The organism is Ruegeria sp. HKCCE4148, from assembly GCF_017872495.1.
Lineage (GTDB): Bacteria > Pseudomonadota > Alphaproteobacteria > Rhodobacterales > Rhodobacteraceae > Ruegeria.
Genome location: NZ_JAEDOS010000001.1, coordinates 1 through 57343, shown reverse-complemented (window position 1 = coordinate 57343; position 57343 = coordinate 1). Strand labels below are relative to the sequence as shown.

Here is a 57343-nt window from a genome sequence, read left to right as displayed (position 1 = left end):
GCCCGTGGGGCGGCGCCATTTCTACTATGGTCTGGTGATCGGGTGCTTCTTTCTGTCCTGGTTTCTGGGGGTCGTTTATGTTTCGAAAGTCTCGGACTCCATTGGGCGCAAGAATGCACTTCTTGTTTGTCTGGGCGGAGCGTTGGTCGGTTACGCCCTAACCATCGCGGCGCTGTACATGAACAGCCTGCTGCTGCTGATCGTCGGGCGGTCGGTCACCGGCTTCACTGCCGGAAACCAGCCCATCGCTCAGGCAGCTATGATTGACGGCAGCACCGATGCGGCCGACCGCGACCGCAACATGGGTTATATCGTGACTGGCGTCAGCTTTGGCCTTGTGGGCGGCCCGATCATCGGGGCGGTTCTGTCCGACGCCGCTCTGCTGGGCAGCTACGCGACACTTAAGACCCCGTTCTATGGCGCATTTGTTCTGGTGCTGATTGCGATATTTCTTGTGATGACCTTTTTCAAAGACACCCGGACAGAGCGTGAGCCCTTTGTTTTTCGCCCACGTGACATCACCGACAGCCTAATTGCCGTGCGTGGCCATCCGATGGTTCGTAAAATCCTGCCGGTCTACGCATTCTTCATGATCGCCAACGTGACGTTCTATGTCTTTGTCGACAACTTCCTGACCAGTGCTTTCGGCTACGGTGTTATTGGCGGCAGTATGGCGATGGTGGTGATTGGCTTTGCGCTGGCGTTCTCAAGCACCTTCCTCGTCAAACCCGCGCAAGAGCGATTCAGCAAACACCAGATCATCTGCACGTCTCTCATAGTAATGGTGATCTGTGGACTTGCCTTTGCATTCAGTCCTAATGGTGTGCTCAGCTATGTGCCGGTCTTCTTCTTCTACTTCCTGTTCGGCGTTGCCTACCCGACCATGCTGGGTCTGTTTTCCTCGAGCGTAAGTGAGACGGACCAAGGCTGGGTTATGGGCGTGACCACCGCCGTCTTCTGTCTGGCCGGAGGCATCATGTCCCTGATCGGCGGCGGGTTGATGAGCATCGACATCCGTGTGCCCTACTACATCGTTGTCATTGCCGCGATTTTCGGGCTGATCGGAATGCACCGTCGCTGGAAAGGGAAAGAGATCAAGGCGCTGTTAACCTGACAGGCGACCCGCGGCTGAGTTAAAGCGAAGAAAGCTATTACTCTTGATCTTCCTCGATCTCTTCTTCGTCCAGTTTGCGTTGGCTCTCTGGTAACGGCGCTCTTTCGATCAGCGCCCAACCCTCTTTCTTTGATTTCTTCAAAACGGTGCCCCGAGCACCCAGCTCAATCAACAACGAGCGTGTTTCATCCTCGGTGCAGCCAATCGTCCTGCTGAGCCTTTCCAAAGATTTGAACTTGTACTTCGAGTCCTTCAACATGGATTTCAGGAGCTCTTTGCGAGGCTCTTTCCATTCCTTGTTGTGCTTCCTGCTCCGATATTCCTCTAGGACAATTGGCCCAATAATACCGCCGATTAGGCCGCCGAATATGGCTGCGAGAACCGCACTCATGATGCTATCGTCTCGACTGTCAGGTTACCATTTGTATAGACGCAGATATCGGCGGCAATCACCATCGCTTCACGCGCCACTTGCTCGGCGTCTTTGTCGCCGTCCATCATTGCGCGGGCCGCGGCGAGTGCAAAGTTCCCGCCCGATCCGATGGCGGCCACGTTGTGCTCAGGCTCCAGCACGTCCCCTGCCCCGGTGATGACCAGCAGATCCTTGCCATCAGTGACAATCAGCATCGCCTCAAGCTTTTGCAGGTATTTGTCAGTGCGCCAGTCCTTGGCCAGTTCGACCGAGGCGCGCGCCAATTGGCCGGGTGTGGCCTCAAGCTTGGCTTCCAAACGTTCCAGCAGTGTGAAAGCATCTGCGGTCGATCCGGCAAAACCCGCCACAACCTCGAATCCGCCGGGCGACAAACGGCGCACTTTGCGGGCCGTTCCCTTGATCACGGTCTGACCAAGGCTGACCTGACCATCACCGGCTATGACAACCTGACCGTTCTTTTTGACGCCAATGATCGTCGTGCCGTGCCAACCGGGAAAGTCGTTATCTGCCATGATCGTCTCCGTTTTCGCTGGCGGTATATATGGGCCGGGTAAGGTGTTGGCGCAACCCGTTCTTAAAGTGCCCAAAAGATATGCAGAAAATGCAATCCGGGGTTACCAGACCAGCAATTGTGAGTCCAAGCGCGCGGGACTACATGAGGCTTACAACCGACAACGGGTCGGCTGTTTCACATCTAAGGACTGCGCACATGGCAACCACAGCTAACATTCATGCGCCGCTCGGAGCAGCTACCATCCTGCACGTGGCGGACGCGTTCTCAAACGTCGTCAAATCTGTTGCGAAATGGAACGACGCACGCAAAACACGGAACCTTCTGTCGGAGCTCAGCGACGCACAGCTGGAAGACATCGGTCTGACCCGCGAAAGCATCGCAAATCTCTGATCCTTCGTCTGGATTACCGAATTGGAACAGCCGCCCGGAACCCCGAGCGGCTTTTTCTTTGTCAGCTTTGCACGAATTTCCCTGACAAGTCGGGCAGGAATGCTTCGACCGCTGCGGTCGCAATCACGTGGTGTGTTCCAGCGTCGCTGTCTGCTACGTCCAGACCGCCCTTGACCGCGCGCACTTCGGCGCGGCCCCGCGGCAGATCGGCAGCAACCAGATCACAATCCACCTGATCGGGCTCTTGGACGCCGATGGTCACGCCGACCCGCATCTGAGAATGATCAATGCCCAGCTTGGAAAACAATGTGATTGATGAATGATGCAACGCATCCTGCACCGCGCGACGGGCCGCTTTGGTATAGTCCTGACCGTATAGGTCGTTGCCTGTTCCCATTTCCAGAATAATGCGTTTTTCGGTCATTGTGCGGGCTCCATATCAAAAGAAACAATCAGTGCGGCATTTGCGATGACCGTATGTCCGTCGCTATGGGGTTTCTCTATATCCAGCCCGCCTTTTGTGACGGTGATGTTCGGCTGGCCATATGGAAAGACCGCCTTTAGCGCATCAGTGTCCACCTGATCCGGTTGCTGCACCCCGATTTCGGCATCGATGATCATTGCCTCTTTTGGAAACCCGAACAGTTCGGCCATGTTGACCGAGTTGTGCCACAGCGCATCCTTGATCGCCCGCAACGACGCCTCTGTATAGTCCATTCGGCGCAGGGATGTACCCATGCCGAATTCTACAAGCACCCGCGTTTTTGCCATTGGTTTCTCCGATGTTTGCAACAAAAAAGGCGCCCCGATCTGAGGCGCCTTTGGAACGTTCTGCTAGAACCAGATCAGATGGATTCGTCGATCCAGCTTTGCAGTGCAGCCTTAGGGGCCGCACCTGCGCGGTTTGAAACAACCTGGCCATCCTTAAAGATGAACAGCGCCGGAATACCGCGCACGCCCATTGCGGCGGCAGAGTTCGGGTTGCTGTCCACATCGACCTTGGCGATTTTCACCTTGTCACCATACTCGGCGGCCAGTTCTTCCAGCGCCGGGCCAATTTGCTTACAGGGACCGCACCATTCTGCCCAGAAGTCCACGACCACGGGAACGGTCGAGTTTTTGACTTCGGCGTCAAAGGTGTCGTCAGTAACGGCTACGGTCGACATATTCTGTCTCCTGAATGGGGTAAACTCGGAAACAGAACGTAGGTGTCGCGCCGGGTAAGGTCAAGGTATCCGGGTTCGGGTCAGTGCATCCGTCACAAGATCGTGTGGCAACCACATGAGGTTTGCTGTCCGGGTCCACAAAATAGCGGTTCGGATGTTCCGGCCGGGGTAGATCTGAGCAAGCGCCTGCGCATAAGCCCCCATTTGACGTAACAGGCCCTCAGGGCAGTCTTCAACGCGAATTGGAACAGTTACATTTGTTTTGAAGTCAATCACTTGTACGTCCGTATCCGAAACGATGAGCCGGTCGATGACCCCATGCATACGCTGCCCATTCAAATCTGCGGTTACTGGAACTTCGGCCAGAGTTTCAGGTGCAAAAATATTCCTTAGCGATTCTGCCGTCAGAACCTGGGTGGCTTCGGCCAAAAGCTCTTGCCGGTCTGTGTCTTGCATATCCGGTAGAAGCCGTGCGCAAAGTTCGGGCCAAATCTCCGGTTCAGCTATCGGCAAGTGCTCCAGCAACAGGTGAATACGTGTTCCACGCAGTTTCGCAGCGTCTTCATCCAAACCAGCTTCACCGGGTAGCGCTTTGACCCCCCCCAGATCCGAAGGGCTGAGCGTGCTTGTGGGTTCAATGGGGTCAGGTGCCGGATGCAGAAATATGTCTGGTAACTCGGATCGTTCAGTCGTCATTTGCGGTTGATCGACCAAAGGCAGCGCATCCCAATCCCCATGAGACAGTCGGCGAATGTCGGAACCCGGCAGCTGCGCGGCTCCGGCCCTCTCCATCGCGGCCTCGACCATTTGATACCAGCTGTTGCCGTCTTTCCCCAATTCGCCGGCTGCGGCCACGATCAACCGCTTTTCGGCCCGTGTTAGAGCCACATATAGCAGCCGGAGCCGTTCATCTTCCTCACGCGTACGCGCCTGTTCCCGCGCCTGTGCGATCAGTTTGGGCGATGCATCTGCCGACACTTTCCACAGCGGAATGCCTTCGGTCACCATGATCTCGGCATCGCGCGGTGCTTGGCGTTTGGCGGTATCCGGCAGGATCACGATTGGAGCCTCAAGTCCTTTTGAGCCATGCACGGTCATCACCCGGATCATGTTGCCCACACCGCTCATCTGCCGTTTGATTTCCAGATCGTCGGTCTGCATCCAGACCAAAAACCCAGTCAAGCTGGGGATATCGGTGCGCTCATAGGCCAACGCCTGGGACAACAAGGCGTTGATGCCGTCTTCAGCTTCGGCCCCCAGACGGCCTAGCAATTTGCGCCGCCCGTCATGGCGGGTCAGAATGCGCTCGATCAGGTCATAGGGGCGCAAAAAGTCGATCTGACTGCGCAAATCGTTCAAAATGGCAAGCGTTTCGGGAAACTCCTCAGCCCGGTTGCGCAGCGCGGCCCAGAGGAATTGCTCCTTTCGCCGGTGCGCCAGATCGAAAAGCTGTTGTTCAGACCATCCGAACAAAGGGGATTTCAGAACCGTTGCCAGCGACAGGCTGTCTTCGGGCGTGGCCAGAAAGCTCAGCAACGCGGCGAGGTCTTTGACCGCCAGTTCAGCACCCACCTTAAGCCGGTCGGCCCCGGCGATGGGCAGACCGGCGGATTTGCAGGCGCGGATGATTTCGGCAAAAAGATCCGAGCGGCGCTGTACGAGGATCAGGAAATCCCCCGGCTTCACCTTTCGCCTTTCGAACTTGCCGTTCTTGCCATCTTCAGGGATCGTTTCACCCCGTTCGATCATGGCCTTGATCGACTGTGCAACCTGTTCGGCCAGAATGACAGTATGGTGCCGCGCGCCAGGGCGATCCACCGGATCGGTCCAGTCGCCCTCCTCGGCCTCTTCGACCTTCTCCACAACTGGCCAAAGATCAACCCGGCCCGGCAGGTCAGCTTTGAAAGCACGGTGCTGGCTGTCCTTGTGAAACCCTGCCTCGATCCGGTTTTCAAATAGAATATCGACCAAGGACAGGATCGCGCTGGAGGAGCGGAACGAATATTCCAGCGTCATATCCCACAGTTTAGAGTCTGATTCAGCCAGTTTCCGGCCAAACTCTTCCTGCATTCTGTCAAACGCCTGCGGGTCTGCGCCCTGAAAGGAATAGATCGACTGTTTCTTGTCGCCCACGACAAAAATCGTGCGTTCAACCCCGGATCGGGCCCCTTCCCCACTGGTGAATTCCTGAGCCAGTTTTTCGACCACGTCCCATTGGTCTGGGCTGGTGTCTTGTGCTTCGTCCACCAGAATATGGTCGATGCCGCCGTCCAAGCGATACAGAACCCATTCGGCCACCGCCGGGTCATTCAGCACTTTCCGCGCGCGCAGGATGAGGTCATCGAAATCCAGCCAGCCCCGCAACTGCTTGCGCCGTTCGTACTCTGGCAGGTAGGCTGCGGCAAAGCGGTGCAGGACAGCGGTTTTTTGGGCCGCGACCAAGGCTAGACGCTGTTCGCGCGCGGCCTCGACCCGCAGCATGAAGGATTCCAATTGCGGCATCCGGTCGGCCAGTTCGCCCTCACGCAGGGGTTTGGTCGGAAACCCATTGATCTTGGCGGTGAAAGGCTCTTTTGCGCCTTTTCCGGTCAGCAACACGCCTTCCAGAATAGGCAGATATGCCAATCGGGCCTCAGTGAACCCGGCTAGCTTCGCCGCTGCCTTGCCATCGTTGACGCCGCTTTCTGTCAATGCGGGCAGCATGGACTGGATCAACTCGACTTCGCCGCCCAGAAACACCCGCTCGGCCAGGGCCGTTTCGTCAAAGCCTTCCGGCAGATCGAACCGTTTCAACAGATCGGACCAGCCCAATGGCTGGGCAAACAGACTGCGCCTGTGCGTGATCGCAGCTGTCAATTTGTCAAAGCCCGTATCGGTCACGAACCGCGCCACATCTTCAATCAGCCCGGCTTGCGGACCTTCTGCGAAATCCTCGACGATCTCTTCCCGCAACAGGGCGGCTGCACGGTCTTCCATTTCGGAGAACTGAGGGCTGACCCCGGCCTCCAGCGGGAAGCGCCGCAGCAACGAAGCGCAGAACGAGTGAATGGTCTGGATTTTCAAACCGCCCGGCGTTTCGATGGCGCGGGCAAACAATGTGCGCGCTTGCGCCAATCTGTCCGAGTCGATGTCGCCAGGCACGCCTAGATCGGTCAGTTGCTCCAAAAGAGCAGCGTTTTCCAGCATTGCCCACTCACCAAGGCGCTTGAACAATCTGTTCTGCATCTCGCTTGCTGCCGCCTTGGTATAGGTCAGGCACAAGATGTGTTGAGGTTGAACCCCACCCAACAGCAACCGCGCCACGCGGTCGGTCAGAACCCGCGTTTTGCCGGACCCCGCGTTGGCCGCTAGCCAGGTCGAGGCGTCGGGGCGCGCGGCCTGCACTTGCCGTTCGGTTGCATCGTTGCGCGGGCTCATTTCAGGTCCTCGGGGCAGGTTTCAGCAGTACGGTCCCATTCGCCGAACCGCGCCAGATGATCATAGTCACCGATATCCGTATCCTTGTGCAGCATCCGACGGGATGAAAACCCCTGATCAGGCTCTAAATAAGCCGAAATTAGCTCTTTCAGCTCAGCAATAACTTTATCGGCCGGCTCTTTGACCAAGGGTGCGGAGACCTCTTTGTAACTGCCGCCCATGCCGATGAAGATGGCTTCGGCTACATCAATTGGGTCAATGCCTTCAATCCCGCCCTGCTCAGCCATGGCCGCCTCGATCAACAGTTGTTTGTCGAATTTGGATTGCTGACTTTCCGTGGGCGGCGCGCCGGTTTTGTAATCGATGATCCGCAACGCGCCCCGGCCATTGTGATCGATCCGGTCCGCACGTCCGACTATGGTAAAATCCACTGGATCCAGCACCAGCTTCATGGCCGCCTCAAACGCAATTGGCCCGCCGTCACCTCGGCGCGTTAGTTCAGCGCCTAGGAAGTCGTCTGCGATCCGTTCCAACCGGGCCAGCCAGAGTTTGCGGGCGGTGGGCCAGGCCACATGCTGTTCCAGAAGGCTGTGCGCCCGTTTGAGGAAATTCTCACGTGTCAGCAAAGCGCTGTCGAGAACGCTGTCTTTAACGAAATGCTCAAGGATTTCATGGATCACGATCCCACGCAGCAAGGCGTCAGGGGCCTGTACAAGCGGATCGAGTGGTTTCAGGCGCAGCACGTGTTTGGCATAGATCGCGTATGGATCGCGGATCAGCCGCTTGATTTCGGTCACAGACAGGCGACGCGGGCGCGCGGCGGCGGGTGGCCGTGGCGAGGGGCGAGACGCGGGTTCAATGCGCGGCGCTTCTTCCAAAGCTTCCGACCAGTTCAGCCAGTGCTGACCACGCGCACGCATTCCTTCCAGAGCGTTGCGACCACCCTGCTCCGGCAACCCTTGCAACAGGTTTGTCAGCCGGTTCAACCACCGTGACGGCACCGTTTCCGCGTCATCCGAGCGGATCGCGCGGGTCAGCCAGACCTCGGGCGCGGCGATGGCTTGTTGGAAATCATGCGCCGACAGACCGATCCGGCGTTCAGGCAGCAGCAATCCGGCCTTGTCGCGCATCTGACGGTTGAGCCACGGATCTGGCGTCGGGGCCTCGGGCCAGCTTCCTTCATTCAGCCCGCCCAGAATCAGCAGGTCGGCACCCTGCACCCGCGCCTCAAGCGTACCCCAGATCATGATATGCGGGTGCGGGGCATCGCGATCACGAACCTCTTCGCTGGCCAAAAGCGCGCCCAGAAGATCGGCAAAATCATGGGCCGTCATCGGGCCACCATGCTGCGCTTCATCTTTGAGAGAGTTCACAACCGCCAGCGCCTTTTGACCTGCGTTTTTGTCCCAAAGCGTGCCGGTTACACCTGTACTACCAGCCGAGATCGCTTCGGCCAGTGTTGTCAGTCGGTCTACCCAGTCGGACAGATGCAGTTCGCCGCTGATGTGCTGGTCGCAAAAGTGATGTACGACCCATTTGACCCAGCTTTCCGGCGCTTCTTTGCGGATCGCAAACGCCGTCAGGCTGATACTGTCGGGGAATGGCGGGCCATGGCGGCGCAGGTCCAGTTCCAGATCACGGGTATGCAATAGATGAGCGCCGCGCTCACCCCCGTCATGGCACAGCGGGTGTTTCAGCAGCGTCAGCAACGCCTCGCCTTCAAGGCGGCGCGTGAACAGGTTGGCCACATGGCGCAGAAAACGACCGGGCGGTGAGAGTTGCAGAGGCAAGCCCGCACTGTCATCCGGCAGGATATTCCACCGATCCAGTGCGGCGCTGACCTGACGGGTCAACATGCGATCCGGCGTGATCAAAGCGGCGGTTTGTCCGGTTTCAGCAGCTTGTCGCAAGCGCAAGGCGATGGCCAAAGCCTCGGCTCTGGGCGATTGCGCCTCGACCAGGGTCAGGTCCTTGGTTGCGGCCCCCAAATCGGTAAGTTTTGGCCCTTCGGTCATCCAGGCGTCTGTTACCGGCGCTGGGCGCAAAGCAAGTGAAACCAAACGGTTGCGAGCAGGAGAGGGGGAGGACAGATCAGTCCATACTGCAATTTGATCAGGCACTAGTTCCAACGCGCGCATAAGTTTGCGGAACCGGTATTGTGGGTGATCTTCCGACGTCAGCGCGTCGTCCAGCCCCTGCCATACACTATCGGGTTGGTCGAAATCATAGCCCGGCAGAACCAGCGCCCCTTGTGGCAGACGCGCGATGGCCTCCATCAACATAAGCGTTGTTCCGCGCGACCCGGTGGAGCCCGCCAGAATGACCGGATGGTGCGGAGGATTCTCCTGCCAACGCGCGATCAGGTTTTCGACAACGCGGCGCTGGCGAGCTTGCGCATCCATCGCCTCTGCACTGGTGTCAATGAAGTGATCCGCAATGCTGATGAAAGCCTGCGCTCGTGCCCAATGCCCCGACATGTCGCTGACATCCAACTGCCGAATGGCCTCGGGCGACACACCTTCACCCTGCATTTCATCAATGAGCGCCGCCAAACTGTCAGAGAGGTCGAAGACCGAAGAGCGCGCCGCTAAATCCGGTTGCTGTTCCAGCAGTTTGGCCACCAATTGCGTCAGTTCCAGACGTCGTCGAAGCGGTGGAATGGCAGGGGGAATCTTTGCCAAATCAACGCTTTCCCCCAAATCGGTGACCAGCGACAGACGTGGCAGCAGGCACGGTGGACCTTGATTGAACAAATCGCGGATGCGCCGTTCCATACGCCGCGTATTCAGCACCAGTTCCACCCGCGCCAAGGCTTCCGGCGGACCAGCGCAGCGTCGCCGCAGACCATCGACCAGTGCTTTTGGGAAATCCGCGCCTGGTGGCACAGCAAAGACTCGGGGCAGGGCGCTGGGTTCAAACATCAGCCAACAGACCTTCGGCCAGGGCGATACCCTCGGGTCGTCCAACATCACACCAACGCCCCGGATACTCGGCTGCAAACAGGCGGCCTTGATCTTGCATCTGGTTCCAAAGCAGGTTCAGCGAAAAAGCGGGTTGCGCAAACCTTTGTAATCCATCCGTTTTGACAATTTGCGCCCCCCCATAGACCAAACCGGGACCGCGTGTGATGCGACCGTCCGCGTCGACCGAGAAATCTCCGTCCCCCGTGTGACCAATGGTTTGGGCGATTGGAATACACATCAAAAGCGCATCCATACGAGTCGGATCCCACGCTTTTTGCAACAGGGTCAGAGGGTTTGGGCCCGACCAGATGGCATCGGTGTTCAGCGTGAAAACGGGGTCGGTGCCCAACAAGGGTAGGGCGGCCCTTAATCCGCCGCCGGTTTCCAGAATCTCTGGTTCTTCGCGTGAGATCATTACCCCTTTGGGGTTGAGATGCGCATACAGCTGATCGGCGTGGTAATGCACGTTCGCCACGATGCGCACAGGGTTAAGTTCGTGCGCAAGATCCAGCGCGTGATCAATCAGAGGGCGCCCGGACACATTAATCAACGGCTTGGGACGGTCCTTGGTCAAAGCGCCCATGCGCGTGCCAAACCCTGCTGCAAACAGCATCACGCCAAAGGGTGAACCGGTCATTGCACCCTCAGCTTGTTCAGGTTTTCAGGGGATGGGCTGGGCAAAGCCTCGTGCAGCAACGGTGCGATCGACACCAGGGCCGGATGATCCAGATCGCGCATCAGATGATCCCAGACCGCTGGTATCATGTCCACGTAGTGCGGTTTGCCAAAGTCCGTGGCAAGGCGTGCGAACACACCTAAAATGCGCAGGTTCCGTTGTGCGCCCAGCACACTGTAGGCCGTGCGAAAATCGTGATCGTCCATGCCAGAGGCCGCAATATACCGATTGATCATCTGCATTTCGACCCCGGGAGAGACCTTGCGGCGAATGTCCTGCAGCAGTGAGACCAGATCGTAGGCGGGATGGGCCAGAACGGCTGATTGGAAGTCCAGCAGGCCAACGCGTTTTAGCCCGTCGCGATCCGGGAGCCAAATCAGATTTTCCGCGTGATAGTCCCTGAGCGCGACCACTTTCGCACCTGATGTTTCGCGGTGCAGAACATCCGCGAAACGGTGTTCAAACCGGCTTAGTGCACGTGCGTCGTAAGACCCCAATATTCCGGCCGCGTAACTTGTAAAGGCCAGCGTGCACAGTTCGGTCATCAGCGGCGGGTCAAAGGATGTCAAAGACAAAGACGGCGCTTGATGCAGGTGCAGCAAAACGTCTGTTGCCGCTTCATACAAAACACGTTCCTTCGAAGGATCCTTTGCTAGCACCCGGCTAAAAAGATCGTCACCCAGATCTTCCAGCAACAGAAAGCCGTATTGCGCATCTTCTGCGTAGATCCCAGGTGCGCTCAGGCCAACCGAACGCAGGTAATTCCCGATGCGCACAAAGTCCTCGACATCCTCGCATTTTTCAGGTGGTGCATCCATCAAAACAGCCGTGTGCCCACTGGCCTGGTCGGTCAGCCGTTCGTAGCGGCGGTCCGAAGCGTCGCCCGCCAGCGGTGCACGGGTGGCGTTGGCCCACTGGGTTTGAGCAATCAGGGCTTCGGCGAGGACCGTCCTGTTTGTCATCCAAAGGTCTCCAGTTTTTTCGTCCATTTCGGATCATTCCATGACAGGGTCAAATGGCGCAAATCTTCAGTGTTAGGGTCTGTTTTGAAGGTCAGCTTCAAAGCGGCACCTGGGGTAAGTGGACCAAGTTTGTCAGGCCACTCGACAAGGCAGATAGCAGTTTCGAAAGCGTCAATCAGGCCCAGTTCCTCAACCTCGTCTACTGCACTCAAACGATAGAGGTCGCTGTGCCAGATTTCGCCAATCGGCGTATCGTAGACCTGCACCAAGGTAAACGTGGGCGAAGGGACATCTTCGGGCTCGGACATGAGCGACTGAATAAGCGCGCGCGCAAAATGGGTCTTTCCGCTGCCGATCTCACCTTCCAACAACACAACATCGCCCGATCGCAAGTTTGCACCAAGATGCACGGCGAAATTGGCTGTTTCTTCGGGGGACTGGAACGTTAGGGATCGGGGCAGCTTCGTCATGGCGCCACAATGACCTTGCGCCCGACAGGCTGCAACCCGGTTCAGGCGCTGATCTGCTCGATCAGAGGGATTTTTGCCGGGGTTTTAGTAGCCGAAAACCGCACGATTGTCGCGCCATTGTGAACCGGAATGATTGTGCATTCCACAAGGATGCCGGATTTTAATTGAATGTCAGCTGACCATTCAGCCCGGTCGTCGCGTGTTTCGACAAAATCCCGGATTTCACCCAAGATCGGGGTCGCGTAACACTGATCCTGCCAGCGCCGCATTACGTCTGTGGCTGTGTCCGTCTGAAACCCGGTCTCTTCCGTGCCACCCCAAAGCCTTTGATAAGCATAATTTGTAAAAGCGAGGGTACCGTCGTCGGCAAAAACGGCAATTGCATCTGCAAGCTTGTCGAAAATGGATTGCATAAGATCCATTTCAGACCGAAAGCGGCGCGTCAGGGTGATTTCGGCGGTAATATCCTCGAACAAAAACGCCACTGCTCCATCCGGGTGGGGTCGACCGCTGACGGAATAAACCGATCCCGATGGAAGTGACCATGTCTCGTGATAGTTTCCGTCTTCTGCCGCTTCGAGAAGATCATTCATCTGTCGCCGCCAACTGCGATAGTTTTTGGGTTCCGGCATCATATGTTGATCCCGCAGGCGGTCAAAAAAGCTGCTTAAGCTAGGACGGCAGCTCAGGAAATCGGGTGGAAGAGTGGTCAGGTCGATCAAAGCGGGATTAAAAAGTGCAAGCTGCCGATTGCGATCAAAGATGGCCAAACCGATCGAAAGTTGAGCAAAGGTCTTGGTCATGGTCTGAACGAATTTACGCTGTGCGGTTTCCGCTTCGACTATTGCGTTAATGTCTACGGCATAACAAAGGTGGCCGGGCTCCTGCTCAATCTGGGTCAGGTCGAACCAAAGCTTGTTGCTGCTGCCTGAAACACCGACCGAAACTCTGGTTCTTCCGACGGATCGTTCTTCAGGGGCAGAGGGAAACAGGGGGACGGTCAGATCGGTGTCCTGATCTCGCGTTTTTCGGACAAGCGAAACATAGGCGGCGTTGCACCATTGCACCCGATTGTTTTGATCCAACAGCCACACAGGGTATGGGGCTTGATCCATGGCCAGCCGGGTCGGGTTGTTCAGAGCACCTGACACTTCGGGCTTTTTCTCGGTAGATTCACGTAGCCGAACGCGGACAATTCCGTCAATCCACTCGCACAGAACATCACGTTCAAACGTGCAGTCGATTGGAGAGACCACAACATACCCACTGTCGCGCACGGTATCCGGAGATTCCGGAAAAGTCGGGAAATCCCTTTGCAGCAATCGGCGCAAATCTGGCCAGTTTCTCACGTGTTCGAAACCCGCAAGCGCAATGTCGGAATGGCTGATCAGCCGTTCTCCGTCGAACAGAAACACCGCATCGAACAGAGAGGTAGTCGAAAACAGCCCATACGACTGATCCCTGTACGCCCGGCGCGGCACAAGCCACAGAACGGCAAAACAGCCCGAGACGATGCTGATTGCGCCCAGAATGATCCAATCGGCCATCATTATCCCCAAAGCAGATTCCAACCCGGTCTGACTATGGGTGTGTTTGGTTAACGGTCTCTTAACTTACATCTGGATACGTTCGTTCAAACCCGAAGGGACGGGTGTGTCACCTTTTTGCGCGTCGATCAGTTTGCGGGGCCACGACACTTTGACAATAGCCCCCTTGCGCGCCGGGTCGTCAGTCAGGTTTTGATAAGGATCCGCGCCGTTGGCGAATTCCAACTCGGCACCGCTGCGCTCCAATAAGGTTTTGGCGATGAACAGGCCAAGGCCCATGCCTTCGTATTCAGGCCGGGCTTTCTTGTCGGCGTCAGCGCGCCTGCGCCGCATAAAAGGATCACCGATGCGTCCGATCATGTGTGACGGATACCCTCGACCGTCGTCCATGATGCTGACTGTGATCACTGTGTCGGTCCACTCGGCCTCGACCCAGACATTGGCTCGGGCAAAATCCACTGCATTCTGGATCAGGTTGCGCAACCCGTGAATGATTTCGGGTTTTCGCAGGATTGACGGCTGCTGCACATCGCCGTCCAACGCCGGCCCTTCCGAGAAATGAACCTCTTTTCCGCGCCCCACATGTGGCTCGGCCGCCTCGTTCACCACGGTTGACAGTGGCGCCTGTCGCAAATGAAGGTCGTCTTTGCCGGCTCGGCCCATATCCCGCAGAATATCGCGGCACCGATCGGCCTGCTCGCGGATCAATGCGGCGTCTTCCTTCAAGTCCGGGTGATCGTCCAGTTCTTCGATCAGTTCCGCGCTGGTCAGTTTGATTGTTGCCAGAGGTGTCCCCAGCTCATGCGCGGCAGCCGCAACAACGCCACCCAGATCGGTCAGCTTCTGTTCGCGCGCCAATGCCATATGCGTTGCGGCCAATGCCTCGGACATGGATTGAACTTCCGAGCTGACGCGGTGGGAATAGGCGCCGATAAACACAATAGCGATGACAATCGCGGCCCAGTTTCCGAACAGCAGAATATCTGGGATATCCAGAACAAGTCCCAGACTGGTGCGTAGAGGCAGGTGGAACTCGGCCAGCAGGGTTGTCAGAACAATCGCCACGGCCCCAACGATCAGGGTCGATCGGGTGCTCATAACATTGGCGGAAATTGTAACCGGCCCTAACAGAAGCAGTGCAAACGGGTTGTTCAACCCCCCCGTCAGATACAGCAATATCGACAGTTGCAGCAGGTCGAAAAGAACCATTAAGAAGTTTTCGAACTCGGTCAGGCGCTTGTTTTGTGGGAACAACAGGATGGCTGTCAGGTTGCCCATGACGGAAATGCCAATGGCCAGATAACACAGGCCCAGTTGCAGTTGCACATCATAATATTGCTGGGCAACGGTGATGGCTGTGAACTGGCCAATGATGGCCACCCATCGCAACAGGATAAGGGTGCGCAGGCGAATCCAGCTGCTGCGTTCCTGGCCGCGCCAAAAGGTCTGGTTGGATTCTGCCATTGGTTCCTTATGTCCTGTTGCATAGGCTGATCATCTTGATAGGTGTCCCGGCCGAAACGTTCAACAACCCCTTGCGACCGGAAAACTGAAATGACCCGTCTATACGCAATTCTTGCAGCTGTTGTGTTGGCAATTGGCCTTGGGGCCATGTGGCTTCTGACGCGTGGTAGCGGTTCTGATGACCAGTTCGCGCAATGCCGGTCCAGTCAGATCGCCGGAGGCGCGGCGGCCATCGGCGGGCCCTTTGAGCTGGTTAATGGCAAGGGTGAGACTGTCACTGACGCAGATGTGATCACCGAACCTACGCTGGTTTATTTTGGCTATACGTTCTGCCCGGATGTCTGCCCCTTCGACATGTCGCGCAATGCAGAGGCCGTGGATATTCTGGCCGAACGGGGTTATTCCGCAACGCCGCTGTTCATTTCAATCGACCCCGAACGCGACACGCCAGAGGTTGTGGATGACTATGCCTTTAATCTGGGCGGCAAGACCATCGCGCTTACCGGCTCGCCCGAGCAAGTGAAGGCGGCCAGCAAGGCCTACAAGACCTATTACAAGGCGCATGACAAAAGCGACGAGTATTATCTTGTCGATCACTCCACTTTTACCTATCTGGTCACGCCCGAACATGGTTTTCTTGAGTTTTTCAAGCGCGATGACACGGCCGAGCAGATGGCGGACAAAGTTGGGTGCTTTCTGGATCAGGCCGCATCGTAACAAGGTTGTTTGACCTTTGTTCGCGCGCTGCTATTACTCATACCCAAGCCAAAGGCATGAAATAGCAGAAAGACCCAAATATGGCAGACAGTTCTCAGCTTGATATCGGCCCTGACAAATCCCTGCTTCTGGTAGATGATGACGAGCCGTTTCTGAGACGTTTGGCCAAGGCCATGGAAAAGCGTGGCTTTGAGGTCGAAACCGCGGGTTCCGTTGCAGCAGGACGCGCGATTTCAACCGCGCGTCCTCCGGCTTATGCCGTTGTTGATCTTCGGCTCGAGGATGGCAACGGGCTGGATGTGGTCGAAGTGCTGCGCGAAAAGCGCCCCGATAGCCGGGTTGTGGTCCTGACCGGGTATGGCGCCATCGCCACCGCCGTGGCCGCTGTGAAAATCGGCGCGACGGACTACCTTTCAAAACCTGCCGACGCGACTGACATCACAAACGCGCTGCTGGCCAAGGGCGACGAACTGCCTCCGCCCCCTGAAAACCCCATGAGCGCCGATCGCGTGCGGTGGGAACATATCCAGCGGGTCTACGAGTTGTGCGACCGGAATGTCTCTGAAACCGCTCGGCGGTTGAACATGCACCGCCGGACTTTGCAGCGGATTTTGGCGAAACGCAGCCCGCGGTAAGATATTCTGGTATTGCGACAAAGATCGCGACCCAAACTAAAAGAAAGACAGTCCAGCCACGGCTAATTTGACTGGCATTAAACTGCCTGCACCATTACTTTTCGTCGTTCGGATTGCTGATTATAGCTGCGCAAGCAGGTCTTCATGCCGCGCGGTATAGGCTTGCCGCACCTCAATCGGAGGTCTCAGCGTAATCTGCAACCCCTCCATCACCGCCCGATCCGGGCGGCCAAAGAACTTCGTTGCCTCGGCCTCGGAAAACCCAGCGATTTGGGTTGCCTCCATCCAGGCGCTGATCTTGTCGGCCTTCTTGATTTGACGTTTTACGGTCTTCGGCACCTCGGCGGGCAGACCGAACCGGATATGAATGGCGGCCGCCAACCGATCATCCAGCGCGCCATAGTCGGGGCCAACAGCGGATTTGACGGGTGAGATCATGTCGCCGATCACATATTCCGGTGCGTCATGTAACAGCGCCGCCAGCCGCCATTTTATCGGTGCATTTGGGGCAATCCGGCCAAAAATTTCTTCGACCAGCAGGGAATGTTCGGCCACGGAATAGGCAAAGTCGCCGTTCGTCTGGCCGTTCCAACGGGCGACAAAGGCCAATCCATGCGCAATATCTTCGATCTCGATATCTACCGGGGTTGGGTCCAAAAGGTCCAGCCTGCGGCCTGACAGCATCCTCTGCCATGCTCGGGGTTGTGTTGCCATTTTGCCATGCCTTGTGAAGTCGGACACATAAAAATCGTATTTTGTGGTATGATTTACCTGTCAGGATCACTTGCTGCCAACGTTTTCTTGAGCATTCGTGCTTTGAAACAACATCATCCGATCCCGACATAAAAACCGAGGGGGGCACACGCTTCTCCCGGTGTGCTCCTCTCACAAGCGAAACGCGAAACGAAAGGAGTTTGCCATGTTCAAGCGTTTGTTCGCCCTTGCACTGACTTTTGGAATGGCTGCCACAGCCCCACCGGCCTTTGCCAAGAATTGCGCTGAGCGCGACGATATTATCGCCAAATTGCAGGAAAACTACGCCGAGGAATTGGCCTTTGGTGGTCTGCAAAAGACACGCGGGGCGCATTCGGTGATGGAGGTTTGGACCTCTAAGGAAACTGGTAGCTATACCGTTTTGGTCACCAATGCGAATGGAATCAGTTGCATTGTTGCCGTTGGCACTGATTTTTTTGAAGCGATACCAAAGATTAAAATTGAAGGAATCCCAAGCTGACAAAGACTTACATCTTTTGGTTGGAAGTCGTCTACATTGCCTCCTGCCCCAAGGAATGCTAGGGCAGCCGGGACTAAGATTAACCGGAAAATGGAGCGCCTGATGGCCGGGGACTATATCGTTAAGGACATTTCACTGGCCGGGTTCGGCCGTAAGGAATTGGACATTGCCGAAACCGAAATGCCGGGCCTGATGTCCCTGCGCGCGGAATACGGTGAAAGCAAGCCGCTCAAAGGTGCGCGCATCGTTGGATCGCTGCACATGACCATCCAGACGGGTGTACTGATCGAAACACTGGTCGCGCTGGGTGCGGATGTGCGTTGGGCGTCATGCAATATTTTCTCAACCCAGGACCACGCAGCGGCAGCGATTGCCGAAGCCGGTGTTCCGGTCTTCGCTATCAAGGGTCAGACGCTGGAAGAGCATTGGGATTATCTGGACAAGTCCTTCCTGTTCGAAGACGGCCCGAACATGATCCTGGACGATGGCGGCGACGCGACACTGTATATCCTGCTGGGCGCTCGCGCCGAAGCGGGTGAGGACATTATCCCGGTCCCGGGCTCTGAAGAGGAAGAAGTGATCAAGAAGCAGATCGCTAAGCGCATGGAAGCATCGCCGGGTTGGTTCACCAAGATGCGCGACCAAATTCAGGGTGTGTCCGAGGAAACCACGACTGGTGTGAACCGCCTGTATCAGCTGGTGAAAGACGGCCACCTGCCGTTCCCGGCGATCAACGTGAACGACTCGGTCACCAAGTCGAAATTTGACAACAAATACGGCTGTAAGGAATCGCTGGTCGATGGCATTCGCCGCGCCACCGACACCATGATGGCCGGTAAGGTTGCCGTGGTTTGTGGCTATGGCGACGTGGGCAAAGGCTCGGCCGCTTCGCTGCGCGGCGCCGGTGCCCGCGTGAAAGTGACCGAAGTTGACCCGATCTGCGCCTTGCAAGCGGCGATGGACGGTTTCGAAGTCACCCTGTTGGAAGATGAAGTCGCGTCGGCGGATATCTTTATCACAACTACTGGCAACAAGGACGTTATCCGTATCGAGCATATGCGCGCGATGAAGGACATGGCCATCGTTGGCAACATTGGTCACTTCGACAACGAAATCCAGGTCGCCAGCCTGAAGAACCACAAATGGACCAACATCAAGGAACAGGTGGACATGATCGAGATGCCCTCGGGCAACCGCATCATCCTGCTGTCCGAAGGCCGTCTGCTGAACCTCGGCAACGCCACCGGGCACCCCTCGTTCGTGATGTCGGCATCCTTCACCAACCAGGTTCTGGCGCAGATCGAGCTGTTCACCAAAGGCGACCAGTACCAAAACGAGGTCTACATCCTGCCCAAGCATCTGGATGAGAAAGTGGCTCGCCTGCACCTCGACCGCATCGGCGTGAAGCTGACCCAGATGGACGCCGATCAGGCCGCCTATATCGGCGTGAAGCCGGAAGGTCCCTACAAGCCGGAACACTACCGCTACTAAGTGCTGTCTGACGATGACGCAGACTTCTAGACGCCGCCGGTTTTTGTACTCGGCGGCGTCTTTCTTTTTCAGGCTGGCGGTCGTAGTGATCCTGCTGGGCGGTGGGGGATGGTGGCTGCTGGCGCATCCCAATACGCCGGTTCCTTCTTATTGGAATCCGTTGCGCGATCTGAAAATCAGCGCGCCGGTGACGCCGGTCACAAAATGGCAGTTGAACCGCGCGCTGGCAAATGAGGCGCAGTGCAGGGCTGCTTTGGCAGAGGCAGGTGTGCAATTCCCAGCAATGCAGGACCTGATTGTCGATCAGAATTGCGGCATCAGCGGTCGGGGTTTGCTGTCGCAACTGGTGACGGCTCGGATGGAGCCTGTGGAAACGAGTTGCACCACCACGTTGCGTCTGGCCATGTGGGAAAACCACGTTGTGCAACCCGCCGCGCAGGATCTACTTGGGACCGAAATTACCCGATTGCGCCACATCGGCAGTTACAATTGCCGTCCTATGCGCACAGCGCAGGGCGAAAACAGCGGGTGGAGCAGCCACGCGCGCGCAGACTCGATTGATGTTATCGGGCTGGATACTGCCGATGGTCGGACGCTGACCTTACTGGCTGACTGGCAACGTAATGAACCAGAGGCAGCGTTTCTGAGACAAATCTGGCGTGGCGCCTGCGATTGGTTCCGCGTAGTTCTTGGCCCTGATTTCAATCGTTTGCATGCCGATCACTTTCACTTGCAAGGACCGGGTTGGGGATACTGTCGTTAGATTGTTTAGAAGCCTTCATCCCAAATTTGACCAAGGGGGAGAAATCGCGAATTTTTTTCCTTTTGGAATACACACGGGCGCGGCTAGTCTTCCGGCCATCGGTGATAAGGGCCGAATTAACGCATTAAGGAGATTGGGATATGGGCAAGCGCGACGAATTGATCGCCAAATACGCAGAAGACCTGAAGGACAAATGTGGGATGGATCCCGATATGGACCTTTTAACCAAGGTTACGATCGGTTGTGGTCCGGCGATCTATGACGCAGATGCGGCAACTGTTGCAGCCAGCCAAGAGTCCGAACTGGAAACCGTCAAGAACAACTTCCTGATCAAAAAGCTGGGTCTGGCCGATGGGCCTGAATTGATGGAAGGGATCAATAAAGCCATGGAAACCTATGGCATGTCCGAGCGTAACAAATACCGCGCTGTGGTCTATTACATGCTGACCAAGCATTTCCGTAAAGAGTCTGTTTACAGCTGATCATCGCGCAAAGTCATTCTGCGCCCGTCGACTAATGACGGGCGTTTTGTTTTTGAATTGAAGTTTAGGGACTTGGTATTTGAAACCATGGTCATGGTTGGGTTAAGTTTAAACCGTGACCAGGACGGTCAGAACCAGACATTTCCATACGCGTGTGGTGAGTAGGGAGCACGCGGGGGTAGGGAAGGTTCTGCATGGTCAGAACCTTCCCTTATTTGTTATCTAAGCTCATTCAGAATGCGTTCTATAAAGTTGTCGAAACTGTTGGGTTGATTGTCTGAAGTGCGGTTTGCACCTCCGCCTGCGCCAGCAAGATAGACCTCAATGCGCCCAGGGCGTGTTTTGCTGCCAGAACCTGTGAAGTCCCGCGCAATACCACCCAAAGCCTTGGCAGCAAGGTCGGCGTTTTCAGCGTCTGCAGGGTGATAATACCGCACCTGAGTTTCTCTGATCCGATAGCCTACACGCGCGGTCGCAACCACATTCGCTTGGCTTTCGTTCAAAAGTTCGAATGCCCGGTCGCTGGTGTCTTGTGATACCCGTGCCGGAACGAACAGTGACACTTCAAGGTCGATCGAAGGTTTAGAGGGTTGAAGTGGTTTTACCTCAGAGTAATTCGGAGTCGCTGATTGCGTGATCTCTTTGGGCAATGGGTCGAAGACTGCCTGTGTCGGCTGTAAAGAACTACGCTTGTTCAGCAGGCTGGAAGCGGGATTTTGCGGCGCAACGGGAACTGAAAATGATACTGGTTTGGCAAGCGTTTCCGGAGCCTCCAAAACAGGTTCAAGTAAGGAGGGAAGAAACACAATCGGCGGGGCAAGTGATGCTTCGGTTTCTTGCGGTGGTGTTTCATCAATATCAATGGAAGGGGTAACTGGCTTTTTCTCAAGAATCGGAGCTTGGATTTCTTCCTCAAGCACGGGCGCAGCCGGATCCTCAGGAATTTGCTCGATCGCTGCAGATGTAGGCGAAAGTGTTTCGTCCAATGCAGGTTCGTCGATAGGATCATTCGATTGCACAACAGAGTTTTCTGGCGTGGACTGTCGTGTTTCAATCACCTTTGTTCCGGCCCAATGCAGCAAAGCCCCACAAAACAGAGCCGCCAAAATTATAGGGATTCGGCTTTTCGAAGGCGGTTTGCTGACAGGTTCGTTCAGGTGGAGTGAGCGTACCCGTTCGGACACGATCTCGTCGATCTCAGTGTCATCTGTTGGCGGTAGCAGGTCTGTCTCAGTTGGTTTCAAGCGCGGTGGTTCGCGCGCTTCGACCTTTCCATCAGCCAGCGCGTTTGCACGCTTTTCGCGCGCCTCTTTCAGGCGCGCTTCCCAGGTTTTTGTGTTCTTCGCAGCGACGGCGTCTTCGAGAATCCCACTGCCGCCTTTAACGTCAGACATGGGGTCACACTTTCAAGAAAGACCGAATTTTATTCGAACACCACCAAGCGTCTGCGGTTGTAAAAACCGCAGATGGCAAGCCCCCACCCGGCGAAGCCCAGAGAAACATAGCATTTTGTCGAGCGCTTGAGAAGTTTTACGCCAGACACAGGTTTACACGTCAATCAGGCTGCGTATCGCCCAGTGCGCAAATCACCTTCCATTCGTATTCAGTCACCGGCTGCACCGACAAGCGCGAGTTCTTGACCAGCACCATTTCAGCCAGACGTTCGTCCGCCTTGATCTGGTCCAGCGTCACCGGTTTGGCAAAGGGCCGAACTGCCTTGATATCCACGCATTCCCACCGTTCATCGTCAGTGGTGCTGTCGGCATGCGCCTCAGCGCAAACCTCGACGATTCCCACCACCGATTTGTCCTTTTGCGAATGGTAGAAGAACCCCCAATCTCCGATGGCCATCTGCCGCATAAAATTGCGCGCCTGATAGTTGCGCACGCCATCCCACTCTTCGCCTGCGTCCCCCTTGGCGACTTGTTGGTCCCAGCTCCAGGTTGAGGGTTCGGACTTGAACAGCCAATATGCCATCAGCCAATCACTTTTTTCCATGGAATCAGGTCAACGGATTGGAACAACCCTGCTTTGGCGTAAGGGTCGTTGTCGGCCCATGTTTGTGCAGCAGCCAAATCTTTGACATCCAGAATTACCAGTGAGCCGATCATGGCATCGCCATCCAGCAGAGGGCCAGCCTGCGCCACAACACCTGTTTCCTCGATATACGCCAGATGCGCGCTGCGATTGTCCAGCCGGGTTTGCAGGGCACCGGGTTTGTCTTTGGCGATGAGAGCGATCAGCATGTTATTCCTCCTTAAGGGGTCGATTGAGTAGGGTTTGAATGGCCTCAGGTACACTGTAAGCACCGCGACTCAGGTCCGCCACAGTGGTACTGATGGGCATGTCCAAGCCTTCTTTGCTTGCGATGTCGGACAAGGCGCAGGCAGTCGCGACACCTTCGACTGTCGTCTGGCTGTCAAAGCGCTGATTTCGACCCAAACTAAGGCCAAAACGATAATTTCGGGACAGATCGGATGAGCAGGTCAGCACCAGATCACCCAGCCCGGACAGGCCCATCAGCGTATCTGGTCGCGCCCCGCGCGCTGTGGCGAAACGCTGCATTTCGACAAATCCGCGTGTCAGCAAAGCCGCCCGCGCACTGTCACCCAACCCGGCACCCATCGTTGCGCCACATGCGATGGCCATGACATTCTTCAATGCCCCGCCCAGCTCGGCCCCAACCGTGTCGGTCGTGCGATAAAGACGAAGATTTGTCGTTGTTAGCTCGGCTTGCAGCGATTTGCCGATCTGGGCATCTGCACATGCCAGTGTCAGCGCTGTTGGCAGGCCGCGTGCGATGTCGTCTGCAAAGCTGGGCCCGGTCAGCAGTGCGACGTCGGCGGACGGCACAACACTTTCAATCACGGCTATCGGACCGAGGCCCGAGGACAGTTCAATCCCTTTGCAGCAGGCGACCAGCGTTTTGCCCTGCAGCAAGGGCGCATGAGACGTCAAAGCCTGTCGCAGTTTCTGCATTGGAACAGCCAGAAGAAGCGTATCTGCTGTGCAAGCTTCCTTGATGTCTGCCGTAGCGGCAATGCTTGGCGGCAGGGTTACACCGGGCAGGCGGGTCTCGTTTCTTCGCGACATTTGCATTTGTTGCGCCTGCTCCGCATCCCGCGCCCACAACGTCACCGGCCCGTTGCCCGCCAGCGAGATCGCCAGCGCGGTTCCGAATGCGCCAGAGCCCAGGACAGAAACGCTCATGCCTTGGCTCCTTTCCTACCGCTGCCCAGCATTGCAGGGCTGCGTTGATCCAGTGGCCACCGGGGACGTGCGGTCAGGTCTAGGCCGTCGCGTGAGCCGGCGCGAAACCGTTCGAGCCCCACATAGGCGATCATGGCGGCGTTGTCCGTACACAGCGGAAGCGGGGGGGCCGTGAATCTCGTACCCTTTTCGGCGCAAACAGTCTCTAACGCGGTACGAATGGCCGAATTTGCCGCCACGCCCCCTGCAACGGCGATGACGGGTTCGGAAGGGTTGAGGGCCAGATACTGGTCCATCGCGCGTCGGGTTTTCTCGGCCAAGGTGTCCACAATCGCCTGTTGGAATCCGGCGCATAAATCCGCGCGGTCCTGACGGGTCAACCCACCCTTTTCCGCGACGATTTGGTCGCGCATCCGCATCAAAGCCGTTTTCAAACCCGAGAAAGAGAGATCACAGCCGGGCCTGTCCAGCAGCGGCCGGGGAAAGCGAAAGCGTTTCGGGTCACCTGTGTGGGCTTCAGCTTCGACCGACGGGCCGCCCGGTTGCGGCAGGCCTAGCAAACGCGCGGTTTTGTCAAAGGCTTCTCCGGGTGCGTCATCAATTGTGCTGCCAAGACGGGTGAACTGTTCTGGCCCGTGGGCGATCAGGTACTGGCAATGGCCGCCCGAGACCAAAAGCATCAGGTAGGGAAAGCTGATCCCGTCTGTCAGGCGCGGTGTCAGCGCGTGCCCGGCAAGGTGATTGACGCCGATCAGGGGCAAGCCGGTGGCGGCGCTCAGCCCCTTGGCACACATGACGCCGGACATGACGCCACCGATCAGGCCAGGGCCGGCAGTGACGGCGATGGCGTCCATGTCACGCAGACCAAGGTCGGCGGCCTCTAGCGCTTGTTTAACGCAGATGTCCAGCTTTTCCGCGTGTGCCCGCGCAGCGATTTCGGGCACAACACCACCATAAGCACTGTGCAACTCGGTTTGGCCATGCACCACCGATGACAGGATTTCAGCATCCGCACCTTCGGTTTGGCGCACAACAGCAGCAGCCGTGTCATCACAGCTGCTTTCCAATCCCAGCACGGTAAGTGTTTGCACCATCACCCTGATCCGTTGCATCATGTTACCAACGGCGGGGTATCACCCTGCGCGGATGCAAACAATCCTCAAGGGCCAAGGCGCCAAACGTTGTATTTGTTGATGACCCGCCCGCGCGCAGCCTCGAAACGGTTTGTCGCGCAGTTGCCGACCCGCACCAGGTCCCGGGTTCAGGTCATCTATTCCCCGATTCTCGAAATTCGCCCACTGCCCGCTGCGGTTGATACCGTAGGTTTGCAGGGTGTGATCTTTACCTCGGCCAATGCGGTGAACGCGGCGGCTTCAATGGGTGTCGACCGCGATTTGCCCGCCTATTGCGTTGGCCCCGCGACGACCGGGACAGCCAAGGGCTATGGCTGGCAGGCCGAGATGGCAGGCACCACAGCCGAAGAGCTTGTGGGGCATCTGTTGAAACATCGACCCCAAAGCCCTTTGTTGCATTTGCGTGGCGAACATACACGAGGCAACATCGCGGGGCGGCTCACCGAATCCGGCCTGACGGTACGCGAACAGCCGGTTTATCAACAGATTCTGTTGCCGCTAACATCCGAGGCGACCCAAGCCGCGAACGACGATTTGCCGATAATCGCCCCACTTTTTTCGCCTCGAACGGCGCGACATTTTGCCGATATTTGGTCGGGCTCGGCTCCGCTTTGGCTGGCCGCAATCAGCCGCGCGACGGCTGATCCCCTTTATTCCTTGGACTATACGCACCTGAAGATCGCCAAAGCGCCGACACCCAAGAAAATGCGTAAGGCGGTTAAAAAGCTTGTAAAACATGTGTTGCGGGTTGAGAGAGACGAGGTCCCCGATTAACTTAGCTTGGGCTGTTATTCATCTGAATTTGGATTCGATAAGGGGAATATTGCGGTGGCTGGTAAGAAGAAATCCGACGAAAAGCCGGTGGAAGACCCCAAGGTAGACGACGTTGTTGAATCCGAGCTGCAACAGGAAGGTACGCCTGTTGACCCCGATAAACCTGTAGCAGAAGACCTTTCCGAAGCCGAAGCCGAAGCCGAAGCCGAAGCCGAAGCCGAAGCCGAAGCCGAAGCCGAAGCTCCGACGGAGGAGATCGCTCCGGTTGCGGAAAAGACGGTTGAGCGCGTGGTCGAAAAACGCGGTGGCTTTGTGCCTGCTTTGCTGGGCGGTGCCGTTGCTGCCGTGGTCGGATTTGCGCTGGGCAATGGCGGGCTGCTGCCGGGTGGTGCTGACAATTCTGACGCGCTGGCGGCGATGGAATCGAAACTTGCGGATCAGTCGGATCAAATCGCCAAACTGTCACAAGGGCTGACAAACGGCCCGGATACGTCTGGTTTGACGGATCAGATCAAAGCGCTGTCGGATAAATTGACCCCGGTCGAAGGTGACCTGAGCGCGGTCAAATCCTCGGTTGAAGCGCTGTCCGGTCAGGTCGCGCCTTTGGCGGATCGGATCACAGCGCTTGAGAAAGCTCCAATCGAATCCAATACCTCACCTGAAGCCACAGCCGCCTTTGAGGCTGAACTGAAAAAGCTCCAGGATTCGCTGGCGGCGCAACGGGCCGAGGTTGAAAAAATGGTGTCGGATGCGCAGGCGCTTGAGGCGAAAGCATCCGCCGACGCACAAGCTGCGACGAACGCCGCGGTTCTGTCTCGTCTGCGCGGGCAGCTGGATGCAGGACAACCTTATTCCGAACTGGTTGCTGAACTGAAGTCGGGCGGTGTGGATGTACCGGATGCTTTGACAGGGCCAGCTGAGGAAGGCGTGGAAACCTTGTCATCCTTGCGGGCGACTTTTAACCCTGCTGCCCGAACTGCACTGGCAGACGCGCGCGATGCGGATAAGGGTACGGGTCTGATCGCTTTCCTACAACGGCAGACAGGAGCACGTTCAGTTACGCCGCAGGAAGGCGACGGGCCTGACGCAGTCCTGTCGCGCGCGCAGGCCGCATTGGCGGATGGAGACCTGCCCAAAGCGTTAAGCGAACTGAAATCACTTCCCGAAGCGGCGCAGACCGCGATGGCCGATTGGCAGCAGGCGGCCCAGACACGGGTTGCTGCTGTTGATGCGGCGAACTCATTGGCTTCCAGCCTGAACTCGAACTGAAGGACCTGCCATGCTGTGGTCACTGTTTAAGATCCTTGTCTTTGTTGCGATTATCGGCCTGCTGGCGCTGGGCGGTCACTTCCTGATGCAAACCAGTGGCGGGGTGCAGATCACCGTTGCGGGTACGGAATTTACACTGGGGCCGCTGCAATCCGTGATTGCGCTGGGCGTGCTGGTGTTTGCGGTCTGGCTGTTCTTCAAACTGCTTAGCCTTTTGGTGGCGACGCTGAAGTTCTTGAATGGCGATGAAACGGCCCTGTCGCGGTATTTCGACCGTAGCCGTGAACAGCGCGGGTATCAGGCTCTGGCAGATGGATTGATGGCTTTGGCTTCAGGTGAAGGGCGTGCGGCCATGACCAAGGCCAACAAGGCCGAAAAGCTGCTCAACAAGCCGGAATTGACCAATCTATTGGTGGCGCAAGCGGCCGAGATGACGGGCGACACCAAGAAAGCGGCCGACACCTACAAGAAACTCGTGACCAATAACGCGACTCGATTTGTCGGCGTGCGCGGGATCATGAAGCAGAAACTGGCCGAAGGTGATGACGAAACCGCTCGCAAGCTGGCTGAAAAGGCGTTGGCAATCAAACCGCGCCATGCAGAAACGCAAGATGTTCTGCTGAACCTTCAAACCAAGGCGCAGGACTGGGCCGGTGCGCGCTCGACCTTGTCGTCCAAATTAAAGGCCGGTTACCTGCCGCGCGATGTGTTCAAGCGCCGTGATGCGGTTTTGGCTTTGTCTGAAGCCAAGGACATTCTGGACGAAGACGCCAGCCTGGAACAGCAGGAACATGCAATCGAAGCCAATCGACTGTCGCCAGATCTGGTGCCCGCGGCTGCGATGGCCGCTCGTGCGTATATTGCCAAAGGTAAACCCCGCCCCGCGACCAAGATCCTGAAAAAAGCCTGGGAGGCGCAGCCGCATCCTGACCTGGCCCACGCTTTCGCCGAGATAGCACCGGATGAGACGCCCGCGCAAAGGATCAAGCGCTTTACCGCACTTACGCGTATTCACCCCGAGAATATGGAGACCCGTCTGATTCTGGCCGAGTTGAACATCGTGGCCGAAGACTTCCCCGAAGCCCGCCGCGCGCTGGGGGATGTGGTTGAAAAACAAGGTGATGCGCGGGCGTACACTCTGATGGCGGCGATCGAACGGGGCGAGGGCGCTTCGGACGCTGTTGTACAAGGCTGGTTGGCCAAGGCGCTCAACGCACCGCGTGGTCCTCAGTGGGTCTGTGACAATTGTCACGACATCCAACCCGAATGGGCCCCGGTCTGCCAGAATTGCGGCAGCTTCGATACGCTCAGCTGGCAAACGCCGCAAACCCCCGAGATCGCCAGCGCAACCGGTGTCCACATGCTGCCACTCATTGTCGGCGCGCTTGAGGATCAGTCGGACGAACCTGAAGAGGTGGAACCATTGGACGAAACCGACACAGTTGATGTGACGGCAGAGCCTGCTGAGTCTGCGGACGAGGCAGGAGTGCAGAAACAAGCCTGAGCGCATCAATGACCATTGGTGTGGTGGCGTCACATCGGCTTGTTTGTTGTCGTCAGGCGCAGGCTGGTTGTTTTTTAAGCTTCCGGCTTACCGCGACTGGGATTGCCAATGAAATGGTGACCAGGCGCACTGCAAGAGAATATGGGTCCGTATCAATCAAATCCGCACCCTTGCCGGAATTCAGCGTGATGACACACAGCTAGCAGTACCGTTTTGATCTGCAATCGGCACCGATGCCGAACCGAAAGCAGGATTCAAGCAGTGTTCGGCAGTCACAGAACAACCGTACGAGAACCACGTTTGAATTCAGGTTTTTAGGAAGAATTTGGTGCCCAGGAGAGGACTCGAACCTCCACGTCCATACGGACACTAGCACCTGAAGCTAGCGCGTCTACCAATTCCGCCACCTGGGCAGGTGTCGTGAGGGGGCGTTTAAGCCCAGTGGCAGAGGGCGTCAACCAGATTCGCGGAGATTTTTGAAAGTTTTTTGAATTTGGGCTTTGCCCCCCGATTTGTGCCTTTGAATTTCACCATCCTCGCGGCGAATTAGCGCCTTGTTTGAAAGGGCTGCGGGCGTTAGGTCTAGGGCGCAATTTCTCAGCAGGAGCCCTCTCATGTCGAAACTTGTGACGATTTATGGCGGATCTGGATTTGTCGGCCGCTACATCGCGCGGCGCATGGCGAGTGAGGGATGGCGTGTGCGTGTGGCGGTGCGCCGCCCGAACGAGGCGATGTTCGTGAAACCTTATGGTGTCGTCGGCCAGGTTGAGCCGGTGTTGTGCAATATCCGCGATGACGCGTCGGTTGCCCAGGCCATGCACAGTGCGGATGTCGTGGTCAACTGCGTCGGTGTCTTGAACGAGTTGGGCAAAAACGACTTTGGCGCTGTACAGGCCGAAGGGGCGGAGCGGATCGCGCGTTTGGCGGCAGAGCAGGGGATTGAGCGGATGGTTCATGTCTCGGCCATTGGAGCCGATGCAAATTCTGCCAGCGAATATTCTCAGACCAAGGCGCGGGGTGAGGCAGGTGTGCTGAAGCATATGCCAAACGCGGTGATCCTGCGGCCATCCGTGATCTTTGGCACAGAAGATCAATTCTTCAACCGCTTTGCCGGAATGACACGCATGGGGCCGTTCCTGCCGTTGGTTGGGGCTGAAACCAAATTCCAGCCGGTCTATGTGGATGACGTGGCCCAGGCTGCAGTTAAAGGCGTTCTGGGACAGGCCGAACCCGGCGTGTACGAGTTGGGCGGGCCCGAGGTGAAGACTTTCCGCGCTTTAATGCAGCAAATGCTGGATGTGATTCACCGTCGCCGCGTCATCATTGGTATGCCGTTTTTTGCAGCACGGATCATGGCGGGTGTTCTGGACATCATTAAGTTTGTCAGCTTCCAGTTGTTCCCGAACAACATTCTGACCCGAGATCAGTTGAAGAATCTGCGGAATGACAATGTGGTTGCCGATGAGGCCAAGTCTTTTGCCGAACTTAGGATCACACCGACCACCTTGGAATCGGTGCTGCCCGAGTACCTGTGGAAGTTCCGTCCGTCGGGTCAGTATGACGACATTCAGAACTCGGCCAAAAACCTGCGTATCTGATCAGCTATAGGCCATGATCAGCAGGACAACGCCAAGAATGACTCGGTAGATGACGTAGGGCGTGAAACTGACGCTGCGCAGCAGCCGCATCATCAGGCTGAGTGCTAGAAGGGCCGCAATGAACGCAAAGACAGCGGCAATGGCGCCGTCACGTGCCAGTTGCGCGTCAGCGTCGCGCATCACGTCCACAGCCAACAAAGCGCCAGACGCCAGAATCGTCGGGATTGACATCAGCATGGCTATCTTCGCCCCGTCCTCGCGGGTATAGCCCAATTTGCGCGCCCCGGTGATTGTGATCCCCGAGCGCGAGGTGCCGGGAATCAGTGCAAGAACTTGCCACAGCCCCATGATGAATGCATCACGGACGCCCCACGCACTGCTCTCTTTGGTTTCCGGACTGCTCTGATCGACCCAATACAGAACCAGGCCGAAACCAAGCATAGCCCAGCCGATTACCGCGATCGAGCGCAGGGCATCGCTTAATCCGGTCAGATGTAGAATCAGACCTGCAATCACCGTTGGAATCGTCGCTAGGATGAGGCCCAGTGCCAGTCGCGTCTGTGACGTATCTGCCCGGCCAAGCAAGGCCCCAGGCAACCCCGCAAGGGCTTGTTTTACATCCGACCAGAAATACAGAACAACCGCGCCCAGCGTTCCAACATGCACTGCAACATCAATGGCTTGACCTTGATCCTGAAGACCAGTGAGCCTTGGAAGCAGGATCAGATGACCTGATGATGATATGGGCAAAAACTCAGTGATTCCCTGAACAATTGCTACGAGAATCAGGTGAAAAAGACTCATCTGCCCTGCCAATTTGCGGTCACGTATTGCTTGCGAGTTATGGGTATAAGGGTGGTGGGGAAAAGGAAAGCGCACATATAGGTCCGATACGGAACTAAAAATAGTGAACTTTTCAAGAAAATTAGCTCTACACAGTAAACTTTCTTTATTTAGGTCAGTATGATTGACTTTTAATCCCCTACGGTATCTCGTAGAGAAACCGGACCAAGCCAATTCATGGAGTCTGACCCGTGGCCAAGCAACCGATGCTGAAATTTGTGCAGATCGACCGAGTCATGCCGGAAAAGCGTGCTGCAAGTGACCGCAAGGAAGACTTTGACGAAATCTATGCCGAATACGCCGCCGAAAAAGCTGCCGAACAGGCCAGCCGCTGCAGCCAGTGTGGTGTGCCGTACTGCCAGTCACATTGCCCGTTGCACAACAATATTCCGGATTGGCTGCATCTGACTGCCACTGGCCGACTGGAAGAAGCCTATGAGACAAGTCAGGCGACCAATACTTTCCCCGAAATCTGCGGGCGAATCTGCCCACAGGATCGCTTGTGTGAAGGCAACTGCGTCATCGAGCAATCGGGTCACGGCACAGTTACCATCGGCACCATTGAGAAATACATCACGGACACCGCCTGGGATAACGGCTGGGTGAAACCGGCCACCCCATCTGCGGAGCGCAGCGAGAGTGTGGGCATTATCGGCGGTGGCCCCGGTGGATTGGCTGCAGCGGATATGCTGCGCCGCGCAGGTATTCAGGTGACAGTATATGATCGTTACGACCGTGCGGGTGGCCTGTTGATGTATGGCATTCCGGGCTTCAAGCTTGAAAAGGACATCGTGCAAAGGCGCAATGACCTTTTGGCCGATGGCGGTGTCCGGTTCGAACTGAACTGTGATGTTGACGCCACCAAGTTTGAAGAAATTCGTGCCCGGCATGACGCTGTGATTATTGCCACCGGCGTTTATAAATCCCGCGACCTGTCCATGCCGGGAAGCGGTCTGGGTGGAATTGAAAAGGCGATCGACTTCCTGACCGCCTCGAACCGCAAAAGTTTTGGTGATGCCGTCGAAGATTTTGACAATGGCCGCCTGAATGCCGAAGGAAAAAAGGTCGTTGTAATTGGCGGCGGCGACACCGCCATGGATTGCGTGCGTACTTCGATCCGTCAGGGAGCGACCTCGGTCAAATGCCTCTATCGTCGCGACCGAGCCAATATGCCAGGCTCGCAGCGTGAAACGCAAAACGCCGAGGAAGAAGGCGTTGTTTTTGAATGGCTGAGCGCGCCCAAAGGCTTCACCGGTGACGATAAGGTCACGGGCGTGATGGTTCAAAAGATGCGTCTGGGGCAGCCTGATGCGTCGGGTCGCCAGGCGCCCGAAGTCATCGAAGGTGCGGATTACGTGGAAGAGGCCGATCTGGTGATCAAGGCGCTGGGCTTTGAACCCGAAGACCTGCCCACCCTGTTCGGCCAGCCGGACCTGCCTGTGACACGCTGGGGCACCGTAAAGGCCGCGTTCCAGACCGGAGAAACTGAAATGGACGGTGTTTACGCCATTGGTGACATCGTGCGTGGTGCTTCACTGGTGGTCTGGGCGATCCGCGACGGCCGCGACTGCGCCGACGCGATCATCGACCGGTTCAATGCCAAAGCGGCCATCGCAGCCGAGTAAGCCCAAGGATTAAGAGGGTTCGTCGCCAAACGTTCCCTTGAAAGAAGGAAATAGCCAATGACCAAATATGATGCCGATTGGGTGCGGGCCGAGGAAGCCAAGCGCAATTGGATGGCGGAAAACGGTCTCTATTCCGAGGAAGAAGAGCATTCTTCCTGCGGTGTGGGTCTTGTCGTATCCGTCGACGGCAAACCGTCGCGCAAGGTGGTAGACGCAGGGATCGATGCGCTTAAGGCGATTTGGCATCGCGGTGCAGTTGATGCCGACGGTAAAACCGGTGACGGCGCGGGTATTCACGTGCAGATCCCGGTTCCATTTTTCTATGACCAGATCCGCCGTACCGGCCACGAACCCAAGTTGGATGAGCTGATCGCAGTGGGACAGGTTTTCCTGCCTCGTACCGATTTTGGCGCCCAGGAACAGTGCCGGACCATCGTAGAAACCGAAGTGCTACGCTTGGGCTATTACATCTACGGCTGGCGTCACGTACCGGTTGATGTGACGTGCCTGGGCGAAAAAGCCAATGCGACCCGGCCCGAGATCGAACAGATTCTGATCTCGAATTCCAAGGGCGTGGATGAAGAGACCTTTGAGCGTGAGTTGTACGTAATCCGCCGCCGCATCGAAAAGGCTGCAGCGGCTGCTGGGATTTCCGGGCTCTATCTTGCCTCTCTGTCCTGTCGTTCGATCATCTACAAAGGTATGATGTTGGCCGAGCAGGTGGCGGTTTTCTATCCCGACCTCATGGATGAGCGTTTTGAATCAGCTTTTGCGATTTACCACCAACGCTATTCGACCAACACTTTCCCGCAATGGTGGCTTGCGCAACCGTTCCGCATGTTGGCGCATAACGGTGAGATCAACACCCTGAAGGGCAATATCAACTGGATGAAAAGCCACGAGATCCGGATGACTTCGGACAGCTTTGGCGATTATGCGGAAGATATCAAACCGATCATCGCGGGGGGATCATCAGATTCGGCCGCATTAGACTCGGTTTTTGAGGTTTTGGTGCGCGCAGGCCGTTCCGCACCCATGGCGAAGACCATGCTGGTGCCGGAAAGCTGGTCTAAACAGGCGGTTGAGTTGCCGCAGGCGTGGCGCGACATGTATTCCTACTGCAACTCGGTGATGGAGCCATGGGACGGCCCCGCCGCGCTGGCGATGACCGATGGTCGCTGGGTCTGTGCCGGTTTGGACCGGAACGGACTGCGCCCGATGCGGTATGTCGTGACGGGTGACGGGCTTGTTATCGCGGGCTCTGAGGCGGGCATGGTTCCGATCGACGAGGCCAGCGTAACCGAAAAGGGGGCACTTGGCCCGGGCCAGATGCTGGCCGTGGATATGAAAAAGGGCAAGCTGTACCGCGATACGCAGATCAAGGACAAGCTGGCCGCTGCGCTGCCATTCGGTGAGTGGGTCGGCAAGATCAACGATCTTGACGGCACGCTGGCGGGTGTCACCGAAGCCCCGATCTTTTCCGGCGAAGAGCTGCGCAAGCGTCAGATCGCGGCGGGGTATTCGGTTGAGGAGTTGGAGCAAATCCTCGCTCCGATGGCAGAAGACGGTAAAGAGGCGCTTGCGTCGATGGGTGACGATACCCCTTCGGCGGTATTGTCGAAACAGTACCGACCACTTAGCCATTTCTTTCGTCAGAACTTTAGCCAGGTGACCAACCCACCGATCGACAGTTTGCGTGAATACCGGGTGATGTCGCTGAAAACGCGCTTTGCCAACCTAAAGAACGTGTTGGATGAGGACAGCAGCCAGACCGAAATCATCGTCCTCGAAAGCCCCTTTGTCGGCAATGCGCAATGGGACAATTTGGTCGAGAATTTTGATGCACCGTTGGTCGAGATTGATTGTAGCTTTGAACCAGGTCGCGGCGCGCTGAGCGCAGGTTTGGCCCGTGTTAGAGCCGAATCTGAAGAGGCGGTACGCTCGGGCGCTGGGCATATCGTGTTGTCCGACATGAACACAGGCGAGGGTCGGGTTGCGATGCCAATGATCCTGGCGACCAGCGCGATACATTCTCATCTGACCCGGCAAGGGTTGCGGACATTCTGCTCGTTGAACGTGCGTTCAGCTGAGTGTATTGACCCGCACTATTTTGCCGTACTGATCGGCTGCGGGGCGACGGTTGTGAATGCATATTTGGCCGAAGATTCGCTGGCTGACCGCATTGACCGCGGCCTGCTGGAGGGAACTTTGACCGAGAATGTTGCGCGGTATCGCGAAGCCATCGACCAGGGCCTTCTGAAGATCATGGCCAAGATGGGCATTTCAGTGATCTCATCCTATCGTGGCGGGCTGAATTTTGAGGCCGTGGGCCTTAGCCGCGCTATGGTTGCCGAGTATTTCCCGGGCATGACCAGCCGGATCTCGGGTATTGGCGTGACCGGTATCCAGACCAAGCTTGAGGAAATCCACGCAAAGGCCTGGGACAGTGGTCTGGACGTGCTGCCTATCGGGGGATTCTACAAGGCGCGGAAATCGGGTGAGACCCATGCGTGGGAAGCCACATCGATGCACATGATGCAAATGGCATGTAATCGCGCTTCCTATGAGCTGTGGAAGCAATATTCCGCCAAGATGCAATCGAATCCGCCGATCCATCTGCGTGATCTGATGGACTTCAAACCCAAGGGCAAAGCGATCCCGATTGAAGAGGTCGAATCGATCACCTCGATCCGCAAGCGGTTTGTCACCCCGGGCATGTCGCTGGGCGCGCTGTCGCCAGAGGCGCATAAGACGCTGAACGTGGCGATGAACCGGATCGGTGCAAAGTCTGATTCAGGCGAAGGTGGTGAAGATCCGGCGCATTTTGTGCCAGAGCCCAATGGCGATAATCCATCGGCCAAGATCAAACAGGTTGCCTCGGGTCGGTTCGGTGTAACCGCCGAGTATCTGAACCAGTGCGAAGAGCTTGAAATCAAGGTCGCGCAGGGCGCGAAACCCGGTGAGGGTGGTCAGTTGCCTGGCATGAAGGTTACGGACCTGATCGCGCGTTTGCGGCACTCAACCAAGGGCGTGACGCTGATCTCTCCGCCGCCGCACCACGATATCTACTCGATCGAGGATCTGGCGCAGTTGATCTACGATCTCAAGCAGATCAACCCGCGTTGCAAGGTGACGGTCAAGCTGGTTGCATCTTCGGGCGTAGGCACGATTGCGGCCGGTGTAGCCAAGGCGAAAGCAGATATTATCCTTATTTCGGGTCACAATGGTGGCACTGGTGCGTCTCCGGCGACCTCAATCAAATATGCCGGTCTTCCGTGGGAGATGGGCCTGACCGAAGCGCATCAGGTGCTGGCGATGAACAACCTGCGCGACCGCGTAACTTTGCGGACCGATGGTGGCCTGCGCACTGGACGTGACATCGTTATGGCCGCGATGATGGGGGCCGAGGAATACGGCATTGGTACTGCCGCCCTGATTGCGATGGGCTGCATCATGGTGCGTCAGTGTCAGTCGAACACCTGCCCGGTCGGCGTGTGTACGCAGGACGAAAGCCTGCGCGCCAAGTTCACCGGCAATGCAGACAAGGTGGTGAACCTGATCACCTTCTACGCGCAAGAAGTGCGCGAGTTGTTGGCCAGCCTCGGCGCGCGTTCGATGGATGAGATCATTGGCCGGGCGGATCTACTGGCGCAGGTCAGCCGTGGGTCTGCGCATCTGGACGATCTGGACCTCAACCCGCTGCTGATCACCGTCGATGGAGCACAAGACATCGTTTATAACCGGGACAAGGACCGTAACGCAGTTCCGGATACACTTGACGCCGAAATCGTGCGTGATGCTGCACGGTTCCTGAAAGATGGCGAAAAAATGCAGCTGTCTTACGCCATTCAGAACACGCATCGGACGGTAGGTACGCGTGTGTCCAGTCACATTGTGCAGAATTTCGGGATGCGGAACACGTTCCAGGATGACCATCTGCATGTGAAACTACAGGGCTCGGCCGGTCAGTCTTTGGGTGCGTTTGCCGCGCCGGGACTGAAGCTCGAGGTTTCGGGCGATGCCAACGACTATGTGGGTAAAGGTCTGTCTGGTGGCACGATTGTTGTGCGCCCGCCGCAGGTCAGCCCTTTGAAGGCGGATGACAACACGATTATCGGCAACACGGTCCTTTACGGGGCCACCGACGGTCATCTGTTCGCCGCTGGTCGTGCAGGTGAACGGTTTGCTGTGCGGAACTCAGGTGCCAAGGTGGTCATCGAGGGCTGCGGCTCGAACGGATGTGAGTACATGACCGGCGGTGTTGCAGTGATCTTGGGCGATATCGGAGCCAACTTTGGCGCTGGTATGACAGGCGGCATGGCTTATCTGTATAATCCCGAAGGCAGGGCCCAAGCGCTGATGAACATGGAGACGCTTGTCACCTGTCCGGTTTCTGTCGCACATTGGGAAGAGCAGTTGAAGGCTCTTGTTGCTCGCCACGCTGAAGAGACCTATAGCCGGAAAGCCGTTGATATTCTGCAACATTGGGACATGGAAAAAGGCAACTTTTTGCAGGTGTGCCCCAAGGAAATGCTGAACAAACTGAGCCATCCGCTGAGTATCGAAGCCACCGCAGTTCCTGCTGAATGAAGCCTGATGTAACAATCTAAGGCTGAACAGTATTAAAAGTCGGGCCTCGCGTGTCATTTGCACCACGCGAGGCCCGGTTTGTTTACGCTGTCTTAGTAGGTTTCTTGCCTAATCACAGGAATTTCGCCAGTCTTTGTAGAATTTGAACGAAAACCAAGGATGATTTTGGAAATCCTGTGGTGCAAATCGAGGGCAGAAGTATGCCAACAACGTATCGCGACCAGTTCTATACCTTCGATCCGGCGAACCCGCCGCCGGCGGGAACATCTGTTGCGGTCGTCAGTCTTGATTTCACGGATGTGGATGATGACAACGAAATCGATGCGCCAAGCGGTGATACCGTAAATGGGCAGGACGTCACAAACTCCTGGCCAGGGGACACAATTACGATCAATGTGGCAGGTGTCGGCAACGTAACATATGTCGGAACCACGTTTTATCTTGCCGATGGCTCTCGGGTTTTTACGCCGACGGACGGTCAGGTGCTACAACCCGGCACGTTGGTTTCGACCACATTTGTCACCACGCAAGGGCCATTGGATGTCGGTACCCTGGGTCCGCCCTGTTTTACACCTGGCACGATGATCGCGACCCCCGAAGGGGACCGCGCAGTGGAAGACCTGAAAGCCGGTGATCTGGTCACAACTCTGGATCATGGCCCACAACCATTGATCTGGGTGGGGCGTACGGTGGTCAAGGCCAAGGGTAAATTAGCACCGATCCGTTTTGAGACAGGCGTTTTTGATCTTGATCGTCCACTTCTTGTCTCGCCGCAGCATAGAATGCTGATCGAAGATTGGCGTGCATCCTACTTTTTTGGACATGCCGAGGCGCTGGTTGCAGCCCATGTTCTGGTCAATGGCGATACCGTCACACGTGTCGAAGGTGGTGAAGTGGAATATATCCACCTGTTGTTCAGGCAGCATCAGATTATCATCGCCAATGGGGCAAAGAGCGAAAGTTATTATCCGGGTCATGCCTTATCAGCGTCAGACCGGGAAACTCAAAGCGAAGTGTTACATTTGTTCCCCGAACTGGCGGGGGCGGATCCAATGTTTCTGGAAACAGCGCGGCCGGTGGTTCACCCGCGCGAGGCGCGCGCATTCGTGATTTAGGTCGTTTCAAACGCAGGCGGTGCGTCGTATAGCTGAGACATGGCGAAGAAAGCAGCCCGCAAATCAAGCGGTAAGAATAAGAAGGCATCCAGCAAGAAAACACCAGTGGCGCAACGACTTCGCCGTTGGGTGATGCGAGTCGCATTGGCGGGTGTCGCGTTGGTTGTCGCGTTGGTCTTGCTGTATTCAGTTGTAAATCCGCCGGTAACCCACACCATATGGTCGGAGTGGCGTCGGTTGGGCAAGGTTGAGCGCGAATGGGTCTCGATTGAAGAAATCTCTCCCATCATGGCGCGATCCGTCGTTGCGGCTGAGGATGCAAATTTTTGCCTGCACTGGGGATTCGATGTCGAGGCCATTCGTGACGCGATTGAGGGCGGCGGCAATCGCGGTGCGTCGACCATCACACAACAGGTGGTGAAGAACGTATTCCTGTGGCAGGGGCGCAGTTGGGTCAGGAAAGCGATGGAAACCTCGATCACTCCGGTCGTCGAGGTTTTCTGGAGCAAGCAACGCATTCTGGAAGTTTATCTGAACGTCGCGGAAACCGGGAATGGAGTGTTTGGCGTTGAAGCAGCCGCACAGCGTTATTTCAACAGAAGTGCAGCGCAGTTGAGCTCGGTTCAGGCGGCGCGGATTGCTGCCATCCTGCCATCTCCGCGCAATCGTTCGGTCACGGATCCAAGCGTGCGCACGCGTCGGCGTGCGGCTGCGATTATGGATGGGGCGGCCACCATCCGCGCAGATGGTCGCGCAGATTGTTTCGAGGATTGAAACCCGCCTCCCTCAAGGGCTAAATCAGTCAGGAATTCACTGGTTCGATTGGAAGCCCATGGCGCGTCTGTTTCATGTTCCCCTATCTCCGTATTGCCGCAAGGTCCGATTGTCTTTGGCAGAGAAGAAGATCGAGGTTGAATTGGTCGAGGAGCGATACTGGGAACAGGATCCGGATTTTCTGCGCCGCAACCCGGCAGGTAAAGTACCAGTGCTGCGTCTGGATGGGCAAATCATGTCTGAAAGCGCAGCAATCTGCGAATATATCGAAGAAACCCGCCCCGAACCGCCGTTGATGCCGAAAAACCCCGAAGCCCGGTTTGAGGTCCGGCGCCTAGTGGGCTGGTTCGATGACAAGTTCCATCACGAAGTGACGTCCAAGCTGCTGTACGAACGGGTGAACAAGAAAGTGACAGGTCAGGGATACCCGGACAGCAAGAATGTCAAACAGGGTGCCAAGGCGATCAAGTATCATCTGGACTACATGGCCTGGCTGCTGGATCACCGCCGTTGGCTGGCCGGAGATCAGATGACATTGGCTGATTTCGCGGCGGCGGCGCATTTGTCGGCGCTGGACTATATCTCGGATGTGGATTGGAACCGCAGCCAGGTGGTCAAGGATTGGTACGCGAAGATCAAGTCGCGCCCGGCGTTTCGGTCTATTCTGGCGGATCAGGTACCAGGGTTTCGACCGCCGCCTCATTACGCCGATCTGGATTTCTGATAGGGTTCAGCAGGGGGCTGTCTGCCCCCATCGCGCCGGAGGCGCGATTCCCCCGAAGGTATTTTTGGCCAGATGAAGAGCGGATCAGATCTGAAGAAAAAGCTGGTACAACAGGCCCTGGCAGAGGGGTTTGTGGCGTGTCGAGTATGCCGCCCATGGGATGTTCCGCAGGTGCCAGAGCGCCTTGGGGCATTTTTGGGTGCGGGGTATCACGGACAGATGGGGTGGATGACCGAGCGGGTGCATTGGCGCGGTGATCCTGGTGCCTTGTGGCCCGAGGCACGGTCGGTGATCATGTTGGCCGAAAGTTACACGCCAGAACATGACCCGACGGAGGTTCTGAATTATCCAGACCGGGGCGCGATTTCGGTTTATGCGCAAAACAAGGATTACCACGATCTGGTAAAGAAACGGCTGAAGCGATTGGCGCGGTGGCTGGTTTCTGAAGCCGGAGGTGAGGTGAAGGTGTTTGTCGACACCGCACCCGTCCCGGAAAAGGCATTGGGGCATGCGGCTGGACTAGGGTGGCAGGGAAAACATACCAACTTAGTGAGTCGGGAATGGGGTAATTGGGCCTTTATAGGCTCTGTCTTTGCAACAATTGAACTACCGACGGACGAGCCGGAGGTAGATCACTGCGGTTCATGTCGCGCTTGCTTGGACAGCTGCCCGACCGACGCATTTCCAACCCCGTATCAGTTAGATGCGCGGCGGTGCATTTCATATCTGACCATTGAACATAAAGGTCCGGTGGAGATCGAGTTGCGTAGCAAGTTGGGTAATCGAATCTATGGATGCGATGATTGTCTGGCGGCTTGCCCATGGAACAAGTTTGCTGTTGCCGCGAGCGACATACGTTATGCCGCCCGGGACGATCTGAAAGCGCCTGTACTGAGCGAATTGGCTGCGTTGGATGATGCGGGTTTTCGCACGAAATTTTCCGGATCACCTATCAAGCGCATCGGGCGAGATCGGTTCGTGCGAAATGTGCTTTATGCGATTGGAAACTCGGGACAGCCGTGTTTGATATCTGTCGCTCGGGCGCTCACAGAAGATCCGGATCCAGCCGTGGCTGATGCTGCGCGCTGGGCGGTGGAACAGTTGTTATAAATGCCGCAAACAGGCTGGACGCGTCGCGCATAACCGCTACACCCATCCGCAGCAAACAGTAAGGAGGATCCGATGACGCTGTCATTGGGGGTAGATACAGGCGGCACCTATACTGATGCGGTGTTGATCCGGGACGAGAAAGAGGTGATTGCTTCGGCCAAGTCCCTGACCACGCGCGCGGATCTGGCGATTGGCGTGGGCAATGCGATTTCGTCTGTTTTGGAAGAGGCGCAGGTTGCGCCGGATCAGATCGCGATGGCGTCTTTGTCGACAACACTGGCCACAAACGCTCTGGTCGAGGGGCAGGGTGGACGTGTGGCCCTGATCTATATCGGGTTCAAGCATAGCGATCTGCAAAAACATGGCTTGAAGGACGCACTAAAGGACGATCCAGCCCTTGTGATTGCGGGTGGGCACACACATTCGGGCAGCGAGGCCGCGCCGCTTGATGTCGCCGCCTTGGAGGTTTTTTTAGACACTCATAAAGGGGTTTCGGGCTTTGCCATTGCATCTCAGTTTGCGACCCGCAACCCGGCGCATGAGCTGGAAGCAGCGCGGGTTGTGTTGCAAGAGACCGGTGCGCCGGTGACATGCTCGCACCACCTGTCTGCCAAGCTGAACGGCCCTAAGCGCGCTGTGACGGCGGTTCTGAATGCACGATTGATCGGCATGATCGACCGTCTGATCGGGCGCGCGCAAGATCAGTTGCGCGCATTGGGGATCACGGCCCCGATGATGGTGGTGCGTGGCGATGGCGCATTGATGAGCGCCGAACAGGCGCGGGAACGCCCGATTGAAACGATTCTCAGCGGCCCAGCGGCCTCGATCGTCGGGGCGCGCTGGCTGACCGGGGCGGAAAATGCGCTGGTGTCCGACATTGGTGGCACCACAACCGATGTGGCGTTGATCCGGGATGGAAAGCCCGCGATTGATCCTGCCGGTGCGCAAGTGGGTGGGTTTCGAACCATGGTTGAAGCTGTGGCGATGCGCACCCATGGTCTGGGCGGCGACAGCCAGGTGCACGTAGTGACCGAAGGATTGCAGAGCGGTGTGTTTCTGGGGCCACGGCGTGTTCTACCTGTGTCTTTGATCGCGGCAGAGGCGCCAGATGTTGTGCATGGCATTCTGGATACTCAGATGCGAGCCACAACAGTCGGAGAACATGACACTCGATTTGTGCGACGCGTGCCGGGGGTCCATGCTGACGGCGTGGGCGTACGGGAAGAGATTTTGTTGGAGCGTCTGGGCGATCAGGTCCTCCCCCTTGGCGCGTTGCTGCGGTCACGGATGGAGAATGGCGCTCTGAACCGCTTGGTCGACCGCGGGATCGTTCAGGTCTCGGGTGTGACACCCTCGGATGCCAGTCACGTGCTTGGGCGCGTCAATGCCTGGGACGCCGAAGCAGCGCGCAAGGCCTTGGAGCTGGTGGCCCGCAAACGGGTCGGATCTGGGGACATGCTGGCAAATTCGCCAGAGGCGTTGGCGCAGATGATTGTGGATCAATTGACAGAACAGACCAGTTTGACCTTGTTAGAGGCTGCTTTCGACGAGGAGAGCGAAGGGTTTGGACTGCCGCCGCATGACTTGGCGCGCCACGTGCTGACGCAGCGTGGGTTGGCGCAACATCGTGGGTTGCTGTCGTTGAATGCCGCGTTGAATGTGGATGTGGTGGGTCTTGGGGCGTCAGCCCCCAGCTATTACCCGGCTGTGGGTGAGCGGTTGCATTGCCGCATGATCCTGCCCGAACACGCGGGTGTAGCGAATGCAATCGGTGCTGTTGTTGGTCGGTTGACCATGCGGCGGTCAGGTACGGTCACGTCACCGACCGAAGGGCGGTATCGTGTGCATCTGGAGGATGGGCCACAGGATTTCGCGGTTTCCGAAGAAGCTCTGGATTTGTTGGAACGTGTTCTCAAGTCCGAGGCTGAGGGCGCTGTAAGAGAAGCTGGTGCGGAAGATATCCGGGTGATTGTGGATCGCGATATCAAAACGGCGCGGGTCGAGGCCAAGGATGTGTTTGTCGAAGCCATGATTACGGTCGAGGCAAGCGGGCGACCAAGGGTGGCGACAGGCTAGCCCCCCTGAAAGGTTCAGAGGGGCCGGGCAGGTGGTGCTTTATTCTGCGGCGCTGGCGCGTTTGGGCAAGACCCAGTCCGGGCGCGGGAAGTGGCAGGTATAGCCGTTGGGGATACGCTCCAGATAATCCTGGTGCTCTGGCTCGGCCTCCCAGAAATCTCCGACAGGTTCGACTTCGGTCACGACCTTGCCGGGCCACAAGCCACTGGCGTTCACGTCAGCGATGGTATCGACCGCGACCTGTTTTTGCGCGTCGTCCAAATAGTAGATCGCCGAGCGATAGCTCATGCCGCGATCGTTGCCCTGACGGTTAATCGTGGTCGGGTCGTGGATTTGGAAAAAGAACTCCAGCAGGTCGCGATAGCTGATCTGCGACGGGTCAAACCAGATCTCGATCCCTTCGGCGTGGGTACCGTGGTTGCGATAGGTCGCGTTGGGCACATCGCCGCCGGTGTAACCGACGCGGGTGCGTGAAACGCCCGGCAATTTGCGGATCAGGTCCTGCATGCCCCAAAAACATCCCCCGGCCAGTACAGCGCGTCGTTCGGTCATCAGATGTCCTCCACATGAATCAGATATTCGCCATACCCTTCGGCTTCCATGTCATCGCGATGGATGAATCGAAGAGAGGCGGAATTGATGCAATAACGTAGCCCGCCATGTTCGCGCGGGCCATCGGGGAAGACATGCCCCAGATGGCTATCGCCGTGTTTCGAGCGGACCTCGGTCCGGATCATACCATGGGTCGTGTCGCGAAACTCTTCCACATGCTCATGGATGATCGGCTTGGTAAAGCTGGGCCAGCCACATCCGGATTCGTATTTGTGGGTAGAGGCAAAAAGAGGCTCACCCGATACGATGTCCACATAGATACCCGGTTCCTTGTTGTTCAGGTATTGTCCAGTGCCCGGACGTTCGGTGCCGCTGCGTTGAGTGACGTGAAACTCTTCGGGCGAAAGCGCAGCGATGGCCGTGGGGTCTTTGGTATAGCGAGTCATGGATCCTCCGGCAGAATTTTTTATTGCGCCATTATCTGGGGGCTGCAGGGTGGAAAGCAAAGCGATATTTCAAACCGCTCTCGCAGTCGTGCAAGTGATCTGGAGTGTGCCGTTCTGCGTATCAATTTAAAAAGGGAGGGCAAGACATGTTCAGATTGCTGCTTTTGACTGCCTTGATCTTGTTGGGTCGCGCCGTTCAGGCTGCGCCGGTGACCGGTGAGTTCGCCTCGATCGACGGGGGCACATTGGCCATTGAAGATTGGCGTGGCCAACCCGTGCTGGTGGTCAATACCGCGTCACACTGTGGGTTCACCGGGCAATATAAGGCTCTACAAAGGGTGCATGAGACCTATTCCGGCAAAGGGCTGGTCGTGCTTGCGGTTCCCTCAGATTCGTTCAATCAGGAACTCGGGTCCGCGGAAGAGGTAAAGCAGTTCTGCGAGATGAACTATGGGCTGACGTTGCCGATGACAGATATCACGCCGGTTAAGGGAAAAGACGCTCATCCGTTTTACAAGGCTGTTGCCGCCCAGACTGGGTTCACACCGAAATGGAACTTTAACAAGATCCTGATCGACCCAGCGGGCGAAGTAGTTGCGACTTATGGTTCAAACGTCAAACCCGACTCACGCAAATTGTTGAATCAGGTGGAAGCTTTGCTGCCCTGAGCGGGTTGACGCGAGAGCTGGACTGCAAGAATTCCAAGCGTTGTGACAGCGACACCAACCGCGTCCAGCGCGCCTAGTTTTTCACCTAGCAATATCGCTGCGATTGTGACCCCGAATACGGGGTTCAGGAAGTGGAAGGTCGCTGCCCGGACGGCACCGATGCGATCCAGCAGCAGAAACCATATCAGTGTGGCAAGCAGCCCAGGGAACAAGGTGGTGTATGTGAAAGCCAGTGCCAGCGGCACCGTTGGATGGATGTAAATGGTTTCAAAGATCGGCGCAGCGACAAACAAGACGGCCGAGCCAACCAGCATTTGCAGCCCCACGACCATCATGAAATTCCCGCCAGACGTCGCGCCGCGAACCGCTAGCGTGGCGAATGTCAAAGCAAGCGCCCCGATACCGCAAAGCGCGACACCGAACATGTCAACACCAGCGCTTATCCTGCTGCTCATGATCAGAGCAACACCTGCGAAACCGGCAAAGAGACCCAGAATGCCCAGCGGACGCAGCTTTTCACCAAAGATCAGCCATCCTGCAAGTGCAACCAACAACGGCATTGTAGATGCAATAATGGCCGCAACCGAAGCCTCAACTGTTTGCATTGCGTAGAAATTCAGACCCAAATAAAGAGCATTTTGACAAATCCCGAACAGGATCGTCGCGCGCCACTGGTTTTGGGTGAGGTGCCAGCTTTGGCCCATTGCCCTTGCAATTATCACGCCCAGAACACCAGAAATCAGGAACCGCAACGCCAGCGAGAACAAAGGTGAGGCATCTGCAACGATGATCCGCGCCGAGGTAAAGGCAGATGACCAGATCAGAGCAAATGTAAGCCCCATGGCTATGGCGCGCAGATCCATGGAGACCCCCTGTCATGTTCGGCGGACTGTTCCCGATTTTCCAGCTCGCTGCAAGTTGCCTGCGCCAAAAAAGACACGCAGGTAACATGCGGTGTGATTTATGTATGTTTTTATTGATTGATCAGCCAATAAACTATAACGGCGTGACGATCTGACCAAACAAGGGAGGTTTGTCAGTGCTTCTGGAGTACATTCTATCTTTTGGCGTCCTGCTGGCATTGGGCCTGGTCGCTTTCTTCGTCGTGAAATGGTGGAACCTGCGTTGCGTTGGTGTGACACCGGTTCATCTGTTCACGTTCATCGCGATCCTGTTCACATCCGGTCTGGATGTCGGCCTGATCATGTTCCCACTGACAGAATTCGGTGGCTATGCCGAGGACACTGCTTATGCATTTGCCAACCCGCTGGCGATCGAGTTTGGGTTCTGGGGCTTCCTGATCTGGGCGTTCTACTTCCTGACAGCCTTCTATTTCTGCGTGATCGAACCACGCGTGAAGTTCTTTGAGATTCCGCTGGTCAAGCTGATCAATAACGTGGTCATCATCGGCACCTGCGCCTTCACCGCCAGCCTGTTCCTGATCTATCTGCCCGGCTACCTACCCGAAGTCGGAGACGGCGAGTCCGTTGTAACAACGTTCTACATCATCGTATTTGTGGTCATCCTGGCGGCGGCCTATTCGTCGACTGACCTGAAATACGTACGCATCCTGTCGGTGGGTTCGACCTTTCTGTTCCTCGCGCTGATCATCGGAATGTGGGCTGCGGCAGGCATGGGCGTGACTGGCTTTTTGGAAACCGGCAGCAATATCGGCGCTTATTTCGCCAACCTTCACAAGTTTGTCCTGCCGCTGACCGACTATCACGCCTTCTATCTGTTTTGGTGGTTCGCTTGGTCGATCATGATTGGTCAGTTTACCTCGCGATTTGTGGGCGGTCTGACCACGTGGCAATTGCTGGCGGCGCTGCTTATCTTTCCATCCATCCCGCTGGGGATCTGGTTCACCGTTCTCTACTATTACCATTTGAACGGCATCAGCACCGCAGGAATCACCAATATCGCGATGGTGATCGTTGGTGTGACCTTCGTGATCAACTCGCTCGACTCGTTGATCCGCTTGTATACGGACAACCTGAAAATGACGGTCGAACGGTTCGGTAAGGCCACTTATGTGGCCGGCAACGTTGCGCTGTTGTTTGTTCTGACCCTGTTATTCCAAAGCCAGTGGCTGCAGATCCAGTGGATCGGAGCGGTGGTTGTCGGTCTGTATCTGGCCTGCGTGGTCTATATCCTGATCACAAAGCGCAAAGAGGTGTTGAGCATCGATGCGATGCCAGAAGACCGCGATCTGGACTTCCATAAGGTTGAGACGGTTCACTAATTGTCGATCAAAGCACTGATCCGAGGGGCACCCAAATGGTGCCCCTTTTCGTTGCATCTTGGCGACCATCAGGTTTGCCCTATGTTACACAGGGAAAGACGAAAGGTGTGCAGAGTGCTGGAAGAAAAACGCAAAGATCTTGACTCAGAGAAGCAGAAGAAAATTCTGATGCGCATGGTCGAAGCACTTAGCCAACTTGATCCCGATCTGTATTACCGACCGACCAGCGACATCGCATTGCATATAGAAAAATACATCCGCAGCGATGCAAAGCTCACATCCGACGAACGGTCGCTGATGGAGCGACTAAGCCGGCGTGATCTTGAGGTTTTGCTCAGTCTGCACTGAGGCCAAAGAAACTGAGGCCAAAGAAAAAGGGCCCCCAATTGGCGGCCCTTGATCATGTCGAAAAACGGAACTTAGCCGTTCACGCTGTCCTTCAGCGCTTTCGCGATGGTCATTTTCACAACCTTGTCGGCTTCTTTGGTGAAGGTCTCACCAGTGGCCGGGTTGCGAACTTGACGCTCGGGGCGCTCGCGGCAGTAGATTTTGCCAACGCCGGGCAGGGTGACTGCGCCACCGGCAGAAACTTCGCGTGTGATCAGGCCGGTCACGGCCTCAAGCGCGGCGTTCGCCGATTTCTTGTCGGTTCCCATTTCCTCAGCGAGAGCAGCAACCAGCTGAGTCTTAGTCATAGGCTTTGCCATTTCTTGGTCTCCTTAACGTGCCCGATCTATAGGGCCTCACCGCGTAACTGTAACGGGATATTGTGGCCAAACACAACGAATAGTAGCGCTGAAACCCCTAAAAATATGGGGAAAACGTTGCTTTTTTGCGTCAGAGGAAGGCTGTTTCGTCAAACGAACGCAATTTCCGGCTGTGTAACCGCTCCAGCGGCATGCCGCGCAAGTGTTCCATCGCTTTTATTCCGATAGCCAGATGACGGCTGACCTGCGTGGTATAAAAGGATGAGGCCATACCTGGCAGCTTCAATTCGCCATGTAGCGGTTTGTCCGAAACGCACAGCAACGTGCCGTAGGGAACACGGAAGCGGTAGCCATTTGCAGCGATGGTGGCGCTTTCCATATCCAGCGCAATCGCCCGCGATTGGCTGAGGCGCTGGACCGGACCGGATTGATCGCGCAATTCCCAGTTGCGATTATCGACCGAGGCTACAGTGCCCGTCCGCATGATCCGCTTCAGTTCGTACCCTTCCAACTCTGTCACTTCGGCCACGGCGCGTTCCAGCGCTACCTGGATCTCGGCCAAGGGTGGGATTGGAACCCAGACCGGCAGATCGTCATCCAGAACCTTGTCGTCGCGCAGATAGGCATGGGCAAGGACGAAATCCCCCAACGCCTGCGTGTTGCGCAGCCCGGCACAATGGCCGACCATTAACCAGGCGTGTGGGCGCAGCACCGCAATGTGGTCCGTTGCGGTTTTTGCATTCGACGGACCAACACCGATATTCACCAACGTGATCCCCGAACCGTCTTCCCGCTTGAGGTGATAGGTCGGCATCTGCGGCAGTTTCAGCGGCTGTTCAATCGCTGCCTCTGGGTCCGTGATCTCGGCGTTTCCGGTCGAAACAAAGCTGGTATAGCCGCTGGCGGGATCTGCCAATTGCTCGCGGGCGTAGTTTTCGAATTCCGAGACATAGAACTGATAGTTCGTGAACAGCACGTGGTTCTGGAAATGGCTTGCATCGGTCGCTGTGTAATGCGCCAGACGAGCCAGCGAATAATCCACGCGCTGGGCGGTAAACAGCGACAGGGGTCCAACGACATCCTCGTGATCATGCACACCGTTGACGATGTCGTCGTTGGTTGTGCTCAGATCTGGTACATCAAACACGTCACGCAGGGTGAACGCGGCCGCTCCCTGATGTGGCACAACCAGATCAGAATTGTTCGCCACAGCAAAATGCACCGGGATGGGCGTTTCTGACGCCGCAATTGTCACCGGCTGGCCGTGGTTCTTGATCAACAAAGCAATCTGTTGTGTCAGGTAAGACCGGAAAAGATCGGGCCGTGTCACCGTGGTGGCATGGACGCCGGGCTCTGAGACGTGACCAAAGCTCAGGCGGCTGTCGACCTGCGCGTAAGTGGACGTTTGAATGCGAATTTCCGGGTAATAGGCTCTGTATCGTGCGGACGGAGCACCTTCTTGCATCGCCTTGGAAAAGCTGTCGCACAGGAATTCCGTGGCTTGTGTGTAAAGCTCTTCCAAACGGGCAACGGCGGCTGCTGGATCGGTGAATTGCTCTGGCGCTTGTGAGTCAGGGGTCAGAAGTGTCGTCATGCCAAAGGTTCCAAAAGGTCGATTTTTTCGAAAGTGCGCACGTCTACCAACCCCAGATCCGATATTCTGAGTTCAGGGATCACGACCAGCGCCAGCAGAGAGTGCTGCATATACGCGTTGTTCAGATGACAGCCGCAGTCCTGCATGGCTTGCACCATCTCATCGGCTTTGGCTGCGACCTCGGCGGCGGGGCTGTCGGACATCAGGCCAGCAATGGGCAATTCGACCAGCGCCAGTTCCTGCCCGTCGCGGAAAATGGTAATGCCGCCACCCACTTCGGCCAGTCGGTTGGCTGCCAGTGCCATCTGTTCCTTATCCGTGCCTACGACAATCATATGATGACTGTCATGCGCCACGGTCGAGGCCATAGCCATCTTGCCCTGATATCCAAAGCCCGAGACAAACGCATTGGTCACTCCACCCGTCGCCCGATGCCGTTCGACTAGAGCGATTTGGCAAACATCACCTTCGCCCTCGACCAGCCCGCCAATGATTGGCAGTTCGGCCTTCAGCGCCTTTGTCGGGGCTTGGTTTTCAACTACGCCGATGACATTGGCCCGTACCCGGTTCGCACCGGCCGGTGCCTTGATCTCAAAATCGGCCGAGCTTAGCGCATGGCCCAAATGAACAGTGTTGCGCGCTTTTTGGGGCCAGTTCAAATGCGGACAATCGACCTGAATTACTCCGTTTTCCGCGACCACTTTTCCTCGTGCAATCACTATCTCGATCGGCAGGCTCGTCAGGTCCGAGCTGAGAACGATATCCGCCCTCCGTCCTGGCGTGACGGATCCGATTTCGCGTTCCAGCCCGAAATGCGTGGCTGTATTGATTGTCGCCATTTGCAAGGCGATCAGAGGCTCACATCCACAAGCAATCGCATGGCGTACGACACGGTTCATATGTCCGTCATTCACCAACGTGCCCGAGTGGCAGTCATCGGTACACAAAATGAAGTTGCGCGGGTCCAGCCCTTTCTCGGTCACTGCGGTGATTTGGCTTTCGACATCATACCAGGCCGAGCCCAAGCGCATCATCGACCGCATGCCTTGCCGCACTCGAGCAATGGCGTCGGCTTCGCAGGTGCCTTCGTGATCGTCCGCTGGCCCACCGGCCACATAAGCTGCAAAATTAGACCCTAAATCAGGCGAAGCGTAATGCCCACCCACGGTTTTGCCAGCACGTTGTGTGGCTGCAATCTCGGCCAGCATCTTGGGATCGCCGTGGATTACGCCCGGAAAATTCATCATCTCACCCAGCCCGATGATGCCTGGCCAACTCATGGCTTCTGTCACATCTTCGGGCGTGATTTCATAACCCGTGGTTTCCAGCCCCGGCGCAGATGGCGCACAAGATGGCATTTGGGTGAAGATATTGACCGGTTGCATCATCGCTTCGTCATGCATCATGCGCACACCTTCTAGACCAAGCACATTGGCGATCTCATGCGGGTCGGTGAACATGCTGGTCGTACCGTGCGGGATGACCGCACGGGCGAATTCGGCCGGGGTGAGCATGCCGGATTCGATATGCATATGCGCGTCGCACAGGCCGGGCAGAATATAGCGGCCGCGCGCGTCTATGATCTGTGTGTTCGGTCCGATGCAATGCGAGGCGTCAGGTCCCACAAAAGCAATCCGTCCTTCTGCAATCGCAACGGAATGATCCGGCAGTAACTCGCGGCTGTGTACGTTTACCCAAACACCGCCCTGAATGATCGTGTCTGCAGGCGCGCGTCCGGCCGCGACTTCGATCAACTTGGGGGCGACATCGGGCCAACTTGGGAAAGGTGTGTATTCCATGGCTCAACTTTCACGAATGCGCGAGCGGGTGCAACCCCGGTTCTGCGTCGTCACAAATAGATCATAGATTCCTGTTTGGCCTCCATCCACTTGCAGCCAACTCGTGCTGCCCGACCATCGGACAGGTGCGCAATGGCCTTGGGCAACGGCGGGAGCTTACCGGATTACGTTGTTGACCCAATTTCGCGCCGAATCCAATTCGCAAAAGCCACTGCACCGGGCGTGTCCTCGGCCTGCGGGGATAGCAGCAAATAATATGCCTCGGGCATTGGTGCGCGATGTTCGAATGGCGCGACAAGCTGCCCGCGTTCGATCAGGTGTTGTGCAATGGCGTCGTGCGCCAGGCACAGGCCCCCGCCTGCCGTGACTGCAGAAAGGCAAACCAGATAGGTTGTTGCATAGGTAATCGATGGATTGCCCCATGTTAGACCCTGCTCCTCTGCCCAGCTTGACCAATTGGACAGCAGATTGGAGCAATCAAACAATGGCTTCTCCTGAAGATCGTCCAGACTCACCTGATACCCCGGGGCACAGACCGGATAATAGTGTTCAGTGCGCAGCATTTCAGTCCGGGTGGTGTCCGACGGGCGCAACGAAAAGCGAATCTCAACCGCGGCGCCTTCGGCCATCTCTCGCGGTTCCCAGAGTTCGGTGAAGATATTTAATTGTACATCGGGATGCTCGGCCTGAAACATCGGCAGGCGCGGGGCCAGCCAATTGACGGCAAAGCTGATGTTGCACTGCACCTGAACGGCGTTTGGTTGCGCACCGGTGACAGCCTGTGTGCCGCGCATCAGAGTTCGAAACGCTTCTCGGACCACTGGCAAATAGGTGATTCCGGCCTCGGTCAGTTCTAACGCCTTGGGGCGGCGCAGGAATAGGGGCTGACCCAGATGGCCTTCCAGCGATTTGATCTGTTGGCTGACGGCGCTTTGGGTCATGTTTAGGTCCCGAGCCGCGCCAGTGAATGACAAATGACGCGCTGCGGCCTCAAACGTACGCAGCCAGCCCAGCGGAGGCAGCTTATTCTGCATCGACATAATCCCGGCATTAGTTTTGCTAATGGGATAGTGTTGTTTTTTTCGTTGGTCAAACGGGCAGACCAAATGCAGGCTTTACAAAAGGTCAGCCGCAATAGGAGCCCACGCATGAGTGTTACCAACCTTCGCCCCAATATCGACCACTGGTCCGAACGCGTGGATATGGCTGCCGCGTTCCGCTGGACTGCGCGGTTGAATATGCATGAGGCTGTCGCCAATCATTTCAGCCTTGCTGTGAACGATGACGGCACGCAGTTCCTGATGAACCCCAACCAGGCGCATTTCTCGCGCATCCGCGCGTCGGACTTGCTGCTGTTGGATGCCAATGACCCCGAGGTGATGTCTCAACCTGGCGCGCCGGATCCCACGGCATGGGGATTGCATGGGTCAATCCATCGCCACTGTCCGCACGCGCGTTGCGTCATGCACGTGCATTCGATCTTTGCGACAGTTCTGGCCTCGTTGGCCGACAGCACTTTGCCACCGATCGATCAGAACACCGCAACGTTCTACAATCGCTATGTGATTGACCAAGAGTTTGGTGGGCTGGCCTTCGAAAATGAAGGTGAACGCTGTGCTGGAATGCTGACGGACCCAAAGAAAAAGGTCATGATCATGGGCAACCATGGCGTTTTGATCATCGGTAGTGACCCCGCAGATACCTTCAACAGGTTGTACTACTTCGAACGCGCCGCCGAGACGTATATTCGCGCGTTGCAAACGGGCCTGCCCCTGCGTGTGTTGTCGGATGAGATTGCCGAGAAAACCGCAAAAGAGCTGGACGACTACCCCGATCAGGCCGAAGCCCATCTGCGTGAGATAAAGGCGATTCTCGACACAGAGGGCTCGGACTACGCATCCTAACCGCCAATTCTTCAGATAGCCTCATGACAGATATCGCCCCGGATCCCGAAACCGCCCGCTGGCACTATCATCCCGAAGGCCCCGTAGGTCTGAACCCTCTGTTCAGCTGGCCACCGCGCCCTGCGGCTGTGCTGAAATGGTACAGTGGCGCGTGGTTACAGATCACGTCCCTGACCTTGTGCATGGTCCTGGCGGTAACGGCCTATGCCTTCTTTTTCCCCGAATTAGAGACGATGAAGAGCTTCGCGCCCGGTTGGATGTTTCGGATCTGGCTGTTGAACATGGTGCCGCAAATCCTGGTCGCCGGTGCGCTACACTGGTGGCTTTACATGCGCAAAGGGCAGGGCATGTATAAAAAGTTCGACCGCCGGGATCTAACGCGGAACAACGGCGTGTTTACCTTCCGCAATCAGGTTTGGGACAATATCTGGTGGACGCTGGGCAGCGCCATGACAGTGGCAACCGTTTACCAGTGGATCATCTACTGGGCGATGGCCAATGGTTGGGCACCAACGATCACCTGGGCTGAAGCTCCGGTTTGGTTTGTCGTCTGGATAATGTTCATCCCCATGTGGTCTGGCTTGCACTTTTACTGGATACACCGGTTGGAGCATCACCCAAAGCTCTACAAACACGTCCACGCCGTTCATCACCGTAATGTAAACGTTGGACCATGGTCTGGCATTTCGAACCACTGGTATGAAAACCTGCTGTATTTCACCACCTACTTCATCCACCTGATTGTGCCGTCTCATCCGCTGCATCTGTTGTTTCACAGCTCTTTCCAACAGATCAGCCCGGTTCTGTCGCATTCAGGGTTCGAAAAACTGAAGGCAGGAGAGACCGACGCCGCGCGGGCCGGGGATTTCTTCCACCAGCTTCATCACCGGTATTTCGAGTGCAACTACGGCACGTCCGAAATCCCGTTTGATAAGTGGTTCGGCACCTACCACGATGGATCGGCTGAGGCGACGACACGTACGCGCGCTTATAAAAAGCAGATGTATACTTGATAGGGCCGATTTAATCGCCTTGGGTCAAACCCGTTCGAACAAGGCAACAAATGCCCTATCGTCCTTGTTCGGACCGGCGGCAAGATCGCCATAAATACGAACCTCGGGCAGGGTCAGATTTCGAATCTGACCTTGTTCCAATTGGCGCAGCATGTCTGCGAAACCCAGCTTTTCGAAATGACGGGCATTGATCGAAATGGCAAACTGCGCGCCGGGCCGTGCGATACGCAACAGCGCGGGAAAGACCTCGGGGCCAAGATGACCATGGGTGAAGGTCCCGGATGAGACGACGCCGGAATAGTTTTCGCGCGGTACCGGGATACCTTGGGTCACGTCTGCTTCGATCGCGTCGCGGTAGATATCCTTGCGCATGGCCTGATCCAGCATTTCCGTGCTCATATCAGTTGCGTCTATCGGCCCGACGCCCAGCCCGGACAACACAGCGCCGCAAAGGCCTGTGCCTGCGCCGACGTCCAGAACCGGGCCTTGACCGCCAGCACGCACAAATGCCCGCGCCGTGTGGGTGTGCAGCAAGTAGTCTTCGCGCGCGGCGAAGCTGTCATCATAATCCCCAGCCCATTCCGCATAGAGGCGTTTGTGTTCATCAGGTGAGTTCAGCGTATAGGCCGAATGCAAATCGGGTTTCTTGTCGCTCATACCCAACAGAAAGCCGCATCCAAAGATTCGATTCAAGTGCGTCCATGCAGCGCTTGCATCCCGGATCACTGAGGCCCATCAAAGGGGCATGACTCAGACGCTTTTTTCATTTGGCCATGGTTATTCCGCACAGGCCCTGTCCCGACATATTGCTCCGAAAGGCTGGCGCATTCTTGGCACCACACGTGACAGCGAGGGTATGGAAGCCATCCGTGACTCGGGTGCAGAGCCGTTGGTCTGGCCAGGACAGGAACCGAACCTGGATGGGGTGACGCATCTGCTGATTTCGACCGCCCCGAATGCAGAGGGTGATCCGGTCTTGGCGGCGCTGGGTGATGAAATCGCCCGCCGCGCGGCTCAATTCACATGGGTTGGATATTTGTCGACAACTGCCGTCTATGGCGATCATCAGGGTGGATGGGTTGACGAAGATACGCCTCTGGCACCAACGGCCAAACGCGGCAAATGGCGCATGCTGGCCGAGCAGCAATGGTCGTCCATTCCCGACCTACCCATCCATATCTTCCGGCTGGCGGGAATCTATGGGCCGGGCCGGGGTCCATTTTCCAAGCTCAAACGCGGCGGGTTGCGGCGTATCATCAAGCCGGGGCAGGTGTTTTCGCGCATTCACGTGGAGGACATCGCGCAAATCCTCGACGCCTCGATGACCAACTCCAACCCGGGTCGCGTCTACAATGTATGTGACGATGAACCCGTCCCGCCACAGGACGTCATTGGTTACGCTGCTGAGCTACAAGGTCTTCCCCTTCCGCCGGCGGTATCCTATGAAGAGGCCGACCTGACGCCAATGGCGCGCAGCTTCTATAATGAAAACAAGCGTGTGCGTAACAGTCGGATCAAGGACGAGCTAGGCGTGACTTTGATCTATCCCAATTACAGGGTCGGGTTAGACGCCTTGATGAAAGGCCAGTAGCACCTTAACCCGCTGCTGACCTGATCATGTCCGCTGCTTTTTCCGCAATCATGATGGTCGGCGCATTTGTATTTCCGGATACCAGCTTTGGCATGATTGACGCATCGACAACACGAAGCCCCTCCAACCCGTGCACACGCAGTTGGGGATCCACAACTGCCATCGGATCGCGCCCCATTTTGCAGGTGCCGACCGGGTGATAGATCGTATCGGCGCGGGCGCGGATGTGTTTTTCCCAATCGGCATCCGTCTGGGCGGTGTCCGTTCCGAACATCTCTTTGTGTCGGTATTTTGCCAAAGCAGGCGCTTCAAGGATATCCCGAGTCATCCGCGCCCCTTTGATCATAGTTTCAAGATCCCGCGCGTCGGATAGAAAAGCGGGATCAATGGCCGGTGTGTCCATTGGGTCGGCGCTGCGCAGCCCAACTGCCCCCCGGCTGTCCGGGCGCAATTTGCAGACATGACAACCATACCCGTATCCGTAGTGCAGTTTGCGTGCATGATCATCGACCATTGCGATTGTGAAATGTAGCTGGATATCGGGGCGTTCCAGATCAGGGCTGGTTTTCAGAAAGGCTGCCCCTTCGGCAAAGGGTGTGGCGGCCATGGAAGCGCCGGTCTTGTACCATCGCTGGATATGCCCAAGAAGCCGAACAGCCCCAACCGGACCAATACCAAATGTGTTTGTGTCTTTGGTGCGGTATGTCAGGATGAAATCCAAATGGTCTTGAAGGTTTTGCCCAACACCAGGCAATTCATGACGTATGGCTATTCCATGGGGGTTCAGATCTGAGCCAGCACCTATGCCCGAAAGTTGCAAAAGTTGCGGCGATTTTAGCGCGCCCGCACACAGCAGAACTTCGCGTGTGGCCTTTACGCTGATGTCCGCACCTTTGCCCTTGGTCCGGTAGGTTACACCACTGGCGCGTTTTCCTTCAAATGTCAGCTCTTTGACAACGGCATGTGTGATGACGGTCAGGTTTGGACGGTCCATTGCCGGAATCAAGAATGCCGACGCGGCAGAGCAACGCTCACCATTCTTTGCTGGGCCGTGGAACTGCGTGACCTGATACAGACCAACACCTTCATTATCGCCCCGATTGAAATCGCTTGTTCTGCGGTGTTGCAGTTGCCCAGCGGCTTCGACAAAGGCGCGGGTGATCGGGCGGGGTTCTTTTTGATGAGACACGTGCAGCGGTCCGCAGCCGCCATGCATATCATCTGCGCCCTGCTCATTGTTCTCGGAACGCTTGAAGTATGGAAGAACATCGTTCCAGGCCCATCCTTCGCAGCCCATATCGGCCCAATCATCGTAATCCTGCCGCTGACCCCTGACATAAAGCATCGCATTGATGGCGCTGGAACCTCCCAACGTTTTTCCACGCGGTTGATAGCCTTTGCGCCCATTCAAACCTGTCTGGGGAACAGTCTCAAAGGCCCAGTTGTGGATGCGTGGTCGACCTGGCAAAGTTGCGACAGCCGCAGACGGCATCCGCACGACCACATCATCGCCGCTACCACCAGCCTCCAGCAAGCACACGCGAGTTGCAGGGTCTTCGCTCAGACGGTTTGCAAGAACGCAGCCCGCTGAACCTCCGCCAACGATGACATAGTCGAATTGCATGTTGAGCTCCGCGCCTTGTTCCGCCGTGACCAGCTTGTTTTCGAAACTCTGCTGCATTTAAGTTAAAATTCAATTGTGACCTCAAGTCAGGGCACGCGGTAAATGAAGGGTGGGGTGAAAAGCTGGCCTGTCACGCATGACGTTCAGGTAATTTGGTATGCTCTTCCCTGAGTCATTAGCCACGATTCCGTCTTCTGACTGCGCCTTGCCCCAATTGGATAGGCAGACAGTGTCCTCAAAGCAGTAGTAAAAGCTGCATGTCACCACATAACTCTTTGTTATTATTTTATTTTTGTAGAAAAATTCGTGAATCGTGAAGTTTTTTCAAAATGGGGGTTGCAGGTCCCAGACCTAATCCGTAAATACCCCTTCACCGGCGCTGCTGAGGCGCTGGGACGCTGCGGAAGCGGCGGTGACACA

Annotated in this window: 53 protein-coding genes and 1 tRNA gene (1 of these 54 cut by a window edge); 25 read left to right on the top strand and 29 right to left on the bottom strand. The window is 56.5% G+C overall.

The genetic code is table 11. The features are described 5' to 3' along the window. Positions 1-1114: the 3' portion of an MFS transporter gene (locus tag I9187_RS00270; RefSeq protein ID WP_171727659.1), read on the top strand. The gene continues 128 nt to the left of window position 1, outside the view; only the last 1114 of its 1242 coding nucleotides appear in the window; the start codon falls outside the window, past its left edge; it ends in the stop codon at positions 1112-1114. Between the two features lie 37 nt (positions 1115-1151). Here I9187_RS00270 and I9187_RS00265 read toward each other — a convergent pair whose 3' ends face one another. Together I9187_RS00265 and hslV are read right to left on the bottom strand one after the other, a co-directional pair. Then, positions 1152-1505, bottom strand: a complete 354-nt coding sequence (locus I9187_RS00265) for a hypothetical protein (RefSeq protein ID WP_171178723.1) — start codon at positions 1503-1505, stop codon at positions 1152-1154. Further along, positions 1502-2059: an ATP-dependent protease subunit HslV gene (hslV, locus tag I9187_RS00260; RefSeq protein WP_171178725.1), complete on the bottom strand. Its 558-nt coding sequence runs from the start codon at positions 2057-2059 to the stop codon at positions 1502-1504. The genes I9187_RS00265 and hslV overlap by 4 nt, the downstream gene beginning before the upstream one ends. Before the next feature lie 197 nt (positions 2060-2256). Here hslV and I9187_RS00255 point away from each other — a divergent pair, with 197 nt between their 5' ends. Next, positions 2257-2451: a DUF1127 domain-containing protein gene (locus I9187_RS00255; RefSeq protein ID WP_171178727.1), complete on the top strand. Its 195-nt coding sequence runs from the start codon at positions 2257-2259 to the stop codon at positions 2449-2451. 61 nt (positions 2452-2512) lie between these two features. Here the strand turns inward: I9187_RS00255 and I9187_RS00250 are convergent, their stop codons facing one another. The 10 genes from I9187_RS00250 to I9187_RS00205 all read right to left on the bottom strand — a co-directional run bounded on the left by I9187_RS00250 (position 2513) and on the right by I9187_RS00205 (position 15116). Next, positions 2513-2875: a Lin0512 family protein gene (locus tag I9187_RS00250; RefSeq protein ID WP_171178729.1), complete on the bottom strand. Its 363-nt coding sequence runs from the start codon at positions 2873-2875 to the stop codon at positions 2513-2515. Further along, positions 2872-3222: a Lin0512 family protein gene (locus I9187_RS00245; protein WP_171178731.1), complete on the bottom strand. Its 351-nt coding sequence runs from the start codon at positions 3220-3222 to the stop codon at positions 2872-2874. Before I9187_RS00245 ends, I9187_RS00250 begins: the two co-directional genes overlap by 4 nt. A 74-nt stretch (positions 3223-3296) precedes the next feature. Continuing rightward, positions 3297-3617 (bottom strand): thioredoxin, encoded by a 321-nt coding sequence (gene trxA, locus I9187_RS00240; RefSeq protein ID WP_152459632.1) that lies wholly within the window; start codon positions 3615-3617, stop codon positions 3297-3299. A gap of 60 nt (positions 3618-3677) precedes the next feature. Further along, the gene (gene addA / locus I9187_RS00235; RefSeq protein ID WP_171234615.1) at positions 3678-7034 is read right to left on the bottom strand and encodes a double-strand break repair helicase AddA; all 3357 of its coding nucleotides are present in this window, start codon (positions 7032-7034) and stop codon (positions 3678-3680) included. After that, entirely contained in the window at positions 7031-9955 is a 2925-nt protein-coding gene (addB, locus tag I9187_RS00230) for a double-strand break repair protein AddB (protein ID WP_171237885.1), read from the bottom strand. Before addB ends, addA begins: the two co-directional genes overlap by 4 nt. Beyond that, complete coding sequence (locus I9187_RS00225) at positions 9948-10634, bottom strand: nucleotidyltransferase family protein (protein ID WP_171178737.1); 687 nt, start codon at positions 10632-10634, stop codon at positions 9948-9950. Before I9187_RS00225 ends, addB begins: the two co-directional genes overlap by 8 nt. Next, on the bottom strand, positions 10631-11635 hold the full coding sequence (locus I9187_RS00220; protein WP_171237884.1) for a phosphotransferase: 1005 nt from the start codon (positions 11633-11635) through the stop codon (positions 10631-10633). The genes I9187_RS00225 and I9187_RS00220 overlap by 4 nt, the downstream gene beginning before the upstream one ends. Continuing rightward, complete coding sequence (gene tsaE, locus I9187_RS00215) at positions 11632-12105, bottom strand: tRNA (adenosine(37)-N6)-threonylcarbamoyltransferase complex ATPase subunit type 1 TsaE (RefSeq protein WP_171178749.1); 474 nt, start codon at positions 12103-12105, stop codon at positions 11632-11634. Before tsaE ends, I9187_RS00220 begins: the two co-directional genes overlap by 4 nt. A gap of 41 nt (positions 12106-12146) precedes the next feature. Further along, positions 12147-13652: a PAS-domain containing protein gene (locus I9187_RS00210; RefSeq protein WP_171727655.1), complete on the bottom strand. Its 1506-nt coding sequence runs from the start codon at positions 13650-13652 to the stop codon at positions 12147-12149. A gap of 66 nt (positions 13653-13718) precedes the next feature. Next, positions 13719-15116, bottom strand: a complete 1398-nt coding sequence (locus I9187_RS00205) for a sensor histidine kinase RegB (protein WP_209940031.1) — start codon at positions 15114-15116, stop codon at positions 13719-13721. 90 nt (positions 15117-15206) lie between these two features. Here I9187_RS00205 and I9187_RS00200 point away from each other — a divergent pair, with 90 nt between their 5' ends. Further along, a complete protein-coding gene (locus I9187_RS00200; RefSeq protein ID WP_171178769.1) occupies positions 15207-15833 on the top strand; it encodes an SCO family protein in 627 nt (208 codons plus the stop codon). Between the two features lie 80 nt (positions 15834-15913). Further along, on the top strand, positions 15914-16468 hold the full coding sequence (locus I9187_RS00195) for an ActR/PrrA/RegA family redox response regulator transcription factor (protein ID WP_050604676.1): 555 nt from the start codon (positions 15914-15916) through the stop codon (positions 16466-16468). Positions 16469-16588: 120 nt separating this feature from the next. Here the strand turns inward: I9187_RS00195 and I9187_RS00190 are convergent, their stop codons facing one another. Next, positions 16589-17182 carry an HD family hydrolase gene (locus I9187_RS00190; RefSeq protein ID WP_171178772.1) on the bottom strand — a complete coding sequence of 198 codons (594 nt, stop codon included), beginning with the start codon at positions 17180-17182 and terminating at the stop codon, positions 16589-16591. Positions 17183-17387: 205 nt separating this feature from the next. Here I9187_RS00190 and I9187_RS00185 point away from each other — a divergent pair, with 205 nt between their 5' ends. From I9187_RS00185 to I9187_RS00170, 4 genes are all read left to right on the top strand, one after another. After that, on the top strand, positions 17388-17702 hold the full coding sequence (locus tag I9187_RS00185) for a hypothetical protein (RefSeq protein WP_171178774.1): 315 nt from the start codon (positions 17388-17390) through the stop codon (positions 17700-17702). Between the two features lie 102 nt (positions 17703-17804). Continuing rightward, entirely contained in the window at positions 17805-19193 is a 1389-nt protein-coding gene (ahcY, locus tag I9187_RS00180) for an adenosylhomocysteinase (RefSeq protein ID WP_171178776.1), read from the top strand. Positions 19194-19206: 13 nt separating this feature from the next. Further along, positions 19207-19956, top strand: coding sequence for an extensin family protein (locus tag I9187_RS00175; RefSeq protein ID WP_171727654.1), 750 nt, complete (start codon positions 19207-19209; stop codon positions 19954-19956). A 140-nt stretch (positions 19957-20096) separates the two neighbouring features. After that, positions 20097-20438, top strand: a complete 342-nt coding sequence (locus I9187_RS00170; protein ID WP_171178779.1) for a DUF2853 family protein — start codon at positions 20097-20099, stop codon at positions 20436-20438. 218 nt (positions 20439-20656) lie between these two features. Here the strand turns inward: I9187_RS00170 and I9187_RS00165 are convergent, their stop codons facing one another. The 5 genes from I9187_RS00165 to tsaD form a co-directional block, all read right to left on the bottom strand. Continuing rightward, on the bottom strand, positions 20657-21832 hold the full coding sequence (locus tag I9187_RS00165) for a hypothetical protein (protein ID WP_171178782.1): 1176 nt from the start codon (positions 21830-21832) through the stop codon (positions 20657-20659). 160 nt (positions 21833-21992) lie between these two features. Next, positions 21993-22415 (bottom strand): EVE domain-containing protein, encoded by a 423-nt coding sequence (locus tag I9187_RS00160; RefSeq protein WP_171237953.1) that lies wholly within the window; start codon positions 22413-22415, stop codon positions 21993-21995. After that, positions 22415-22684, bottom strand: a complete 270-nt coding sequence (locus tag I9187_RS00155) for a YciI family protein (RefSeq protein ID WP_171178793.1) — start codon at positions 22682-22684, stop codon at positions 22415-22417. Before I9187_RS00155 ends, I9187_RS00160 begins: the two co-directional genes overlap by 1 nt. 1 nt (position 22685) lies before the next feature. Beyond that, positions 22686-23648: an NAD(P)H-dependent glycerol-3-phosphate dehydrogenase gene (locus I9187_RS00150; RefSeq protein WP_171178795.1), complete on the bottom strand. Its 963-nt coding sequence runs from the start codon at positions 23646-23648 to the stop codon at positions 22686-22688. Continuing rightward, a complete protein-coding gene (gene tsaD / locus I9187_RS00145) occupies positions 23645-24742 on the bottom strand; it encodes a tRNA (adenosine(37)-N6)-threonylcarbamoyltransferase complex transferase subunit TsaD (RefSeq protein ID WP_171178797.1) in 1098 nt (365 codons plus the stop codon). The genes I9187_RS00150 and tsaD overlap by 4 nt, the downstream gene beginning before the upstream one ends. A 99-nt stretch (positions 24743-24841) precedes the next feature. Here tsaD and I9187_RS00140 point away from each other — a divergent pair, with 99 nt between their 5' ends. From I9187_RS00140 to I9187_RS00130, 3 genes are read left to right on the top strand one after another with little or no spacing between them, the layout of a single operon-like run. Beyond that, positions 24842-25555 (top strand): uroporphyrinogen-III synthase, encoded by a 714-nt coding sequence (locus I9187_RS00140; RefSeq protein ID WP_171178799.1) that lies wholly within the window; start codon positions 24842-24844, stop codon positions 25553-25555. A gap of 54 nt (positions 25556-25609) precedes the next feature. Next, the gene (locus I9187_RS00135; protein WP_209509322.1) at positions 25610-26824 is read left to right on the top strand and encodes a hypothetical protein; all 1215 of its coding nucleotides are present in this window, start codon (positions 25610-25612) and stop codon (positions 26822-26824) included. 10 nt (positions 26825-26834) lie between these two features. Further along, positions 26835-28328, top strand: a complete 1494-nt coding sequence (locus tag I9187_RS00130) for a heme biosynthesis HemY N-terminal domain-containing protein (protein ID WP_171178802.1) — start codon at positions 26835-26837, stop codon at positions 28326-28328. 326 nt (positions 28329-28654) lie between these two features. Here I9187_RS00130 and I9187_RS00125 read toward each other — a convergent pair. Further along, positions 28655-28741, bottom strand: a tRNA-Leu gene (locus I9187_RS00125). Between the two features lie 201 nt (positions 28742-28942). Between I9187_RS00125 and I9187_RS00120 the strand changes: the two genes are divergently transcribed. After that, the gene (locus I9187_RS00120) at positions 28943-29926 is read left to right on the top strand and encodes a complex I NDUFA9 subunit family protein (protein ID WP_171178804.1); all 984 of its coding nucleotides are present in this window, start codon (positions 28943-28945) and stop codon (positions 29924-29926) included. On the opposite strand, the gene I9187_RS00115 is transcribed toward I9187_RS00120, so the two are convergent. Next, positions 29927-30730: an undecaprenyl-diphosphate phosphatase gene (locus tag I9187_RS00115; RefSeq protein WP_171178807.1), complete on the bottom strand. Its 804-nt coding sequence runs from the start codon at positions 30728-30730 to the stop codon at positions 29927-29929. Between the two features lie 230 nt (positions 30731-30960). Between I9187_RS00115 and I9187_RS00110 the strand changes: the two genes are divergently transcribed. From I9187_RS00110 to I9187_RS00080, 7 genes are all read left to right on the top strand, one after another. Continuing rightward, positions 30961-32394 carry an NAD(P)-dependent oxidoreductase gene (locus I9187_RS00110; RefSeq protein ID WP_171234597.1) on the top strand — a complete coding sequence of 478 codons (1434 nt, stop codon included), beginning with the start codon at positions 30961-30963 and terminating at the stop codon, positions 32392-32394. 57 nt (positions 32395-32451) lie between these two features. After that, on the top strand, positions 32452-36984 hold the full coding sequence (gene gltB, locus I9187_RS00105) for a glutamate synthase large subunit (RefSeq protein WP_209509321.1): 4533 nt from the start codon (positions 32452-32454) through the stop codon (positions 36982-36984). 200 nt (positions 36985-37184) lie between these two features. Then, on the top strand, positions 37185-38099 hold the full coding sequence (locus I9187_RS00100) for a Hint domain-containing protein (RefSeq protein ID WP_171178813.1): 915 nt from the start codon (positions 37185-37187) through the stop codon (positions 38097-38099). 39 nt (positions 38100-38138) lie between these two features. Continuing rightward, entirely contained in the window at positions 38139-38873 is a 735-nt protein-coding gene (gene mtgA, locus I9187_RS00095; protein ID WP_209940030.1) for a monofunctional biosynthetic peptidoglycan transglycosylase, read from the top strand. Between the two features lie 58 nt (positions 38874-38931). After that, positions 38932-39597 (top strand): glutathione S-transferase family protein, encoded by a 666-nt coding sequence (locus I9187_RS00090; RefSeq protein ID WP_171093340.1) that lies wholly within the window; start codon positions 38932-38934, stop codon positions 39595-39597. 72 nt (positions 39598-39669) lie between these two features. Further along, a complete protein-coding gene (gene queG / locus I9187_RS00085; RefSeq protein ID WP_171178817.1) occupies positions 39670-40707 on the top strand; it encodes a tRNA epoxyqueuosine(34) reductase QueG in 1038 nt (345 codons plus the stop codon). Between the two features lie 72 nt (positions 40708-40779). Further along, on the top strand, positions 40780-42783 hold the full coding sequence (locus I9187_RS00080) for a hydantoinase/oxoprolinase family protein (protein WP_171178819.1): 2004 nt from the start codon (positions 40780-40782) through the stop codon (positions 42781-42783). Positions 42784-42822: 39 nt separating this feature from the next. Here the strand turns inward: I9187_RS00080 and msrA are convergent, their stop codons facing one another. Both msrA and msrB read right to left on the bottom strand, forming a co-directional pair. Next, positions 42823-43335 carry a peptide-methionine (S)-S-oxide reductase MsrA gene (gene msrA, locus I9187_RS00075; protein WP_171178821.1) on the bottom strand — a complete coding sequence of 171 codons (513 nt, stop codon included), beginning with the start codon at positions 43333-43335 and terminating at the stop codon, positions 42823-42825. Beyond that, the gene (gene msrB / locus I9187_RS00070) at positions 43335-43781 is read right to left on the bottom strand and encodes a peptide-methionine (R)-S-oxide reductase MsrB (protein WP_171178823.1); all 447 of its coding nucleotides are present in this window, start codon (positions 43779-43781) and stop codon (positions 43335-43337) included. Before msrB ends, msrA begins: the two co-directional genes overlap by 1 nt. 146 nt (positions 43782-43927) lie before the next feature. On the opposite strand from msrB, the gene I9187_RS00065 reads away from it, so the two are divergent. Then, a complete protein-coding gene (locus I9187_RS00065) occupies positions 43928-44449 on the top strand; it encodes a glutathione peroxidase (RefSeq protein ID WP_171178825.1) in 522 nt (173 codons plus the stop codon). Here I9187_RS00065 and I9187_RS00060 read toward each other — a convergent pair. Then, positions 44425-45312, bottom strand: a complete 888-nt coding sequence (locus tag I9187_RS00060; protein WP_171239066.1) for a DMT family transporter — start codon at positions 45310-45312, stop codon at positions 44425-44427. The genes I9187_RS00065 and I9187_RS00060 overlap by 25 nt on opposite strands. 182 nt (positions 45313-45494) lie before the next feature. Between I9187_RS00060 and I9187_RS00055 the strand changes: the two genes are divergently transcribed. Together I9187_RS00055 and I9187_RS00050 are read left to right on the top strand one after the other, a co-directional pair. Beyond that, positions 45495-46691 carry a BCCT family transporter gene (locus tag I9187_RS00055; RefSeq protein WP_171178870.1) on the top strand — a complete coding sequence of 399 codons (1197 nt, stop codon included), beginning with the start codon at positions 45495-45497 and terminating at the stop codon, positions 46689-46691. Positions 46692-46805: 114 nt separating this feature from the next. Then, positions 46806-47039 carry a hypothetical protein gene (locus I9187_RS00050; RefSeq protein WP_171178829.1) on the top strand — a complete coding sequence of 78 codons (234 nt, stop codon included), beginning with the start codon at positions 46806-46808 and terminating at the stop codon, positions 47037-47039. Positions 47040-47110: 71 nt separating this feature from the next. Here the strand turns inward: I9187_RS00050 and I9187_RS00045 are convergent, their stop codons facing one another. From I9187_RS00045 to I9187_RS00030, 4 genes are all read right to left on the bottom strand, one after another. Then, positions 47111-47398, bottom strand: coding sequence for an HU family DNA-binding protein (locus I9187_RS00045; RefSeq protein ID WP_050605937.1), 288 nt, complete (start codon positions 47396-47398; stop codon positions 47111-47113). Between the two features lie 130 nt (positions 47399-47528). After that, positions 47529-48992 (bottom strand): AMP nucleosidase, encoded by a 1464-nt coding sequence (locus I9187_RS00040; RefSeq protein WP_171178831.1) that lies wholly within the window; start codon positions 48990-48992, stop codon positions 47529-47531. Further along, the gene (ade, locus tag I9187_RS00035) at positions 48989-50791 is read right to left on the bottom strand and encodes an adenine deaminase (RefSeq protein ID WP_171178833.1); all 1803 of its coding nucleotides are present in this window, start codon (positions 50789-50791) and stop codon (positions 48989-48991) included. The genes I9187_RS00040 and ade overlap by 4 nt, the downstream gene beginning before the upstream one ends. 164 nt (positions 50792-50955) lie before the next feature. Then, complete coding sequence (locus tag I9187_RS00030) at positions 50956-51825, bottom strand: LysR family transcriptional regulator (RefSeq protein WP_171178835.1); 870 nt, start codon at positions 51823-51825, stop codon at positions 50956-50958. A 114-nt stretch (positions 51826-51939) separates the two neighbouring features. On the opposite strand from I9187_RS00030, the gene I9187_RS00025 reads away from it, so the two are divergent. Both I9187_RS00025 and I9187_RS00020 read left to right on the top strand, forming a co-directional pair. Then, entirely contained in the window at positions 51940-52695 is a 756-nt protein-coding gene (locus I9187_RS00025; protein WP_171178837.1) for a class II aldolase and adducin N-terminal domain-containing protein, read from the top strand. A gap of 23 nt (positions 52696-52718) precedes the next feature. After that, positions 52719-53708, top strand: a complete 990-nt coding sequence (locus I9187_RS00020; protein ID WP_171178839.1) for a sterol desaturase family protein — start codon at positions 52719-52721, stop codon at positions 53706-53708. 24 nt (positions 53709-53732) lie between these two features. Here I9187_RS00020 and I9187_RS00015 read toward each other — a convergent pair whose 3' ends face one another. Beyond that, on the bottom strand, positions 53733-54365 hold the full coding sequence (locus I9187_RS00015) for a class I SAM-dependent methyltransferase (RefSeq protein ID WP_171178841.1): 633 nt from the start codon (positions 54363-54365) through the stop codon (positions 53733-53735). A gap of 88 nt (positions 54366-54453) precedes the next feature. On the opposite strand from I9187_RS00015, the gene I9187_RS00010 reads away from it, so the two are divergent. Continuing rightward, positions 54454-55299: an SDR family oxidoreductase gene (locus tag I9187_RS00010; protein ID WP_171178843.1), complete on the top strand. Its 846-nt coding sequence runs from the start codon at positions 54454-54456 to the stop codon at positions 55297-55299. A 4-nt stretch (positions 55300-55303) separates the two neighbouring features. Here the strand turns inward: I9187_RS00010 and I9187_RS00005 are convergent, their stop codons facing one another. After that, positions 55304-56923, bottom strand: coding sequence for a choline dehydrogenase (locus I9187_RS00005; protein ID WP_209940099.1), 1620 nt, complete (start codon positions 56921-56923; stop codon positions 55304-55306). Positions 56924-57343: the final 420 nt, after the last annotated feature.

Coding starts and splice junctions, on each gene's coding strand:
- I9187_RS00265 (WP_171178723.1), bottom strand. CDS start 1,505: ATGAGTGCGGTTCTCGCAGCCATATTCGGCGGCCTAATCGGCGGTATT.
- hslV (WP_171178725.1), bottom strand. CDS start 2,059: ATGGCAGATAACGACTTTCCCGGTTGGCACGGCACGACGATCATTGGC.
- I9187_RS00255 (WP_171178727.1), top strand. CDS start 2,257: ATGGCAACCACAGCTAACATTCATGCGCCGCTCGGAGCAGCTACCATC.
- I9187_RS00250 (WP_171178729.1), bottom strand. CDS start 2,875: ATGACCGAAAAACGCATTATTCTGGAAATGGGAACAGGCAACGACCTA.
- I9187_RS00245 (WP_171178731.1), bottom strand. CDS start 3,222: ATGGCAAAAACGCGGGTGCTTGTAGAATTCGGCATGGGTACATCCCTG.
- trxA (WP_152459632.1), bottom strand. CDS start 3,617: ATGTCGACCGTAGCCGTTACTGACGACACCTTTGACGCCGAAGTCAAA.
- addA (WP_171234615.1), bottom strand. CDS start 7,034: ATGAGCCCGCGCAACGATGCAACCGAACGGCAAGTGCAGGCCGCGCGC.
- addB (WP_171237885.1), bottom strand. CDS start 9,955: ATGTTTGAACCCAGCGCCCTGCCCCGAGTCTTTGCTGTGCCACCAGGC.
- I9187_RS00225 (WP_171178737.1), bottom strand. CDS start 10,634: ATGACCGGTTCACCCTTTGGCGTGATGCTGTTTGCAGCAGGGTTTGGC.
- I9187_RS00220 (WP_171237884.1), bottom strand. CDS start 11,635: ATGACAAACAGGACGGTCCTCGCCGAAGCCCTGATTGCTCAAACCCAG.
- tsaE (WP_171178749.1), bottom strand. CDS start 12,105: ATGACGAAGCTGCCCCGATCCCTAACGTTCCAGTCCCCCGAAGAAACA.
- I9187_RS00210 (WP_171727655.1), bottom strand. CDS start 13,652: ATGGCCGATTGGATCATTCTGGGCGCAATCAGCATCGTCTCGGGCTGT.
- I9187_RS00205 (WP_209940031.1), bottom strand. CDS start 15,116: ATGGCAGAATCCAACCAGACCTTTTGGCGCGGCCAGGAACGCAGCAGC.
- I9187_RS00200 (WP_171178769.1), top strand. CDS start 15,207: ATGACCCGTCTATACGCAATTCTTGCAGCTGTTGTGTTGGCAATTGGC.
- I9187_RS00195 (WP_050604676.1), top strand. CDS start 15,914: ATGGCAGACAGTTCTCAGCTTGATATCGGCCCTGACAAATCCCTGCTT.
- I9187_RS00190 (WP_171178772.1), bottom strand. CDS start 17,182: ATGGCAACACAACCCCGAGCATGGCAGAGGATGCTGTCAGGCCGCAGG.
- I9187_RS00185 (WP_171178774.1), top strand. CDS start 17,388: ATGTTCAAGCGTTTGTTCGCCCTTGCACTGACTTTTGGAATGGCTGCC.
- ahcY (WP_171178776.1), top strand. CDS start 17,805: ATGGCCGGGGACTATATCGTTAAGGACATTTCACTGGCCGGGTTCGGC.
- I9187_RS00175 (WP_171727654.1), top strand. CDS start 19,207: ATGACGCAGACTTCTAGACGCCGCCGGTTTTTGTACTCGGCGGCGTCT.
- I9187_RS00170 (WP_171178779.1), top strand. CDS start 20,097: ATGGGCAAGCGCGACGAATTGATCGCCAAATACGCAGAAGACCTGAAG.
- I9187_RS00165 (WP_171178782.1), bottom strand. CDS start 21,832: ATGTCTGACGTTAAAGGCGGCAGTGGGATTCTCGAAGACGCCGTCGCT.
- I9187_RS00160 (WP_171237953.1), bottom strand. CDS start 22,415: ATGGCATATTGGCTGTTCAAGTCCGAACCCTCAACCTGGAGCTGGGAC.
- I9187_RS00155 (WP_171178793.1), bottom strand. CDS start 22,684: ATGCTGATCGCTCTCATCGCCAAAGACAAACCCGGTGCCCTGCAAACC.
- I9187_RS00150 (WP_171178795.1), bottom strand. CDS start 23,648: ATGAGCGTTTCTGTCCTGGGCTCTGGCGCATTCGGAACCGCGCTGGCG.
- tsaD (WP_171178797.1), bottom strand. CDS start 24,742: ATGGTGCAAACACTTACCGTGCTGGGATTGGAAAGCAGCTGTGATGAC.
- I9187_RS00140 (WP_171178799.1), top strand. CDS start 24,842: ATGACCCGCCCGCGCGCAGCCTCGAAACGGTTTGTCGCGCAGTTGCCG.
- I9187_RS00130 (WP_171178802.1), top strand. CDS start 26,835: ATGCTGTGGTCACTGTTTAAGATCCTTGTCTTTGTTGCGATTATCGGC.
- I9187_RS00120 (WP_171178804.1), top strand. CDS start 28,943: ATGTCGAAACTTGTGACGATTTATGGCGGATCTGGATTTGTCGGCCGC.
- I9187_RS00115 (WP_171178807.1), bottom strand. CDS start 30,730: ATGAGTCTTTTTCACCTGATTCTCGTAGCAATTGTTCAGGGAATCACT.
- gltB (WP_209509321.1), top strand. CDS start 32,452: ATGACCAAATATGATGCCGATTGGGTGCGGGCCGAGGAAGCCAAGCGC.
- I9187_RS00100 (WP_171178813.1), top strand. CDS start 37,185: ATGCCAACAACGTATCGCGACCAGTTCTATACCTTCGATCCGGCGAAC.
- mtgA (WP_209940030.1), top strand. CDS start 38,139: ATGGCGAAGAAAGCAGCCCGCAAATCAAGCGGTAAGAATAAGAAGGCA.
- I9187_RS00090 (WP_171093340.1), top strand. CDS start 38,932: ATGGCGCGTCTGTTTCATGTTCCCCTATCTCCGTATTGCCGCAAGGTC.
- queG (WP_171178817.1), top strand. CDS start 39,670: ATGAAGAGCGGATCAGATCTGAAGAAAAAGCTGGTACAACAGGCCCTG.
- I9187_RS00080 (WP_171178819.1), top strand. CDS start 40,780: ATGACGCTGTCATTGGGGGTAGATACAGGCGGCACCTATACTGATGCG.
- msrA (WP_171178821.1), bottom strand. CDS start 43,335: ATGACCGAACGACGCGCTGTACTGGCCGGGGGATGTTTTTGGGGCATG.
- msrB (WP_171178823.1), bottom strand. CDS start 43,781: ATGACTCGCTATACCAAAGACCCCACGGCCATCGCTGCGCTTTCGCCC.
- I9187_RS00065 (WP_171178825.1), top strand. CDS start 43,928: ATGTTCAGATTGCTGCTTTTGACTGCCTTGATCTTGTTGGGTCGCGCC.
- I9187_RS00060 (WP_171239066.1), bottom strand. CDS start 45,312: ATGGATCTGCGCGCCATAGCCATGGGGCTTACATTTGCTCTGATCTGG.
- I9187_RS00045 (WP_050605937.1), bottom strand. CDS start 47,398: ATGGCAAAGCCTATGACTAAGACTCAGCTGGTTGCTGCTCTCGCTGAG.
- I9187_RS00040 (WP_171178831.1), bottom strand. CDS start 48,992: ATGACGACACTTCTGACCCCTGACTCACAAGCGCCAGAGCAATTCACC.
- ade (WP_171178833.1), bottom strand. CDS start 50,791: ATGGAATACACACCTTTCCCAAGTTGGCCCGATGTCGCCCCCAAGTTG.
- I9187_RS00030 (WP_171178835.1), bottom strand. CDS start 51,825: ATGCAGAATAAGCTGCCTCCGCTGGGCTGGCTGCGTACGTTTGAGGCC.
- I9187_RS00025 (WP_171178837.1), top strand. CDS start 51,940: ATGAGTGTTACCAACCTTCGCCCCAATATCGACCACTGGTCCGAACGC.
- I9187_RS00020 (WP_171178839.1), top strand. CDS start 52,719: ATGACAGATATCGCCCCGGATCCCGAAACCGCCCGCTGGCACTATCAT.
- I9187_RS00015 (WP_171178841.1), bottom strand. CDS start 54,365: ATGAGCGACAAGAAACCCGATTTGCATTCGGCCTATACGCTGAACTCA.
- I9187_RS00010 (WP_171178843.1), top strand. CDS start 54,454: ATGACTCAGACGCTTTTTTCATTTGGCCATGGTTATTCCGCACAGGCC.
- I9187_RS00005 (WP_209940099.1), bottom strand. CDS start 56,923: ATGCAATTCGACTATGTCATCGTTGGCGGAGGTTCAGCGGGCTGCGTT.